Origin of the sequence: Xanthomonas sp. DAR33341 (assembly GCF_003992815.1) — a bacterium.
GTDB lineage: Bacteria > Pseudomonadota > Gammaproteobacteria > Xanthomonadales > Xanthomonadaceae > Xanthomonas > Xanthomonas cissicola.
In genome coordinates this window covers 229,402-287,072 of record NZ_QEYV01000019.1, presented here as the reverse complement: position 1 = coordinate 287,072, position 57,671 = coordinate 229,402, and the positions used below count along the sequence as shown (strand labels likewise).

Sequence of the window (57,671 nt, the reverse complement as noted above, 5' to 3'; positions counted from 1 at the left end):
TGGCGGGCGAGGTGGACCGCTCCTGCGCGTTGAGATCGTCGAAGGTCAGCAACCACTGCTCGCCCTGCGCGATCTCGTTGCACATCACCGAGGTGGTTGCCAACTGCAGTGCGTTGTGCGCGCTGGGCTCCAGCTCGTAAAGCGCCAGCCAGTACGGGTAGGCTTCGCGATAGCGGTCCAGCGCGCTCAACGACAGCGCGCACAGGCGCTGCGCATCGGACCCAAGGTGGAGCTGCGTCTGCGCAGCGTTGTAGGCGCCGACATGGTCGCCGCGCTGAAACGCGCTCAGCGCCGGCTGCAGTGCGGGGTCGATCTCGGCCCCCGCCTCCGAGGCGTCTGCGGCAGCGACAGGCGCTGCCGTCGGTGCTGTGCGCGGCGTGTTTGCCGCAGTGCTCTTGCGTCCAAACAAACGGTCCCACAGGCCCATCGCTTCTTCCTTCCCTGCGCCCGTGGTGAGTGGAAGCGCCATCATGCCGGCGGCGCACCGGTCATGCGGCGGACCGGTGCAGCAACGCGCGCGCAGCGAGGGCGCGTTGCCGGTCCTGCGCCAAGCTTAGAGCCACTTGCGTAGCAACAGGTGAGTGCGAAGCAACCGACGCGCCGGTGTTGGTTTGCCTACGCACGTGCTGCATTGTTGATCCCGCTCGCAGGGCCGTCGCTGCGGATGGCCGCATCGGGAACGTTGTGCGCCGTTGGTCAGGGCGGATCGTGACTGCGAGCTGGCCTGACCCCGGCGTCTGCGTGCAACACGCGCAACGCCCGAGCCCTGCGCGTGTCGTCCGCTTCCATCCAGGGACAGACACGCGCAGTTTCGCCGGCTTTAGGGTTTCACCTGCTCGTTGAACAGTTTGAGGATGCGCTTGTACTCGTCCAGCCATGAATCGGCACGCGTAAAGCCGTGGCGTTCCAGCGGATAAGGCGCCACCTGCCAGTTGTCCTTGTGCAGCTCCATCAACTTCTGCGTCATGTCCACCGAATCCTTGAAGAACACGTTGTCGTCGATCATGCCGTGCGCGATCAGCAGATGGTCGCGCAAGCCCTCGGCGTAGTTGATCGGTGAGGACGTCTTGTAGGCCTCCGGATCGACTTCGGGCGTGTTGAGGATGTTGGAGGTGTACTCGTGGTTGTACTGCATCCAGTCGCCGACCGGGCGCAGCGCCGCCCCGGCCTTGAATGTGCCAGGGCTGCGGAACAGCGCCATGTAGGTCATGAAGCCGCCGTACGAGCCGCCATAGATGCCGACGCGTGCGCGATCGCCCTGCTTGGTGGCGACCAGCAAGTCCAGGCCATCCAGATAATCTTCCAGCTCGGGGTGGCCCATGTTGCGATAGATCGCCGTGCGCCAGTCGCGGCCGTAGCCTTCGGAGGCGCGATAGTCCAAGTCCAGCACGATGTAGCCCTGCTGCACCAGCAGGTTGTGGAACATCTGCTCGCGGAAATACGGGGTGTAGCGTTCGGAGACATTCTGCAGATACCCGGCGCCGTGCACGAACATCACGATCGGATACTGCTTGCCGGGCTCGGGATTGGTCGGCCCGTAATACTTGCCCCACACCGTGCCGGCGCCATGTTTGGAAGGCACCTGCACGTACTGCGGCGCAATCCACGGCTGCGCCTTGAAGGCCGGCGTGCGCGTGTCGGTGAGCACGGTGGCCTGGCCACCTGCGGCCGGCACCACCGCCAGTTGCGTCGGCAGATAACTGCCGGAGTAGCGCACCAGCAACTGCTGCCCGTTGGGCGACAGGCTGTAGCCTTCCACGCCGTTCAACGCCGTGATCTCGGTGAGTTGATCGTTGCGCAGATCGAGCTTGCAGACTTCGTAATCGCCCGGCCATTTCTGGTTGCACAGGAAGAACATGCCGCTGCCATCGGCGCTGGGCACCGGCATCGACACTTCCCACTTGCCGCGCGTGCGCTGGCGCGGCTTGCCGTTGCCTTCCACCGTGTACAGCTGCGAATAGCCCGACTCTTCCGACAGCAGCCACAGCGTGCGATTGTCGGGCAGCCATCCGAAATCGTTGAAGTCCCAATTGATCCAGGCGCTATCGCTCAAACGGTGACGCGGCTGCAACCTGGCGTCGTCCAGGTCCACGCTGGCGATCCAGCGGTCCTTGTTGTCCACCGCGCGAATTTCCACCGCCACGTTGCGGCCGTCATCGCTCCAGTGCACGGCCGGCCCGCTGCCGTCGCCATCGCTTTCCACGCGCACCGCGCGGTTGCCCTTGAGCGGGTCGCGCTTGGCGGCCTTGCGCAAGGCCGCCAGCGGGTCGGTGGCGATGCCGGGGAGCGGATCGAACGACAGCGATCTGGCTGTGCCCGCGCCGACATCCACCAGCCATAGCGCATGCGCTGCCGGTGCGTTGCGGCCCACACGTGTACGTACTTCCTGGAATTCTTCGTAACCGGATTCGGTCACGTATTTGGGCATCTTGCCGGCCTGACCTTCGTCGGCGCTCTTGGCCTGTGTGACCACCAGCAGATGGCGGCCGTCCGGCGACAACGCGCTGTCGACGATCTCCACCTCATCGCCCAGATACACCGGCGCTGCCGCACGCGTGGCATCGGCGCGGCGCCAGGCATCTTCCTGCGTGCGCAGCGCGTCGCGTTGCTCCTTGTCGCGGCGCAAGGTGGCCAGCGTCGCCAGTTGCTGCTCGCGCAGCACATCGGCCTTGGGGGCGGCGTTGGGGTCGCGCTCGGCCTTGACCACCGCCACCTGCGCGGTGCCGCCGTCGGCGCGCCAGTGGTACCAGTTGTTGCCCGCGCGCCAGATCGCACCGCCGTCGCTGGCGAACTGCGGACGCGATTCGATCTCGTTGCTGCGGGTCAGCTGGGTCAGCGCACCTGTGCGCAGATCGCGCAGGAAGATGTCGCCGTTACGTGCGAACAGCATGCGCTGGCGGGTGGCATCGTAACTGGGGTTTGCCGCATCCAGGCCGGCGCGCGCGGCATCGGCCACACGTTCGGCAGTGCCACCGCCGGTGCCCTGGCGATAGGTGTCGCGCACCGGGCTGCCATCGCGCTTGAGCAGGTATTGCACCTGTTTGCCGTCCCATTGCCACCAGGCCTGATCCACCGACGGCCCGATCCAGTCCGGGTCGGCCATCGCCTGTTCGATGGTGAGCGGGGCGGCAGACTGCGCATGCGCAGCGGTGGCCAGCAGCAGAAGGGTCAACGGCAACAATCTAGGCATCGGACACGGCTGGACGCAAAGGAGAGCGCGCAAGCCTAGCAGTTCGCCTTCGCGGCAGGCTTGGGCCACAGGTCATGCGTGCGTGGCTGCATGCAGCCCCCGGTAACATCTGCTAGCGCGCGATGAGCGGGCGCGACCATGATCGAGCGCTGCGCAAGGGATGCAGTTGCAGAGCAAGCGGTACGCGGCATCAGCAAGGTAGGACGCGACAGCAAAATGAACACTTCAACTCCACGGCACTGGTAAATCCGCGCGCGACTGACAAGCGCAGACGGGCGCAGCGAAAATCTCGCGTGGAAAACCCACCTGCGCAGCCGCGCCGCACGACTGCCATCCACACCTGCAGCCGACCGGCGTATCGCAACGCCCAGCGCAACCACGCACTGGTGAAGACCCGCCGAGCGCAAAGATGATGATTGCCGTGCCGCACAAGGCGCGCGTGGTACACGCAACTGGCCCGTCCCCCCATGCCACGCCCCGGCGGCGATCAACTCCGCGTGTCGCAGAGGAAAACCCCCGACTTGCCAGCAGCGCAGGTGGCGGCCAAGCTAGCGCGCTTTTGCGACCATCGGTTTCCATGTCCAGCCTGCCTGCTCCCGCTGTTTCCCATCCGATGGCTGTTGGTGCGCCCGACCGTCCGCTGGCCTGGCGCGCGGGGCAGTCGGTCGATCTGGCGACCTTCATCGCGCACGTGCACGGCCTGGCGCGACAGCTGCCCGCCGGCAGCCATGCGGTGAATCTGTGCGAAGACCGCTACCGTTTCATGGTGGCGTTCTATGCGTGTGCGCTGCGCGGGCAGATCTCGCTGCTGCCGTCTTCGCGCGCGCCGGCGGTCGTGGGCGAAGTGCAGGCGCGTTACGCCGATACCTATTGTCTGGGCGATCTGACGCTGGAGTTGGCGCCGCCGCGGTATTGGCAGCTGCCGGCCGAGTTGCCGCAGGCCCAGGGTCCGATTCCGCAGCTGGCCGACGATGCGCTGGTGGCGATCGGTTTCACCTCCGGCAGCACGGGCAGCCCGCAACCCAATCCCAAGACATGGGGCAGTTTTTTGACCAGCACGCGCCAGGATCTGGTCGCGCTGCAAAGCCTGTGGACGCACGCCGATGCCGTCCCGCACGTGGTTGCCACGGTGCCGCCGCAGCACATGTACGGCATGGAATTGTCGGTGCTGCTGCCGATGGTGACCACGCTGGCGGTGCACGCAGGGCGGCCGTTCTTTCCGGACGACGTGGCACGTGCGCTGGCCGATATTCCCGCGCCGCGTGTCCTGGTGACCACGCCGGTGCATCTGCGTGCGTTGGTCGAATCCGGCGTGGCGCTGCCGCCGCTGGCCGGCATCGTGTCGGCCACCGCGCCGCTGGCGCCGGAGATCGCCGCTGCCGCCGAAGCGCGTTTCGGCGGTGAGGTGCGCGAGATGTTCGGCTCCACCGAAACCTGCGTGTTCGCCGTGCGCCGCACCGCGCTGGAAGCGGCGTGGACGCCCTTGCCCGGCGTGCGCCTGGAAACCCAGGCCGCAGGCACGCTGGTGCATGCGCCGCATCTGGCCACGCCGGTGCTGCTGGCCGACATGATGGACGTGGCCGACGACGGCCGCTTCCAGGTGCGCGGCCGCCAGGCCGACCTGCTGGAAATCGCCGGAAAACGCGCATCGCTGGCCGATCTCACCCGGCGCTTGCTCGCCATTCCCGGCGTCATCGACGGGACCATCGTGCAGCTCGCGCCCGACCCCGGCCAGGCGGTCGGTCGCATCGCTGCGCTGGTGGTCGCCCCTACCCTCGACGAAGCCCAGGTGCTGGCCGCACTGCGCGTCAGCGTGGACCCGGTGTTCCTGCCGCGCCGCCTGCGCAAACTCGCCGCCCTGCCGCGCAACGAAACCGGCAAGCTGCCGCGCGATGTGGTGCTGGGATTGCTCAACGGCTGAGCGTGACCTGCCGCGTGCGCGCGTCGTCGGGCGCTGCGTCTGTCAGGATCAGCTTGGCGATGGATGGCTGCAGACATAGCGCGAAAAACGTGCCAGCAAGCGCGTTTGCTGCAGGGCTTCGAGCGTTGCTTCCACCTGGCAGCTCAGGCCATTGCGGTCGGCGCAGCGTGTTGCCGCAGTATTCGCCGCCTCCAGCCGTGTGCGGGTGCGTGGGCGCAACTGCGCTTCAAAGGTTTCTTGCGCAAAATCCAGATCGCCGGGCGTAATCGATCTGGCCTGTCTGCCAGGGCACAGGCTGTCGGTTTGCGTCGCGAAGGTTTCGAATGACTGGCCGACAAGCAATTGGGGGCCGGCTGGAACGGACGCCGCCAATACGATCGCAAGCAACAACATGGTCGGCCTCTGCGCGCAATGCTGAGAGGCCAGCTTAGAAGCAGCGGTGTGCTGGCATTTGTCAGCGGCTGTCTAACGCTTTCGACAAGCGGTGTTGAACGCGCACAGCGCAGGAATGCCTGCGTCACGTCAGCCCGCATCGCGCCATCCGTTGGCGCTGCTCAAGCGATCGCCGCAGATGGCCTCCGCGGCAGGCGGCATCACCCATGCGCCCCATCGATCTCCACCGCCAGCTCATCGCGGCAGATCACCGCGTGCAGCAGCAGGCGCGGAACCGCATCGCCGAAGCGGGCGTCCAGTGCCTGCGCAACCCGGGGCAGGTCCTCGCGCTCGCGCACATAGACCTTCAGGCGGGTGCCGGCGCCGAACTGCGCCGGTAACGCAGGTGCCTGCTGGCGCGCGGCGCCGAGCAGGGCGTCGAAGTTGGCGAAGGTTTCTTCCAGCTGCGCCAGCAATTGGCCGGTGTGCATCGAGGCGTGGCCCACCACGGCAGCGGTGCCTGACAGCAGCAACGGCATGTCGCTGCCGGCCGGCGGCAGCATGGCACGGGCGAAACTCGGTGACTGCGGGCCGTACTGGCGCGGGTAGTGGTAGGCACTGACCTGGCGCGGGTTTTCCAGCGGCGTGCCGGCATTGGCGGCGGCCAGCCAGTAGATCTGGATGATGCGCTCGGCATCGCAACGGCCCACGGCGGTGGCGGCCGGCAATTGCGCGGTGTCGAACGCGCCCAACCCGCGTGCACGGCCCACGCAGAACTGCCGGTAACGTTCGCGGTCGCCGCTGCCCAGGGTGATGGCGTCCAGGTAATTCCAGATCCGCAGCAACCGTGGCGTCTGGCTGTTGCTGACGAAGGCGGTGATTTCCGCATACGCCCGGGCGGCGGCTTCTTCGATATCGACATCCTGCTCGTCGATCTCGATCACGCCGAACTGCAGGTGCCCATCGCTGGACCAGGCGATGTTGCCATCGCGGCCGCTGCTCACCGGCGCATCGGTGCGCCACACTTCCAGCACGCTGGCCTGGTACGGCTGCAGCGGCACGCGCAGATAGCGCGGGTCGTGCAGGCGCGGCGCCGCATCGCCGAAGCCGAACACGGCCAGCACCTGCGGGTCGGTCAGCAGCACGGCAGGGTCGGTTTGGTCGACATAGTCGACCTGCAGCCGGGGGTGGCGCACGGCGTGCGTGGTCTGGGCCTGGGAAGCGGTCATGGAGCGTCTCGTTGTTGCGTGTCGCGTTGCAAGGTGTCGCCGTCGAAGCCGAGCTTGGCCTGACGCCGGCGATGGCGCCACGACTGCCAGGCGCGCGGCATCATCGACAAGGCGGTGAGTGCGTACAGGGCGCGAAAGGCGCGCAGGCGGATGCGGACTTTGGGGGCGTCGAACACATCGCCGGCCAGCATCGCCACCACCGCCTGTTCCACCTGCCAGGTGTTTTGCGGCTGCGCGAACAAGGCGCGCATGGTGGGCGAGGTGAAGCGGTAGATGAACCACTTGAATTCATCCACGCCGCGCGTCAGTTCGCGCTGCAGGGCGCGCTGCAGTTTCGCCTCCGACTGCGGTGCGCGCAGTGCGGCATCCACCATCGCCGCGCCACGTTCGGCGCCGTGCATGGCCAGGAACACGCCAGAGGAAAACATCGGGTCGACGAAGGTGTAGGCATCGCCCAGCATCAACCAGCGCGGCCCGGCCATGCGCGTGCATTCGTAGGCGTAGTTACCGGTGGCATGCACCGGCGCCACGCGCTCGGCGCCGAGCATGCGCGCGCTGAGCTCGGGGTTGAGCGCCAGCGTGCGCATCAAGAAGCCCTCGCTGTCGCCCTGGCGGGTCTTCATGTAGTCCGGATAGCAGACCGCGCCCACGCTCATGATGTCCTCCGGCAGCGGAATCAGCCACATCCAGCCATGCGCATGCCGGTAGATGCTGATGTTGCCGGCATCCTCACCCGGGCGTCGTGCCACGCCGCGGAAATGGCTGAACAAGGCGGCCGATTGATGCGTTGCATTGGCGCGTTTGAGCTTGAGGCGGTTGCCCAGGAAGGTGTCGCGGCCGCTGGCATCGAGCAGATAGCGCGGGCGGAACTGCTGTACGCCACCATCTGCCGTGCGTGCCTGCAGCACCGGGTGTTCGCCGTCGAAGGCGACCTGCTCCACGCAGACCTGCTCGCGTGCATCCACGCCCACCGCACGCGCACGCTGGAACAGCACGTGGTCGAATTGCGCACGTGGCACCTGGAAGGCGAAATCGGCCTTGGCATCGAGCGCGTGCGAAAAACGGAATGTGTTGTAGCCGCCGCTGTCGTTGGGAAAATCCGCCCCACGCTTCAGCACGCCGATGGCGCGCACGTCTTCCAGCACGCCGAGGCGTTCAAGAATCGGCATGTTCATCGGCAGCAAGGATTCGCCGATATGAAAGCGCGGGTGCTGCGCCTTCTCGAGCAGGGTCACGGACCAACCGAGCTCGGCAAGTGCGATGGCCGCGGTGCAGCCAGCCGGGCCGCCGCCGACGATCAGGACATCCGGACACTCCGGTCCGGGAGCCGGCCCGGCTGCCGGCATGGCGGTCGGGGTGAGGCGAACAGCGGTGGAAGTCATCCTGGAACGAACCTGCGGCGGGCGAGCGTCATGCAGTCATGATAGCCTGACCGGCTGCCCGGCCAGCTGTGGCCCGCCGATCCATATGTGAAGAACGACGGCAGCAGGCAGGCACCGGCCAGCCGCGCGGCAGATGCTCGGATTGGCAGCGGCGGCAACGTACACTACGGCCCGACGCGACGCCCATGCCTGCCGATGGTCGCCCGCGCTGCTCTTGCTTGTTCTCACTCTTGTTGCCCGACCCTGACCTGTGGAAATCCTGGATGTCCTCGCAAACCGCTGCCGAACGTGAACTGGCCGAACTCCTGGTCGAAAGTCTGAACCTGGAAGACGTCCAGCCCGCCGACATCGATCCGGAGGCGCCGTTGTTCAATACCGGGCTGGGGCTGGACTCGATCGACGCACTGGAACTGGCGCTGGCGATCAGCAAGCGCTACGGCTTCCAGTTGCGCTCGGACAACGACGAAAACCGTCGCATCTTCGCGTCGCTGCGCGCACTGTCGGCGCATGTCCAAGCCAACAAGACCGTCTGATCTGCCAACTGCGCCATCCCCCGACGCACCCGCGTGGGTGCTGGGGCTGGGCGTTCTGCTGGCGGTGGCGTATTCGCCGCTGGCGCATTGGGCCAATGCCAGTCACCGCCCGGAATTGGCCGTCATCGCCGGTGGTTTGCTGGTGCTGATGGTGTTGATCGAACCGATGGTTGCGCGCCGGCCCTGGGCCTGGGCGTTGGCGCTGCTGCTGCTTGCCGGGCTGGGCGCGCTGTGGCATTCGCCGTATGCGATGTTGGTGCTGGCGGCGCCGCCGGTGGTGTTTACCGGTTGGGTGGCCTGGTTTTTCGGGCGCAGCCTGCGGGCCGGGCGCACGCCGCTGATCACGCGCATTGTTGAAGGCCTGTACGGCCAGGCCGGCATGCCGATCACGCCCGAACAACGCCGCTACACGCGCCGCCTCACGCTGGCCTGGGCAGTGCTGCTGTGCGGCCTGACCCTGGCCAATCTGGTGCTGGGTCTGTGCGCCGAGCCCAGCGGCGTGCTCGCGCAGCTGGGTCATGCCTCGCCGCTGCCGATCAGCGACGCGCGCGCCTCGTTGTTCGCCAACCTGCTCGCCTATGGGGTGATTGGCGGCTTCTTCGTTGCGGAATATCTATTGCGCGGTCGCTGGTTTCCACAGCGCCCCTATCGTAATCTGCCAGACTTCTTGCGTCAGATGGCGCGGCTCGGGCCGGATTTCTGGCGCGATCTGCTGCGCTGAGTGCGTGGCCTGGGGCAGCGACGGACGTGCATATTTTCGGGGGCAAGACAAAAATGCCGTTGGCAAGGATGCCGTCGCGCCTGGCGTGGGCTGTGTTCAACCTGTTGCAATTGGCGTTCACGCTGGCCTTCACCGCTGGCGGGATCGTCTATGCATTGGTCGTGCTGGCGATCACCCGCGATGCCGACCGTCTGCTGCGCATGGGCAGCTGGATGTGGTCGCCGGTGCTGTTCCGTGGTGCGGGCGCCACCGTCATCGTGGAAGGGCGCGAGCGGGTGGATTGGTCCAAGAACTATCTGTTCGTGAGCAACCACCAGTCGATCATCGACATCTGTGCGCTGTTCCATGCCTTGCCGGTGCCGCTGCGCTTTTTGCTCAAGCAGGAAATGCGCAAGGTGCCGTTCGTGAACTGGTATGCGCATGCCGCCGGCATGCTGTTTCTGGACCGCGACAGCCGCAGGGCAGGGGCGCTGGTGCGGCGCCAGGCTGCCGCGCTGTTGCGCGAGGGCAAACAGTTGTGTCTGTTTCCCGAAGGCACGCGCAGCCGCACCGGCGCATTATTGCCATTCAAGGCCGGACTACTGCAGGCCGCTATCGATGCTGGCGTGCAGGTGGTTCCAGTGGCGCTGGATGGCTGCGGCAAGGTCTTGCCGGTCGATGGCCTGTTCAGGGTGAGGCCGGGCATCATTCGCGTGCGGATCGGTGCGCCGATCGCGGTGACCGGGCCGGATGCGCCGGATCGCCAACAATTGACCGAGCAGGCACACAAGGCCGTGGCTGCAATGCTTCAACCCAGGATCTGAGTTCCACGCTTATGGATTTCGTTGTGCCGCATGATCATCCCTGCCTGCCCGGACATTTCCCGGGCCGTCCCGTGGTGCCTGGCGTGGTCGTGCTCGACCATGTGCTGCAGGCAGTGGAAGCCCTGCATGGTCCGCGCGCGGCCATGCGCCTGCCGCAGGTGAAATTCGTGCAGCCGTTGCTGCCCGGCCAGACCGCCTCGGTCACGCTGGAAGGCGATGGCCCGCGCTGGCGCTTCCGCGTGCAGCGCGCCGAGGCGTTGCTGGTCAGCGGCGAACTGGTGGCCGAGGCAGCGCCATGAGCAAGCATTGGAAACAGCGTCCGGAAGGTGGCGGGCGCTTTGCGTTGTGGCTGATCCGCGGCATTGCACGGCACGCCGGGCGTGCGGTGGGGCGTGCGCTGCTGTATCCGATCACGCTGTACTTCCTGCTGGTGCGTGGCCCAGAGCGCGCCGCCTCGCGTGCCTATCTGGCGCGGGTGCTGGGCCGCCCGGCTTCGCTGCGCGATGTGGCGCGGCACATCCATACCTTCGCCTCGACCATCCTGGACCGGGTGTACATGCTGTGCGGGCAGATGCAGCGCTTCCGCGTGGACATCGCCGGCCTGGATCAACTGCACGCGCAAATGGATCGCGGCCGCGGCGTGCTGATCTTCGGCTCGCACCTGGGCAGCTTCGATGCGCTGCGCGTGCTGGCCACCGAGCGCCCGGACGTGCAGGTCAAGGTGGTGCTGGACAAGGCGCACAACCGCGCCATGACCGACCTGCTGGGGGCGCTCAACCCGCAGCTGGCCGCCAACATCATCGACGCCGGCATGGACGCGACCTCGATCGTCATGGCGATCAAGGAGGCCACCGATGCCGGTGCGCTGGTGGCGCTGCTGATCGATCGCCCGCGCGAAGGCGACCCGGCGCTGCCGGCGATGTTCCTTGGCCGCAATGCGATGTTCCCGACCTCGCCGTGGCTGATCGCCGCTGCGCTCAAGGTGCCGGTGGTGCTGGCGTTCGGCCTGTATCACGGCGGCAATCACTACGAGCTGGCGTTCGAAACCTTCAGCGAAGGCCTGGACGTGCCACGTCGTCAGCGCGCCCCGGTGCTGGCGGTACTCATGCGCGATTACGCTGCCAGGCTGGAACATTACACCTGCTACGCGCCGTACAACTGGTTCAACTTCTACGATTTCTGGAACACCCACCATGCCGATGTGCCGCACCCTGCCGTGGATGCTGATACTGCTGTTCAGCGCCGCACCGCTATGCGCCGCACCGCCTGAGACGCTGGACGTCGGGCAGGTGCTGCAGCGCCTGGCGCGCCCCGCACCGGTCAGCACCGAATTCGTCGAATTGCGTGGCTCGGCCTTGCTGAAGACGCCGTTGCGCGTGGAGGGCCACTACCGTCGCCCGGACGCGCAGACGCTGGTGCGCGAGGTCAGTGCGCCATACCGCGAAACCACCACGCTGACCGGCGACGAAGGCGTGCTGGAACGCGAAGGCAAATCGCCACGCCGTTTCTCGTTGAGCCGCGTGCCCGAGCTGGCCGGCTTGAAGTCCGGATTCGGCGCGTTGCTGTCCGGCGACCGCGCCCTGCTGGAGCAGCACTACCGCGTCAGTGGGCAGGGCCAGCCACAGGCCTGGCAGCTGACCCTGCAGCCCAAGGACGCCGCCGTGGCCAAGCAGGTGCACGAATTGCGCCTGTACGGACGCAACGACGAACTGCGGTGTATCGAAAGCGTGCCTGCCAAGGGCGACCTGCAGCGCACCCTGCTGGCCGGTGCAGCGCGCGCGGCGGCCGGCGTGACCGATGCCGCCGCGCTGACCACGCTTTGCCACGGCTCGGGCGCGTGACCGCGCGCGGGATGGTTGCGCCGGTCGTCTCTAACCACATCACACCCTTCGCAGCTGAAACGCGCACGTTGCCAATACGACCGATGCCGCGCGCGCGGCCAGCGGGCGTTCGGCCGCTGTAGCAGGACACGTACACCATGTCGCTTAAGTTGAACGCAAACCGCCGCATCGGCCTGGCACTGTTGTGGCTGGCCTTGCTGGCAGTGGCCGGATTCTGGTTGAGCGAGACGCTCAAGGTCACCGGCGACCTGCGCAAGTTCATGCCCGCCCCGCGCACGCCGGCGCAAAAACTGCTGATCGAAGAACTCGGCGAAGGCCCTGGATCGCGGCTGCTGCTGATGGCGTTGTCCAACAACGATCCGGTCACCTTGGCCGAGCAGTCGCAGCAACTGCACCAGGCGCTGTCCGCGCAGCCGGCGCTGTTCGAACTGGTCGGCAACGGTGGCAACGCCGGGTTGGAGGCGATTCCCGAGCGCTTGCTGCCGTACCGCTATCTGCTCAGCGACAGCTTCGACAAGACCCCGCTCGACGCGCGGACGCTGGAAGCGGCGTTGCAGGCGCGCGTGCAGGATCTGGGCTCGCCGGCGGCGGCCATGGTGGAGCCGTTGCTGCCGCGCGACCCCACGATGGAAATCCTGCATCTGGCCGACACCCTGCAGCCGGCAGCGATGCCGCGCACGCGCAATGACGTGTGGTTCGATCGCGCCGGCACCTCGGCGCTGTTGATCGTGCAGACCCGCGCGGCAGGCTTCGACCCCACCGGCCAGCAGCTGGCCTATGACGCCGTGCAAGCGGCGTTCGCGAAGGTCGGCAAGGGCACTGCCACCCGGCTGACGCTGACCGGGCCGGGCGCATTCGCGGTGGAAATCACCGCGCGCACGCAAGGCGAAGCGCAGTGGATCGGCACGCTCGATACGGTGGGCCTGGTGCTGTTGCTGCTGGTGGCCTACCGTAGCTGGAAGATTCCGGTACTTGGCGTGTTGCCGCTGGCCAGCGCCGGTCTGGCCGGCCTGGGTGCGGTGGCGCTGTTGTTCGACGGCGTGCACGGCATCACCGTGGCATTCGGCTTCACGCTGATCGGTGTGGTGCAGGATTACCCGATCCATCTGTTCAGTCATCAGCGTCCCGGTCTGGATCCGCGCGAGAACGCACGGCATCTGTGGCCGACGTTGGCCACCGGCGTGGTCTCCACCTGCATTGCCTACGTGACCTTCCTGTTCTCCGGCGTGGACGGCTTGCGGCAGCTGGCGGTGTTCACCATTGCCGGCCTTGCCACCGCCGCGGTCACCACGCGCTGGCTGTTGCCGGCCCTGATCGATCCGGCCCCGCGCGACTACGCGGACTCGCGCGTGCTGGCGGTGCTGTGGCGTGGCATTGCGCGCCTGCCGCGGCCACGCATCAGCCTGGCGGCGATGGCCGTGATCGGCATTGCGGTGATCGTGTTCGCGCCGGGGCAGTTCTGGCAAAACGATCTGTCGAAGCTAACCCCCGTGCCGCCCAAGGCATTGGCGCAGGACACCCATCTGCGTCAGGAACTGGGCGCGCCGGACGTGCGTTACGTGCTGGCGCTGCCGGCAGCCAGCGATGAGGCGGCGCTGCAGGCCAGCGAGCAATTGCGCCCGCGTCTGGATGCGCTGGTGCGCGATGGTGCGTTGCTCGGCTACGACATGGCGGCACGCTATCTGCCCAGCGCCAACACCCAGCGTGCGCGACAGGCCGCCTTGCCCGATGCTGCGCAGGCGCGCGCGCTGACCGAGCGCGCAGTAGCCACCACGCCATTCCGCAGCGATGCGTTTGCGCCGTTCCTGCAGGATCTGGACGCCGCCAAGCGCGCCGCACCGCTGCTACCGAAGGATCTGAGCGGCTCGCCGCTGGCCACGTCGGTCGGTGGCTTGCTGCTCGGCCGTGGCGATCGCAGCACCGCGCTGGTGTCGTTGACGGGCCTGCGCGATCCGGCGGTGTTGGCGGCCGCCGTGCAAGGCAGCGGCGCGCAATTGCTGGATCTGAAGGACGCCTCCGAATCGCTGGTGGCCGCCTACCGCGGACGCGTGCTCGGTGCGCTGGTCCTGGCTGCCTTGTTGCTGGCAGTGACCGTGGCGATCGCACTGCGCAGCCCGCGCCGCATCGTGCGCGTACTGCTGCCGATGGCGCTGACGACGGTGCTGATCCTGGCGATCCTGCGCGGCACCGGGGTGGAACTCAATCTGTTCCATCTGATCGCGCTGATCCTGGCCGCCGGTCTGGGCCTGGACTACGCGCTGTTCTTCGATCATGCCGGCGACGATCACGCCGACCAACTGCGTACGCTGCATGCGTTGATCGTCTGCAGCCTGATGACGCTGCTGGTATTTGCGCTGTTGGCCGCGTCCAGCATCCCGGTCTTGCGTGCCATCGGCAGCACAGTGGCGTTGGGCGTGCTGTTCAATTTCATTCTGGCCTTGCTGGTGTCGCGCGAACCGGCGCTGGAACGCACCGCGAACGGAGAACCGCATGCAGGGACGTGACGCAATCGCTGCGCTGATTCCGCACCAGGGCAGCATGTGCCTGTGGGAAGAAGTGATCGAGTGGGATGCGCAGCGCATTGTGCTGCGCAGTCACGCGCATCGCAGCGATGCGCATCCGTTGCGGTGCAACGGGCGTTTGCGCGCGCTGCATCTGTGCGAATACGGCGCGCAGGCCATGGCCGTGCATGGCGGGTTGCTGGGCCGCGAATCCGGCAAGCCGGTACGCCCTGGCATGCTGGTAGCGCTGCGTAGCGTGGAGGTGCACGTGATGTATCTGGATACCTTGCCGGATGCGATCGAGTGCCAGGCGCAGGTGTTGATGCAGGGCGAGGACAGCCAGCAATACAGTTTTCGCCTGACCCATGGCGCGCAATTGCTTGCCGAAGGACGCGCCACCGTGATGCTGGGCGCCGCGCAGGCGTAGGCACGCCTGATCGCTGGAGTGGCCGGGTGCCGGCAATGCGTGTGGCGGCTTCAAGGGCAGCGCGTGTGCACGATCGCACGCCTGGGTCACGTCGTAAGATGCAGGCGCGTGCGCAAGTGCAACGTTGCCAGTCTTGCGCAGGGCGCTGGCACGTGGCTCGCATGAATGGTTAGGATGAATCCCCTTTTGTTTCCGCGGCCGCACGTGCGGCGCCATCGAGTCTTCCATGAGCACACCCATTCCACAACGCCGCGCACTGGTCACCGGCGGCAGCGGCGATCTTGGCGGTGCGATCTGCCGCCACCTGGCTGCGCAGGGCCGGCATGTGATCGTGCACGCCAACGGCAACCTGGCGCGTGCCGACGAGGTGGTTGCCGCGATCGTGGCCGATGGCGGGAGCGCACAGGCAGTGGCCTTCGATGTGGCCGACGCGCAGGCAAGTTCGGCGGCGCTGGAGAGCTTGCTGGAAGCTGGCCCGATCCAGATCGTGGTCAATAACGCGGGCATCCACGACGACGCGCCGATGGCAGGCATGAATGTCGAGCAGTGGCATCGCGTCATCGACGTGTCGCTGCACGGTTTTTTCAATGTCACCCAGCCGTTGCTGCTGCCGATGGCGCGCACGCGTTGGGGCCGCGTCGTCAGCGTGTCGTCGGTGGCGGCCGTGCTGGGTAATCGCGGGCAGACCAACTACGCCGCCGCCAAGGCCGCCTTGCACGGCGCCAGCAAGTCGCTCTCGCGCGAAATGGCCAGCCGCGGCATCGCGGTGAATGTGGTCGCGCCCGGCGTGATCGAAAGCGACATGGTCGGCGACAGTTTTGCGCCGGAGGCGATCAAGCAGTTGGTACCGGCCGGCCGCGTCGGCAAACCCGATGAAGTGGCCGCGCTGGTCGCCTTTCTGTGCTTGGACGTGGCCGGCTACATCAATGGCCAGGTGATTGGCGTCAATGGTGGGATGGGCTGAGAGCGGCTGGTCTGCGACGTTCGCTGCAGGGCCCTTGCCGGCCCACCGTCGCAGGACACGCTGCAAGTACGTCCTTGTAAGCTCTTACGCGGCATCCATGCCGCGTAAGGTCCCGCGCCGGCGAGCCGGCAAGGACCAGTCTGGATGATTGCGGTGTGCATGCTCACGAGCAACTGCTGGCTCGGCTTCCAGTCTCTTTTATTTTCATGACCCGATCGCGGTGGCGCATCATGCGAGGGCCAAGGAAGCGCAGGTCATGCCAACTTGCCGTGTAGCTGCTCTAAAGCTCACGCCGCGTCGGCGTACCAGGTCGCGGTAAGAATCGCCTCGCCGTTGGCGCCGGCAGTCAATGACTCCAGGCCGTAGTCGGGCAGGTCCGGGTAGCGTTGACGTGCCTGTTGCAGGATCTCGCGCGCCAGTACCGCCATCTGCGCGACATTGCCGTGGATGCGTGCGACAAACGCATCATCGTCGAGCGTGTCGTTCAAGGCGCCATTGAGTTCGTTGAACCAGCCGATCAGGTATTGGTCCAGCAGCCGTCCGCTGCCGGCCGCGATGCCCTGGGCGGCATTGCGCACGCCCCATGCATGCAGTACCTGCTGCATTGCCAGGTTCATGTCGCGCGCGTGCAGGAAGTCGTTCTTCATGCGCGAGAGCAGACTGAGATGGGCGATGCGCCCGCTGCAGAACAGCGGCGCCAGCAACGACCAATAATAGGTGTAATCCCAGATCACCTTGACCGGCATGACCTGCTCGTCGCCGAACAGCGCGTACTGATCCTGATACAGCGTCAGCGTGTTTTCGTAGAACGAGAAATACAGCTGCTGGTACAGCTCCACGTACGGGCTGAGCGACTTGCCGGCGCGGTCGCGGCCGATCAATTCGCAGATGTAGGTATTGGAGATGGCGATGAAGTCGCTGCCGGGCGAATAGAACGGGTCCAGGAATACTCCCGCTTCGCCGGTCAGTGCCCAGCGCTGCGACGAGAACACTTGCTTGCAGCCATAGGAGAAGTTGCGCAGGAACAGAAAGTCCTGCAGCCGGTAATCGGCCTGGTCGAGCGTGGCGGCCACCTGCGGCTGATGCGTGCGCAGCCAGGTCATCGCCTTCTCGTGGGTGTTCATGCTCTCCAGCGGATGCAGGTCCGCATCGCAGACGATGCCCAGCGAATGCGCACCCGAGGACAGTGGAATCAGCCAGAACCAGTAGCCCGGCCCGCACATGTGGTTGGTCGAACGCCAGCGGTCCGGCGGCGTGCAGCGTTGCAGCCAGCTGCTGTCCTGCGACCAGCCGTTGGGGTCGATCAGGCCTTCCACACGCCACCACACGGCATTGGCGTTGTGCGCGTTGTCCTGCGCCAGGCCGAGCTTGCGCTTGAGCAGGCCGGCGCGTCCGCTGGCATCCACCACCCAGCGCGCACCCAGCGTGCCCGGCGTGCCATCGCGTTCGAAGCGCACGGCGTGGTCGGTGTCGTCTTCGGACAGGTCCACGCCCTTGACGCTGCAGCTGTCGAAGAAGGCGATGCCCTGCGCACGCGCACGCTCGCCCAGAAAGTTTTCGAAGCGGCCGCGGTCGATCTGCCAGGACGGCGTGGGCAGGATCTTGCTCACGCCCAGTTCGGTGCAGCGGTCGATGTCGTGGCGTTGGTCGGAGAAGAAGAAGCGAAACCCGAACTTGCGGATCTGCTCGGACTCCAGATGCTCGCGCAGGCCCAGCACGTCGGCAAAATAATGTGCGCCGATTTCCACCGTGGATTCGCCGACCTTGAACGCGGCTTCGCGGACCGGATGCGCGCGCCGTTCCAGCACGGTGATGGCAAGCTCCGGATCGCGCTGCTTCAGTTGCAAGGCCAGGCTCAGGCCGGCCAGGCCACCCCCGGTGATCACGACATCGGCGCGCTGTGCATTCATGAGGAGTGATTGCTCTTGGTAACCGCAGGGACAGTAGCAAATTCGCCATCGGGATCGTCAACGATCACCGGGTTGGCGCGCACGCGGCGATATTCGCGCCACACATGGCCGTATGCCCACACCTGTTTGACCACGTGCGAGGTGATATTCCACAGGTCGCGAACCAGCCGGAAATGGCTCTTGCGGAAGGTGCCAGGCGAGGTACCGGCGTAGCGGGTTTCGATCGGCACGGCGACTACGCGCGCGCCGGCCTGGCGCGCGGCCGAAATCAGCAGCTGCGCTTCGAACACGAAGCCCTCGCCGGGCACGTTGGGCAGGGTGAACACCGAGGCCGGATACAACCGTTGGCCGCTTTGGCTGTCGATCAAGCGGAAGCCGCACCCCCAGGCAATGCCCCAGTCGCCGAAATCGTTGCCGATGCGGCGGATGGTGGGCTGGGTGGCGCGCTTGCGCATGCGCGCACCGACGATCACGCAGCCCGGGTGGCGGTTGGCGGCGGCCAGCAGGCGCGGGAAATCGGCCGCCTTGTGCTGGCCGTCGCCGTCCATGGTCATCACCGCGCGCATGCCAAGACGCTGTGCTTGCGCAAAGCCACTGCGCAGCGCCGCGCCCTTGCCCATGCGCTGCGGGTGACGGATCAGCGTCACCGGCATGCCGGCGATGCACTCGGCGGTGCCGTCGTCGGAGCCGTCGTCGATCACGATGACGTGAGAGCAATAGATCAGCGCGTCGGTGACCACTTCGCGGATGCGCAGCGCCTCGTTCAAGGCCGGCACCAGGATGGCGGTGTCCTCGCGGCTCAGCGGTTGCCGGCTCATTGCCGGACCTCCACGCGCAGCACCCGGCCCGGTGCGGCATACAGCGCCACGCTGCCGCCATTGCCGGCCAACAGGTCCAGCAGCGGCAGCATCGGCGCCATTGCATTGCCGGCGATGTGGCGCGACAGCGCGCCATCGCCGGGCGAGGGAGCGCCGTCGTCCAGATGTGCGTGCAGCTGCGGCTTGCCGGCCTGGCCGGGCGTGCCCAGCACCAATGCGCTACCCAGCAGCCCCAGGCTGGGGGCGACGCGCCCTAGCGGCCCGACCGAACGGGCGTCGTAGCTGGCCAGCAGCACGGCCTGCGCGCCGGCAGCGCGCTGCACCAGCGCTTCCAGCAGGCCCTGCGCGAAGCTACCCAGGCTGGCGCTCATCGCCGTGGCCGGGGTCATCGCGCCGGCGCCGATGGTCCAGTAGCCGGCTGCGGCGTTGTGTACCGAGTTGTGGAACTTCGTTGGCGAAATCGCCAACGGGTCGCTGGCCAGCGTGGTGCACATATAGTCGGAGATGGCCAGATCGCCGTAAGTAGAGGTAAAGATCGACGGCAGGCTGGCCGGATCGCGGCCGGCGGCGCCACAGGCGGCCAGCGCAGCTTCCAGCGACACGGCCACCGTGTCCGGCGCGCGGCGGCGCTCGTTGGCGGCCAGCAGCTGCGGCGCCGGGCGGGCGGGGGTGTCCTGCAGCGCGCCGCCGCGTGCGAAGGCGCTGGCAGCGTCCCAGTTGGGCAGACCCTGGGTCCAGAAGCCGATCCCTTCGATGGTCGCGGCCAGCATCAGCGGGCCCGCCCGAACAGCAGCGAACAGTTGTTGCCGCCAAAACCGAAAGAGTTGTTCATGGCGTAGTCGATGCGGGCATGGGCGTTGTCGAAGCGGATTTGCGGGCCACAGGCCGGGTCGGGGATATCGCTGTTGAGCGTGCCGGGCAGCACGTCGTCGCGCAGCGCGAGCAGTGCGATCACCGATTCGACGATGCCCGCCGCACCCAGGGTGTGGCCGGTCCAGGCCTTGGTCGAACTGGCGTGCAAGGTGCCGGGGAAGATCGCTGCCACTGCGGCGGCTTCCACGCTGTCGTTGGCCGGCGTGGCGGTGCCGTGCAGATTCAGATAGCCCACCGCGGCTGGCTCCAGACCGGCGCGGTCGAGCGCACCGCGCATCGCCAGCTGCGCGCCCAGCCCTTGCGGATGCGGGGCCGACATATGGTGCGCGTCGCTGGATTCGCCGTAGCCGTACAGCCAGAGCGTGGCATCCGGTGCGGCGGCCGGGCGTTCGAGCAGCGCAAAGCCGCCGGCCTCGCCCAGGCTCAGGCCGACCCGGCGTGCATCGAACGGCTGGCACATCTCCGGCGCCACCACCTGCAGCGAGTTGAAGCCGAACAGCACGCTGCCGCACAAGGTGTCCACGCCGCCGACCAGCGCCGCATCGATCACGCCGGCATCCATCAGCCGCGCCGCCTGGGCGAACACCTTGGCGCTGGACGAACAGGCCGTGGCCACGGTGACGCACGGGCCACGCAGGCCGGTGGCGTGCTGCACGAAATCGCCCAGCGAATGCGGGGTGTGCACGATCGGGCGATTCAGATCCTCGGGAAAGCGCGCACCGTCGGCGTCGTCGACCAGCCGCGTATACGCTTCTTCGCTGGCGCCGATGCTGGACGTGGAGGTGCCGATGATCACCGCCACGCGCTCGGCGCCGTAACGTTGCGCAGCGGCCTGCACGGCCTGCGCCATCCCGTCCTGCTGCAGGGCCTGCCAGGCCAGGCGGTTGTTGCGGCAATCCCACTCTTGCAGAGAATCGGGCAGTACAACGTCTTCAACGCCATCGACGCGGCCAACCCAGCAGGGCAGCAGCGGTTGCGGGCCGAAATCGTTGCGACGCAGGCCGCTGCGGCGAGCGGTCAACGCGGCGGCCTGGGCGGCGAGCCCGGCGCCGAGCGCGGTGGTGGAAGTGAACGCGGTGACGGCAACCGGGGCCATCTGGGACGAATGCTGCGCTTGGCTCACGATGGTCTGGCTGGCAAAAAGTGCGGCCAGTATATCGATGGCGCGCGTGGGTCCCGTGGACGGCGCAACTGAACGTCACAGTCATGTCGCTGACGCGGCTGGGATTTTTCGCACAGGCCGCGCTTTCGCCGTCGCCGCAATTGCGACACAATCGACGCGACACATCTCTCTTCCGAGCGCGACCACGCGCGCATGCACGCCTACGTCTATAAAAGCCAACGCAAGCAGGACACCTTCGTCTATCTCGCCACACGCGACGATTTCTCCGGTCTTCCTGCTGCCGTGCAGGCGCAGCTGGCGCCGTTTACGTTCGTGCTGGATGTGGCGTTGACACCCGAGCGCCGGCTGGCGCAGGCCGATGCGGCCACGGTGCGCGAGGCGCTGGGCAAGCACGGCTTCTATCTGCAATTGCCCAAAACCATCGTGCTCGCAGGCGAGTGCGACTATGACTGAACCTGTGCGTGGCGCACGGATGCGCGCCGCAGCGCTGGCCGGTGCGGCTGGCGTGGTGCTCTGCCTGCTCGGTGGCATTGGCGGTGCGGTTGCTGCGCTGAGCCTGTGGCTGGCGCAGCCGGCGTTCGCGCTGGCGGTGTCGTGGGCGCGTGGGACGCGCGCAGTGCCGGGCCAGCCGCGCGCGATCGCGCAGGCGCTGCCGCCGTTGCTGGCAATCTGGGGCGTGGGCCTGCTGGCACTGGCGGCGCTGATCAGCTGGCCGCTGACCGCCCTGCGCGACAGCGGCAGCCTGGCTGCCGCGCTGGCGCTGAGCGTGGCAGTCAGCGCAGCCTTGCTGGGGCTGTGGCGGACCTGGCCGTTGTGGGGCGAGGTGGAACGCGACGGTGGTGCGCTGGCGCCACGCTGGCAGGCGCTGGCTGCGCAGGAATTGCATGCCTGGCGCGGCCTGCTGGCGGCTGCACTGGTGCTGGCGATGTGCACCCTGGCCGTGGTGCTGGCCTGGCCGGGTTGGTTGTCCGGCGGCCTGCGTTGGGGCTTGGCGGTGGCCGCCTGCGTGCTGTTGCCGGTGGCCCATCTGCTGCTGCAACGCACCCCCGCACCCATGCGCAGCGATGCGCCACAGACGCGCCAGGCCGCCGATTTCTTTTCCGAAGCCGCCGCCGAACCGCGCCCGCTGGAACCGGTGGCCCAGCATCAGCTGGTGCCTGAACTCTTCGAGGCCGCGCGCAGTGGCCGGGTGGACCGCGCGCTGCAATTGCTCGAGGCCGGTGCCGACCCGCAGGCGCTGCCGCTGCCGGAATGGCGCGATCAACGCAGCCTGCCGGCGCTGGCGGCCGTACTGCCGGATCTGCGCCTGCTGCGTGAGTTGATCGTGCGCCGCGTCGACGTCAATCAACCGCATCGCGGCATGACCCCCTTGCTGGCCGCCACCCGCGACAGCTGGCACGGCCGCCCGGATGCGGTGATGACCTTGCTGGCCAACGGCGCCGATCCGCGCGCCAGCGACAACGACGGCAACACCCCCTTGCATCACGCCGTGCGCAGTTCCGACCCGGGCGTGGCCGCGCTGTTGCGCGATGCCGCCGCCGAGCTCGACGCGCTCAACAACGAAGGCCATTCGCCGTTGGCGATGGCCTGCCAGGTCGGCAACTGGCGGCTGGCCAAATTCCTGCTGGAGCGCGGCGCGCAGTCGGAGCCGGAGGGCGGCGCCCCGGTGCTGCTGGCGGCAGCCGGTACCGAAGAAGACGACCCGGCCGGCGTGCAGTTGCTGCTCAAGCACAAGGCGCGTGTGGATGCGCGCGACCGCCAGCGTCGCAGTGCGCTGCACGAAGCCGCGCTGGCCGGCCACGGCGACATCGTCGAGGCGCTGTTGTCGGCCGGGGCGAATCTGGAAGCACGCGATCTGCTGGGCCGTACGCCGTGGCTGGATGCCGCGCGCCAGGCACGGAGCGCCGTGCTCGAACGCCTGGTCGCGCGCAAGGCCGATGTGCTGGCCATCGATGGCGACGGCCGCAACGCATTGATGCTGGCCTGCGCCGCCGACAACGTCTCGCCGGCGCTGATCCGCCGCCTGCTGGACCTGCAGGTGCCTGCCGACAGCGTGGATGCGCATGGCCGTCGCGCGGTGGATGTGGCCGCCGAGGCCGGACGTTGGGCGATCGTGCAACTGCTCGATCCCGCTTACCCGTTGCCGGCCGCGGTCAGCGACGCGCAGGGCGACACGCCTGGCGCTGCCGTCCTGCCTGATCGCCCGCCGCTGGTGCTGCTGCGCGAAGGCCTGCAGCTCGGGCAGCGCGACGGCTTGGTCGCGCTGGCGCGGCTATGCGCCCCGGACGAACTGGGCGGCCTGCTGCACGACGCGCATCTGGCCTTGAACGCCGAGGCGGTCGACTGGCTGCTGCGCCACGGCGCCGACGCCGAAGTGCGCGACGCCTGCGGCGATGTCCCGATGTTTGCGCTGCTCTCGCGCGGCGTGGAGGCGGTACCGGCGCTGCAGGCGTTGCTGCGGCATGGCGTCTCGCCGGCAGGCGCCGGTGGCCTGACCCGGCTGCTGAGTGCCTGCGTGCAGCACGATGCGGCATCGCGCGGGCTGGAACAGTTCGCGCTGGAACTGCTCGAACGCGGCGCCGACCCCTTCGCTCCGTCGGCCGCCGGCGATCCGCCGTTGTCGCTGGCGGTGCGGCTGGGCTGGCTGCGTCTGCAGCACTGGTTGCTGGAACATGGCGTGGACCGCGAGGCGCGCGACAGCCACGGCATGACCGCCCTGCATCTGGCCACCGCACTGGGCCGCGACGCCTCGCTGAAACTGCTGGTCAAGCAGGGCGCCTCGCCGGAAGCGCGCGCTGCCGACGGGCAGACCCCACTGGGCGTGGCGCTGTCGATCGGCCGCCGCGATCTGGCCGACTGGCTGGATTGGCGCATCTGGTCGCTGCCGCGCCGCACGCTGCGCGAAGCGGATGTGCCGGCCGCTGCGATGACCGGCGATACCGATGCGGTGCGTCGCCTGATCGATCTCGGCCTCGCCGTCGACGCCGTCGACGCCCAAGGCTGCACCGCGCTGCTGCGTGCGGCCGGTGGTGGCCATCTTGGCGTGGTGACGCACCTGCTCGGCCGCGGCGCCGATCCGCAGCGCGCGGCCAATAGCGGCGCAACGCCGTTGTCGGCGGCGGTGAGCATGCGGCAGACCGAGATCGTGGCCGCACTGCTGCACGCCGGTGCGCAGATCGAGCACCGCCTGCCGGGCGGGGTCACCGTGCTGATGCTGGCCTGCGCGCTGGGCCTGCCGGACATCGTGGCGCGCCTGCTCACCGCCGCGGCCGACGTGCACGCCACCGACAATCAGGGGCTGGCGCCGCTGCATTGCGCGGCGTTGTACGGCTTTACCGCGCGCGACAAGAACCGCCTGCTGGCTCTGCTGGACACCTTGCTGCTGGCCGGCGCCGACCCGGACTACCTGGCCGGTGGCCGGGTCAGCCCGTTGCTGCTGTTGCTGGGCGCGCGTGCCGAACCGGGTACCTCCTGCGACGAGCAGGTGGTGCTGGCCGGCGTCGAACGCCTGCTCGACGAGGATGTCTCGCTGGACGTGGCCGACCAGCGCGGCTTCGGCCCGCTGCATCTGGCTGCACTGCACGGCCTGCCGCTGCTGGTGCAGCGCCTGTTGCGGGCCGGCGCCGATGCCGACCGCCGCGATGCGCTCAACCGCACCCCACGCGAGATCGCCATCATGCGCGGCTTCATCGATGTGGCCGGCCAATTCGAACCGGCGTTGCCGGGCGTCTCTTCGATGGCGCGCTTCCTGCGCGAAGGCCGCTGAGCCAGCGCGGCGGGTAACCGCTGCCGGTGCTGTTCGTGTGCAGCCGTAACCGCCTTCGCAGCCCCACCGCCGAGCGCGTGCTCGCCGACTGGCCCGGCGTGCAGGCGCAATCGGCCGGGCTGGCTGCAGATGCCGGCGTGCAGGTCACCCCGGAGTTGTTGCAGGAAGCGCAGGGGGTGCTGGTGATGGAACGCCGCCATCTGCAGTTGCTGCGTCAACGCTTCGCCGCGCACCTGCGCCATTGCCGGGTGATCTGTCTGCACATTCCCGACGACGATGCATACATGGATCCGTCCCTGGTACGCCGCCTGGAACACACGGTGCCACCGCTGCTGGGCCTACCGGCGCAGTCGTAACCTGATCCCGACACGGCCCATGCAAGACTGCGCGTTCTTTCGCCGGAAGGAAGCGCCCACCCAATGAGCGTGCGTATCGAGGATCACGCCATGCTGGGCAACTGCCACAGCGCGGCCCTGGTCGACCACCGCGGCACCATCGGCTGGCTGTGCCTGCCACGCTTCGATTCCGATGCGGTGTTCGCTGCGTTGCTGGGCGATCAACAACACGGGCAATGGGCGTTGTCGCCGGCCGCCGACTTCCGTACCGAGCGCGCCTACCAGGACGATAGTCTGGTGCTGTGCACGCGCATGATCACCGACAGCGGCACGGTGGAACTGATCGACTTCATGGTCGCCAGCGAAAACGGCGAAGTCCATCAGCATCTGGTGCGTATCGTGCGCTGCGTGCAGGGCAGCGTGCCCATGCACATGCGCCTGACCTTCCGCTTCAACTACGGCCGCACCGTGCCATGGGTGACGCGTATCGTCGATGGTATCCGCGCCATCGCCGGCCCCGATCAACTGGCATTGCGTTCGCCGCAGACGCTGCGCGGCCAGGACTTGGGCACCGAAACCGACTTCACCCTGCGCGAAGGGCAAAGCACCTGGTTCCTGCTCAGCCACGGCGCATCCCATCAAGCCACGCCGCCTTTGATCGACGCCGAACAGGCACTGCAACGCACCACCGCGTTCTGGCACGGCTGGGCGCGCCGCTGTACCGATGTCGGGCCATGGACCGAGCAGGTGCGCCGCTCGCTGGTGGTGCTGAAGGGGCTGAGTTATCTGCCCACCGGCGGCATCGTCGCCGCGCCCACTGCCTCGTTGCCGGAGCATCTGGGCGGCACCCGTAACTGGGACTATCGCTACTGCTGGCTGCGCGATTCGGTGTTCACGCTGATCGCGTTGCTGCAGGCCGGGTACCGCGACGAAGCGGCGGCATTTCGCGATTGGGTCCAACGCACCATTGCCGGTTCGCCGGATCAATTGCAGGCGCTGTACGGCATTGCCGGCGAACGCCGCTTGCAGGAATGGGAAGCGCACTGGTTGCCCGGCTATGAACATTCCGGCCCGGTGCGCATCGGCAACGGCGCGGTGGATCAGTTCCAGCTCGATGTGTATGGCGAGTTGATCGGTGCGTTTCATTACGCACGCGAAAAGGGCGTGGGCCTGCCGTCGGACGATGACGGTTCGTCTGCATCGCTGCTGGAAAAGATTCTGGAAACGCTGGAAACCCTCTGGCGCGAACCTGACGAAGGCATCTGGGAAATCCGCGACGAGCGCCGCCACTTCGTGCATTCCAAGGTGATGGCCTGGCTGGCCTTCGACTGCGGCGCGCGCGACGGCATCACCAACGCAGAGGCTGAAAAACGCGCGCACTGGGGCCGCATTGCCGAAGAAATCCGCGCGCAAGTGCTGGAAAAAGGCGTGCACCCGGACGGCCACTTCGTGCAGAGCTATGGCTCGGATCGGCTGGATGCCTCGCTGCTGCTGATTCCCATCGTGGGCTTTCTGCCGCCGGACGATCCGCGCATCGCCGCAACTGTCGATGCGATCGCGCGCGATCTGACCATCGACGGGTTGGTCGAGCGCTATCGCGCCGACGACAGCGCCGACGGCCTGCCGGCCGGCGAAGGCACCTTCCTGGCCTGCAGTTTCTGGCTGGTGGAAAATTATGCCTTGATCGGCCGCACCGACCAGGCGCGTGCGCTGCTCGAACGCCTGCTCGGGCTGTGCAACGACGTGGGCCTGCTCGCCGAAGAATACGACCCGCGCAGCAAACGCATGCTCGGCAACTTCCCGCAAGGGTATTCCCACGTGGCCCTGGTCAATGCGGCACTGCGCCTGCATGGACGCATGGGCGAAAAGGAAACGCATCCATGAGTGAGCAAGCAACCACACCGCCGTGCATCATCGTGGTGTTCGGCGCACGCGGCGATCTGACCAAGCGCCTGGTCATGCCGGCGCTGTACAACCTGCGCCGTTCCGGTGCGCTGGGCGATGATTTCGCCATTGTCGGCATGGACCATGGCGACATCAGCGAGCGTGCGTGGCGGACCAACATGGGGCAGTCGATGACGCAGCTGCTCAGCAGCCGCGATGCCGAATTCCAGACCGACGAATTCGACACCGCCACCTGGGACTGGCTGCGCGAACGCATGCATTACCTGCGCGGCGACTTCACCGATCAGGGAGCCTATCGATCGCTGGGCGGCGTGCTGGACAAGCTGCACAAGCGCTACGGCACGCAGGGCAATGTGCTGTTCTATCTGGCCACCGCCGCGCGCTTCTTCGAGCCGGTATTGCTCAACCTGGGCGAGGCTGGCCTGGTCAAGCAGCGCGAAGGCGAAGGCTGGCGCCGGGTCATCGTGGAAAAACCCTTCGGCCACGATCTGCCCAGCGCCCAGCACCTCAATGCCACGGTCGCCAAGGTGCTGCACGAGGATCAGGTGTTCCGCATCGATCATTTCCTGGGCAAGGAAACCGTGCAGAACATTCTCGCGTTCCGCTTCGCCAATGGCTTGTTCGAACCGGTGTGGAACCGCGACCGCATCGACCATGTGCAGATCACCGCGGCCGAAACCATCGGAGTGGAAGGGCGCGGACGGTTCTACGACCCCACCGGCTGCCTGAGCGACATGGTGCCGAACCATCTGTTCCAGCTGCTGGCGATGATTGCGATGGAGCCGCCAGCGGCCTTCACCACCGAGGCGATGCATCGCCGTCGCGCCGAAGTGATCGAAGCGGTGCGCCCGATCAAACCCGAAGACGTGGTGCGCGGGCAATACGCCTCCGGTGCGGTCAATCGCAATGCGGTGCCGGGTTATCGCGAAGAAGACACCGTGCCCGACGATTCGGACACCGAAACCTATGTGGCGATGAAGCTACAGGTGGACACCTGGCGCTGGGCCGGCGTGCCGTTCTACCTGCGCACCGGTAAGCGCCTGCGCGAACGCACGACCGAGATCGCCATTCGCTTCAAGCCGGCACCGCTGGCGCCCTTCCGCAGCACCGAGGTGGGCGGCTACGGCCCCGACTGGCTGGTGCTGCATATCCAGCCGGACGAGGGCATCTCGCTGCAGTTCGACGTCAAGCGCCCGGGCGCGCAGGTGGCACTGGCACCGGTGCGCATGGACTTCCGTTACCGCGACTGGTTCCCCAAGGAATACACGGTGGGCTACGAGCGCCTGCTGCAGGACTGCATGAACGGCGAAGCCGGCTTGTTCCAGGATGCGGCCATGGTGGAAGGCGCATGGCGCATCGTGCAACCGATCCTGGATGCATGGAAACAACCCCCAAGCGACTTCCCCAATTACGCCGCCGGCAGCGCCGGCCCTTCGGCTGCCGATGCACTACTGGCAATGAATGGCGGACACGCCTGGCGCGCACTCACCCCAGGGCGCAAGCCGCCACCGCGCCGTCCGCCGGAAGCGCGTGCTGGCGCTGCCGCGCCGATTAAGAAAACCACCGGCAAATCTGCCAAGAAGGCCGCCAAGGCGCCGGCCGAGAAGGTCACCAAGGCGCCAGCCAGACGCGCATCTGCGGCTTCAGCAAGACCATCGCAGGATGCGGCTACGTCGCCTAGCAGCGCGGCCAGGAAGGCCGTGAGCAAACGCGTAACCGGCAAGGTCGCAAAGACCGCCGGCAAAACCGCGGCAGGCAAGGGCGCAGCGAAGAAGTCGGCCAGCAAGACCGTGGCGCGCACGCCACGCCGCTGACCGAGGCGAGCGGCCTACAGCCGCCGCAGCGCCACGTAGGAGCGTGCCTGCGCGCGACGTGCTTTGCCGGTAACGCCCGGGGCGCGCGCAGGCACGCTCCCTACGAACAGCGCAGCGATTATGTGTGGTTGGTGGGGGCTCGCCATCCGCATCGGATTATGATTTTGAGGCAATCGAACGATCGCGTGCAGGTCGTCGCCGAGGCAACGACTGCGTCGTTACCGCTGACGACCGGTGCACCACATCCGCGTAGGAGCGTGCCCGCGCGCGACGGGACTCTGCCGGTAAACACCTGGTCGCGCGCAGGCGCGCTCCTACGGAAGAGCTCAACGTTCCCGCAGGGTGGGTGCAGGTTCCCCATCCACATCCGCCCTGACGTCGGCTTCGAACAGGTTCATCAGGTCGGCACGTGCATCGCGCGAGGTCTGGATGACCTTGGCTTCGTCGTCGTAGACCAGGTGCTGGCGGCGCAGCAGGTCTTCGTCGTGCTGGCGGAAGCGTTTGACGTGATCGTGTGCGAGGGCTTCGCCCAGGCCGAGCGAGGTGAGTACGCGCTCGCTCAGCTCCAGGCTGGAGGCGAATACCTCGCGGAACGGTTCTGCGCCCAGGTCTATCAATTTCCAGGCGTGTTGGCGGTTGCGTGCACGCGCCAGCACGGTGGCTTGCGGGTACAGGCGACGGATCAGTCGCACCGTCTTGATGTTGGTTTCCGGGTCGTCCACCGCGATCACGAACACCTTGATGCGCTCGGCACCGGCAGCGCGCAGCAGCTCGGGGCGGGTGGGATCGCCGTAATAGAGCTGGCTGCCGAACCGACGCAGGTCTTCCACCGTGTCGGGGTTGTGTTCCAGCGCCACGAACGGCACATGCCGTGCGGTGAGCAGGCGCGCGACCACCTGGCCGAAGCGGCCCATGCCGGCGACCAGCACCTTGGGGGTCTGCGCATCGATGGTGTCGAACGGGCGATCGGTCTTGGGTGCGCGCGCACGCAGCGGTCCGTTGAGGATGCGTTGCATGCCGAGCAGCAACAGCGGGGTCAATGCCATCGACACGCCGACGATGGCCACCAGCCGATCGTGATTGGCCGGTTCCAGCAGGCCCACGCGGTCGGCTTCGTTGAACACCACGAAGGCGAATTCGCCGCCCAGCCACAGCACGCTGCCCAGCATCAGGCTGCTGCGCAGCGGCAGCTTGGCCACGCTGCCGATGCCGACCAGCAGCGAGAACTTCACCACCAGCAATATCGCCACGCCGGCTGCGATCAACCACGGCTCGGCCACCACGCGGTGGAGATCGATCCCCATGCCCACCGAGATGAAGAACAGGCCCAGCAGCAAGCCTTCGAACGGTTCGATCTGCGATTCCAGTTCGTGGCGGAACTCCGAATCGGCCAGCAACACGCCGGCGATGAAGGCGCCCAGGCTGGCGCTCAGTCCGGCCTCCTGCATGATCCAGGCGGTGCCCAGCACCACCAGCAAGGCGCTGGCGGTGAACACTTCCGGCATGCGCGTACGCGCCACCACGTTGAACAGGTGACGCAACACAAAGCGCCCGCACACGATCACCAGCGCCAGGGCCGCCACCGCCTTGGCCACGTCCTGCCATTGGAGCGTTGCGTTCTTGCTGCCGCCGAGCAACGGGATGGCCGCCAGCAACGGGATCGCAATCAAATCCTGGAACAGCAAAATGGCAAACGCCAGCCGTCCGTAGTCGCTGCTCAGCGCCTTGCGTTCGGCCAGCAATTGCAGCCCCACCGCGGTGGATGAAAGCGCCAGCGCCACGCCGACGATCAACGCGCTCTTCCAGCCCAGCTGGGCTGCCATCAACAAACCGCCCAGGATCACCGCCGTCACCAGCACCTGGGTGGCGCCAGCGCCGAACACCGAATGGCGCATCACCTTCAGACGCGCCGGCGACAGTTCCAGCCCGATCACGAACAGCAGCATCACCACGCCGATCTCGGCCGCGCCGGTGATGCGTTCGGCATCCTGCACGACACCCGCGCCATCGGGCCCGAGCACCACGCCGGCGACCAGGTAGGCCAACACCGCGCCCAGGCCGAAGCGCTTGAACACCGGCACTGCCACGATGGCGGCCAGCATCAGCACCAAGGCCAGTTCCAGACCACCGCTATGCATGCGTACTCTCCATTGAGGCATGCATTATGCCGCGCAGGTCCGTTGGCCTGCGCGCACGCGTGTGCCATCTGCACGGCGGCGATGCGCGGCTGCGCGATGCGGCCCGGCACCTATCTGCGGCTGTGCGCGCGGATCAGTCCGGCACCGCCCGCGCCCGCACGGTCGGTGCGCAGGCGGTGCGTGACACGCCGCGCACGGTCGACACACCGCGCGAGCAATCAGTGGCTTTTAAGCAGAAAACGCCGGTCCAGCGGCTGCAGTGGGCGTGCATTGAACGGGTACACGCGTTCGAATGCGTTGATCTGCGCCTCCGAGACCTGCACCGGCTGGCTGAGCACCACCCAGTCCACCGTTTCGCTGCACGGCGGCGTGGTCAGCGAGCCTTCGTAGCGATAGAAGCTGCGTTGATTGCTCGGCGGAAGAAACGCCTCGGCGCTCACCGTCGCGTTGGCGACCTGCCGGGTCTGATCCTTGTCCTTGGGCATGGCGTCGAGCACCCGCTGGAAGGCCGTGTTGGCCTTGCCGGTTTCGAAGAAGATCGCCAGCACACCCAGCGTTCCGTCCGGGCCCTGATGCACCAGGTGCGCTTCCATCGGGAAACGACGGCCGTTCAACAGATGCTCGCTGGGGTGATGGAAGTGCAGTTGCAAGGCTTGATACTGCTTGCCGCCGGTCGCCATGCTGCCGCCATCGTGCAGATCCAGCTGGATGGAATGGCCGGTGTTGCGCACGACCAGCGGCACGGCGCTGTAGCTCAGCAGCAGCGTGCCCAGGTTGGCGTCGATGGCGCCTTTCAGATCGATGGGGCTGTTTTGCTGGCCATTGCCGCACAGCGCATTTTCCTTGGCCAGCTCGGCCCAATGCTCGGCACCTTCCGGACCGGTGTAGCCCCATTCGTGTCCGGTGTGCGGCGCGGTCTCGTCGCCTCCACCGGCTCGCTTTCGGGCAGTGCGGTTTGCGCCATGCCCACCGCGCCCCAGCCGGCGGCGATGCACAGGCACAGCGGGCTGATGCGACGTGACAGAAGCGACCTGGAAGCGGGCATGCACAAACTCCGGAAGAAAAAACGCACTGCGTGGATGCGATGGCCGATGCCATGGCGGAAAAGCAACGCGCCAGGCGTTGCGGGAAGCGGACTGTAGCAATGACGTGTGACTCTCAGCACGGCGCGGCGACAGGCGGTTGCGCGGCGCTGTCGCGGCGGCCAGCGGCGCCACGGCAACGGTGCATCGGCATCCGCCAAAACGCTGGCCCGGCAGGCGCTGGGCTTCGCCACGCATGTATCCCGGGCCTGGCCGCAACGTTGCGCACCCCCGAGCGCCGGCACGCCCCACATCGCGCCGCGCGGCTTGCGTTGGCGTCAGCCAAGCCGGCGCCACGCGGCACCCGCTGCGCACCGCTGGCCACCAACGCATCTCATCGCAATGTGCATAACACGCTCTAAGCGGCCTGCGCGCAGGGCATTGACCAAGCCGACTCAGGCGCGCAGACTGCGCCGCGCCATCGCCCGGATCACCGGTCGGTACGCACCTTTGGAGCCCTTACCCATGTCCAGCGACAGTCACCCTAGACCCGGGTCGATGACCCAGCTGGCGCGCGCCTGAGGCCCAGGTTCGCCTGCTGTCATCGACGACGGTCGTCACCAGGCGAACCACCATGTACGACGAAATCCTGCGCCTTGCCGAAGGCGCCGATGCACTGACCGCACCCCTGGCCGAGCTCAACACGGCCGATGCGGTGGAATATCTCAACACCCTCGATCGCGACGAAGCGGCGCAGGTGCTGGCCGCGTTGCCTTTGCTGCGTGCGGTGAAATTGCTCGAACAGCCGGAGCTGCGCGATGCCAGCACGCTGGTGGCGTCGCTGCCGGCCGAGCAGGCCGCCTCGCTGCTCGGGCAGATGGCCGACGACCGCGCCACCGACATCTTCCATGGCCTGGATGCCGAACAGCGCCAGCCGCTGCTGTGGCTGCTCAGTGCCGAGGCGCGGCTGTCGATCCAGGCGCTGATGCGCTATCCGCCCAACACCGCCGGCGCGCTGATGACCACCGAGTTCGTGGCCGTGCCGTCGGACTGGACGGTGGGGCGCACCCTGCAGCACATCCGCGAGGTGGAGCGCAGCCGCGAGACCGTCTACGCGATTTACCTGCTCGACCCGCACACCCGCGTGCTGCAGCAGGTGGTGACCATGCGCCGCCTGATCACCGGCGCGCCGGAGGCGCCGATCCTGGACGTGGCGCAGGTCAATCCCCCGGTCACCGTGGACCCGGCACTGGACCAGGAAGAAGTGGCGCGGCTGATCCGTCGCCACGACCTGCTGGCGATCCCGGTGGTGGATGCGCGCGGCCACGTGCTCGGCATCGTCACCGTGGACGATGTGCTCGACGCGCTCATCGCCGAATCCACCGAAGACGTGCACAAGTTCGGCGGCATGGAAGCGCTGGACAAGCCGTACATGCAGATTGGCTTCGGCCAGATGATCAAGAAGCGCGCCGGCTGGTTGAGCGTGCTGTTTCTGGGCGAAATGCTCACCGCCAGCGCGATGCAGCACTTCGAGGACGAGCTGTCCAAGGCGGTGGTGCTGACCTTGTTCATCCCGCTGATCATGAGCTCGGGCGGCAACTCCGGCTCGCAGGCCACCTCGCTGCTGATCCGCTCGCTGGCGCTGCGCGAAATCCGCCTGCGCGATTGGTGGAAAGTGGCGCTGCGCGAACTGCCCACCGGCCTGACCCTGGGCGCGATCCTGGGCGTGCTGGCGATCGTGCGCATCACCATCTGGCAGACCGCCGGCCTGTACGACTATGGCCCGCACTGGCAGATGGTGGCGCTGACCATCGGCGCGGCGCTGATCGGCATCGTCACCTTCGGTTCGCTGTCCGGCTCGATGCTGCCGTTCGTGCTGCAACGCTTCGGATTCGACCCGGCCAGCGCCTCGGCGCCGTTCGTCGCCACGCTGGTGGATGTCACCGGCCTGGTGATTTATTTCAGCATCGCCGCGCTGATCTTGAGCGGCACATTGTTGTAGAGGCATCGCGACCGGGTAATCACGGATGCATGCATGTGCGCATGCATCCGTCACCCCATGCCCTGAAACGCCAGTGCGTGTACCGTAGTGCGATGGCATTCGCGTCCCCCGTCCGATGAGTACGTACCACCTGCAGCAGGTCTTTCGTCCTAGCACCGTGGCGGTGGTGGGGGGCAGCCCGCGTGATCGTTCGGCCGGGCGGGCGGTGGTGCGCAACCTGCGCGCAGCCGGCTTTCCTGGCCAGATCGGCTGGGTGAGCCCGCGCTATAGCGAGATCGACGGCGTGCGCACGGTGGCGCGGCTGACCGATCTGCCGTGGGTGCCCGACCTGGTGGTGATCACCGCGCCGGCGCGCATCGTGCCGCGCATCGTCTCCATCGCCGCGCGGCGTGGTGTGGCCGCGGCGATCATCCTGACTGCCGGTTTGGGCAGCGGTCCCGGCTCGCCGGCCGCACGCATGGAAGCGGCCGCGCGCGCCAAAGGTATGCGCATCCTCGGCCCGCACTGCCTGGGCGTGATCGCCCCGCATGCGCGACTCAATGCCAGCATCGCCGCGCATTGCCCGCAGGCCGGCGATCTGGCGCTGATTTCCGAATCCAGCGCCATTGCCGCCGCGCTGGTGGAGTGGGGCGTGGCGCGCTCGGTCGGGTTTTCGGCGGTGGTGTCGCTGGGCGATACGCTGGATGTGGATTTCGGCGATCTGCTCGACTACTTCGCCACCGACTACCGCACCCGCGCGATTTTGCTGTACGTCGAACGCATCGGCGATGCGCGCAAGTTCATGTCGGCCGCACGTGCCGCCGCGCGTGCCAAGCCTGTTGTGGTGGTCAAATCCGGCCGCCAGTACCGCATCAATCCCAATGCCGACACCCACGCGCAGGCGCTGGCCGGCTCGGATGCGGTGTATGGCGCCGCGTTCGCGCGCGCCGGATTGTTGCGGGTGGGTGCGCTGGACGAGCTGTTCGCCGCCGCCGAAACCCTGGGCAGGCTCGGCAGTTTCCCGGGCCGGCGCCTGGCCATCCTGAGCAACGGCGGCGGGGTGGGGCAGCTGGCGGTGGATCAACTGGTGTTGCGTGGCGGCACCCTGGCCGAGTTGTCGCCCAAGACGCTGGAAAAACTCGATCAATCGCTGCCGGAAGGCTGGTCGCGCAGCAACCCGGTCGACATCATTGTCGACGCCGACGGCGCGCGCTATGCCGCGGCGATTGAAGCGCTGCTGGACGATCCGGAAAACGACGCGCTGCTGGTGGTCAATGTGCCCACCGCGTTCACCTCCTCGGCCGATGCGGCCAAGGCGTTGACCCGCGCGCTGGACCAGCGCAACCGCTATCAGCGCGACAAACCGGTGTTTGCGGTGTGGCTGGGCCAGGACGATGCGGCGATTGCCGCGCTCAATGCCGCGCGCGTGCCCACCTATGCCACCGAATCGGACGCAGTGCGCGGCTTCACCCACCTGGTGCGTTACCGCGAGGCGCAGGCGGCGCTGATGGAGACCCCGCCCAGCCTGCCGGAAGACTTCGTTGTGGATGCCGGCATCGCGCGGACGCTGGTGGAAGAGGCCCTGGCGGCCGGCCGGCGCTGGCTGGATCCGGTCGCCACCAACCGCCTGCTGGCCGCCTACGGCATCCCGATCGTGCCGCTGCAGGTGGCCTCCACCGCCAACGAGGCCGCATTGCTGGCCGACCCGTTACTGGCAGTCGGCCGCACCGTGACATTGAAAGTGTTGTCCAGCGAGATCGCGCACAAGTCCGACGTGGATGGCGTGCGCCTGAACCTGTCCAGCGTGGCGGCGGTGCGCGAAGCGGCCACTGGCATCCTGGCGCGTGCGCGCGCTGCGCATCCCACTGCGGCGATCGAAGGGGTGATCGTGCAGCCCACCGTGCTGCGGCCGAAGGCGCGCGAACTGATCGCCGGTATTGCCGACGACCCGGTGTTCGGTCCGGCGATCGTGTTCGGGCGCGGCGGCACCGCGGTGGAGGTCATCAACGACCGCGAGCTTGCCCTGCCGCCGCTGGACCTGCGCCTGGCCCACGAGCTGATTGGCCGCACCCGCGTCTCGCGCATCCTCAAGGCCTACCGCGACGTGCCGGCCGCCGACGAGCGTGCGGTGGCGCTGGTGCTGGTCAAGCTGGCGCAGCTGGCGGCCGACATCCCCGAAATCACCGAGCTGGACATCAACCCGCTGCTGGCCGACCGCGACGGCGTGATTGCGCTGGACGCGCGCGTGGCGGTGGCGCCGGCGCGCAAGCTGCACAAGGGCCGCGGCCATCCGCGCTTTGCGATCTTCCCGTACCCCAAGGAATGGGAGCGTCAGATCGGCCTGGGCGATGGCACCCATGCGCTGGTGCGCCCGGTGCGCCCGGAAGACGACGCGCTGTTCCGCGCCTTCTTCGCCCGCGTCACCGACGAAGACCTGCGCCTGCGCTTCTTCCAGTCGGTGAAGCATTTCAGCCATGAATTCATCGCCCGGCTGACCCAGCTCGATTACGCCCGCTCCATCGCGCTGGTGGCCATCGACCCCAGGACCGGCGACATGCTCGGCGCGGTGCGCCTGCACGCCGACGCCGATTACCAGCGCGGCGAGTACGGCATCCTGATCCGCTCGGACCTCAAGGGCCACGGCATCGGCTGGCAGCTGATGCGCATCATGATCGAGTACGCGCGCTGGCTGGGCCTCAAGCAGATCGAAGGCCAGGTGCTGCGCGAGAACCGCACCATGCTGGCGATGTGCCAGAGCCTGGGCTTTGGCGTGCGCCCGGATCCGGACGATGCAACCCTGATGGCGGTGACACTCCCTATAATGGGCGAGCCGCGCCCGGCCTGACGTTGCGTCACGCCGCGGTCCCCCATCCTCCACCGCACGCCGGATCTGCCGGGCCTCGCCCTGGCCTATTGCTCCGGCTGTCGTCTCGGCCCGCCTGGGAGTGTCAATGTTTCGCGATTTCAGAATGTCGTTGTTGGTCGCCGCCATCTGCCTGGGCCTGGCTGCGTGGTGGGGCCACACCTCATCGATGGGGATCTGGCAGGCGCTGTGGCTGTGCCTGGTGCTGAGCGTGCTGGAAGTGTCGTTGTCGTTCGACAACGCGGTGGTCAACGCCGGCGTGCTCAAGCACATGAACGCGTTCTGGCAAAAGTTGTTCCTGACCGTGGGCATCCTGATCGCCGTGTTCGGCATGCGCCTGGTGTTCCCGATCGTGATCGTGTCGGTGGCCACCGGCATGGGCCTGGTGCCGGTGATGCAGATGGCACTGAAGGAGCCGGACCGCTACAGCCAGGTGCTGACCGATAACTACCCCTCCATCGCCGCCTTCGGTGGCATGTTCCTGCTGCTGGTGTTCCTGAATTTCCTGTTCGACCAGGAGCGCAAGCTGCACTGGCTAGGCCCGGTGGAGCGGCTGGTCGGCAAGCTGGGCAAGGCCGATGCGATGTCGGTGATCGTGGCGGTGTCGGTGCTGCTGGGCACCAAGCTGTTCCTGCCGGACGGCATCTTCCAGAGCGTGCTGTTCGCAGGCCTGGGCGGCATCCTGCTGTATCTGCTGGTCGGCAGCGTGGATGCGTTGTTCGAGGCCGAAGAGAGCGAAGACGGCAGCATGGGCCCGGCCAAGCGTTCGGGCATCGCCGCCTTCCTGTACCTGGAAGTGCTGGACGCCTCGTTCTCGTTCGATGGTGTGATCGGCGCCTTCGCCATCACCCGCGACGTGGTGATCATCATGCTGGGCCTGGCGATCGGCGCGATGTTCGTGCGCTCGATGACGGTCTACCTGGTGCACAAGGGCACCCTGGACGAGTTCGTGTTCCTGGAGCACGGCGCGCATTACGCCATCGGCGTGCTGGCGATCATCATGCTGGTGGGCACGGTCTACCACGTGCCGGAGGTGCTGACCGGCCTGATCGGCGTGGCCTTCATCGCCGCCTCGGTGTGGTCGTCGATCCGCTACCGCAAGCGTCACCACATCGGGCCGACCGAGATCTGATCTTGCGCACGGGCAGCGCGCAAGGCGTCACGCCGTTCACTCGAGAGCGGCTGACAGCGCCTTGCTGGCCATCGGGCGGGCGTCGCTAGTTCTGTCGCTTGGCTGCAGGGCCCGTGCCCGCCCGCCATCGCAGGACACGCCGCAAGTACGTCCGGGTAGGCTCTTACGCGGCATCCATGCCGCGTGAGGTCCCGCGACTGTGGGCGGGCAAGGACCCGTCGAGCTGGTCGGTCTGTATGGTTTTCAACAAAGCGGCCAGCCATCTTTCTGGTGCGGTGTCCTCGCCGATTGCGGGACCGTGTGGCGGCATGGATGCCGCCACCGAGCCCCCAGGGACGGGTTCACGGCGTGTCCCGCGAGCGGTGAAGGCGCCGCGCACTCGACCTGGATTCGGCAGTGGCGAGTGCTCCCACTGCCGGGGTCGGAGCAGCGCCCCAGGCGTGCGGTGCCGCCTGAGGCAGTCAGGGTCAACCGTGACCAGCTTCCGCCTTGATGGGTGTCTCGGCACACCCAACCAGACCCAACTGTATCGACAGAATTGCCGGTTTGGGTCTTGACTGCGCAACCAATTTGGCGGGTTCCAGGGAGCCGCATCGACCGTTCGTCAGACAGTGCTTTGTGCTGTAAGGGTTTTCCGGATTTTCCTACATTTGGTGTTGACCCCTCACCGGCACCCCACTATCTTGGGGGAGTCGGTGGTTGGTCGCACAAGGCGGCCGGACCAGTGGGAGCACGTATCGCGGCAGGGCCGCGGTCGAACCGGTCTCCCTGCCGCGGTCGCATCTATGACTACAGCCATCCGGGCGTTGCCTGGAGTTGGCGGCGTGGTCTTGTTGCGCCGCGGTTGCTTCGCCACCGACCACCACGCGACAGCACACCGCGCGGTGGCGGCCGTGGAATCTCCGGGAAGGAGATGGCTGGTGATGGCGATGCGCCGCAGACTGCTGTCTTGCGTGCCGCTCGTCCCGCACCGCCATCGCTGTCCAGGGAATCCGGATCCGGTCGCAGCCCGTCCCGAGCGGGTTCGTGTGCCTACGCATGGAGGACGCATGACCACCAACGACACCCTTTCCGCGATCGCCGCCGGTACCGCAACACCCACCAGCGTTCCCGCCAGCGTTGCCGCGCCCGCCTGCGGCGCGCCGGAATTGACCGACCCGTCGGACATCGTGCCGCCTCCCCGCCAAGCCATTGCAATGCACGCACAGACCATCGAAGAACAAAACGTCTCCACCTGGATCACGAAGGAAGCGGGCAATCGCAAGATTCCGTTCGAGCCGGAGCGCCTGGATCGCGCCATCGACCAGATCCATGCCGAGTTCCCGCAGCTGGACGTGGCCGACTACAAGCGCTCGGTGTTCGGGTTCGTCGAGCGCAAGGACAGCGTCAACGCCGACGACCTGGTCGACCACCTGATCCGCGAGGCCGAAGCCCGTGTCGATCTGACCACCCCGGAATGGGAGCACTTCGCTGCGCGTCTGTACCTGCGCCGCCTGTACAAGCGCGCCAGCCGCAACCGTTTCTACGACGCCAGCCAGAAGTACGGCTCGTTCGTCGGCCTGCAGGAAAGCCTGGCCGACCGCAATGTCTATTCCAACGACATCCTGCGTCGCTATTCCAAGGACGAGCTGATCGAAGCCGGCAAGATGATCGAGCCCGAGCGCGACAAGCTGTTCGCCTATAACGGCCTGTACCTGCTGGCCACGCGTTACCTGGCCACCGACAGCTCGCGCGGCGTGTTCGAACTGCCGCAGGAACGCTGGCTGACCATCGCGCTGTACCTGATGCAGGACGAGATCGGCACCGGCAAGGGCAGCCGCGAGCGCCGCATGCAGCTGGTCGGCGAGGCCTACTGGGCGCTGTCCAACCTGTACATGACCGTGGCCACCCCGACCCTGGCCAATGCCGGCAAGGTCGGCGGGCAGCTCTCGAGCTGCTTCATCGACACCGTCGACGACAGTCTGCAGGGCATCTACGATTCCAATACCGACGTGGCGCGCGTATCCAAGCACGGCGGCGGCGTCGGCGCGTACCTGGGCTATGTGCGTTCGTCCGGTTCGGCGATCCGCGGCGTGTCCAACTCGTCCGGCGGCGTGGTGCCGTGGATCAAGCAGCTCAACAACACCGCGGTGTCGGTGGATCAGCTGGGCCAGCGCAAGGGCGCCATCGCGGTCTATCTGGACATCTTCCACCGCGACATCGAGGCGTTCCTGGACCTGCGCCTGAACAACGGCGACCAGCGCCTGCGCGCGCACGACGTGTTCACCTCGGTGTGCATCCCCGACCTGTTCATGGAAGCGGTCGAGCGCCGCGGCGACTGGTACCTGTTCGACCCGCACGAGGTGAAGCGGATCAAGGGTTGGTACCTGCAGGATTTCTTCGATGAGAAGAAGGGCGACGCCAACGGCAGCTTCCGTCGCAAGTACGAAGAAGTCGTCGCCGACGAGCGCATCACGCGCAAGACCGTCAAGGCGATCGAGATCTTCAAGCGCATCATGGTCAGCCAGCTGGAAACCGGCAATCCGTTCATGTTCTATCGCGATGAAGTCAATCGCAAGAACCCGAACAAGCACGAGGGCATGGTCTATTCGTCCAACCTGTGCACCGAGATCCTGCAGAACATGAGTCCGACGCGGATGATGCAGGAGATCATCAGCGGCAATCAGATCGTCACGACCAAGAAGGCGGGCGACTTCGTCGTGTGCAACCTGTCCTCGATCAACCTGGGCCGCGCGATCACCGTGCAGGCCGACCAGGCCGATCTGCTGGGCGCCGACGTGCTGGAGCGGTTGATCCCGATCCAGGTGCGGATGCTCGACAACGTGATCGATCTGAACCAGTTGCCGGTGCCGCAGGCCACCATCACCAACCAGAAGTACCGCGCGATCGGTCTTGGCACCTTCGGCTGGCATCATCTGCTGGCGCAGAAGAGCATCCATTGGAATGCCAAGGAAGCCGAGGACTACAGCGACGAGCTGTACGAGCGCATCAACTACCTGACCATCCAGGCGAGCATGGAGCTGGCCAAGGAAAAGGGCACCTACAGCGTGTTCCGCGGCAGCGACTGGCACAACGGCGAGTACTTCCGTGCACGCGACTACAACAGCCCGCAATGGCTGGAGCTGTCGGCGCAGGTGGCGGTCAATGGCGTGCGCAATGCCTGGATGCTGGCGGTGGCGCCGAACATGAGCACCGCGCAGATCGCCGGTTCCACCGCCTCCATCGACCCGATCTACAGCGCGTTCTACTACGAAGAAAAGAAGGACTTCCGTCGCCCGGTTGCCGCGCCCGGCCTGTCGCTGGAGACCTGGCCGTACTACGAAAAGGGCGCCTACAAGGTCGACCAGTTCGCCAGCGTGCGCCAGAACGCGCGCCGCCAGCGGCATGTGGACCAATCGATCAGCTTCAACTTCTACGTGCCCAGCACCATCCGTGCGAGCACGCTGCTGGACCTGCACATGACCGCCTGGCGCGAAGGCTTGAAGACCACGTACTACGTGCGCTCCAACGACATCGACATCAGTGAGTGCGAGTGGTGCAGTAGCTAAGCGCATTCGCGCTTCGCTTCCACGGTTCGCGTTGCGAACCGTGGACCCTGCTTCATCAGCTTCCACACCCCGCGCCTTTGGCGCGCCCCCTGACTCAGGGGGCTTTCCTCCAGATTGATTTGTTGCGCCGCCGTTGCTGTCTTGTACGCGCGACGCCTGAAACACGAGTAGAAACCCATGTCCGCAACACCGCTCGACCGCATCAAGATCCTTGAGCCGCGCAACCCGAACCGTTCGACCGGCATCATCAACGGTCAGACCTCGGGCATCCTCAACTGGAACGATATTCCGTACCCGTCGTTCTATCGGGCCTACAAGGAATTGTCGACCAACTTCTGGATCCCCGACGAGGTGGACATGAAGGGCGACGCGCGCCAGTACAACGAGCTGTCGGCGCGCGAAAAGAACGCCTACGATTCGATCATCGGCTTGCTGGCCACGCTGGATTCGCCGCAGACGCGTTTCATCTACAACGTGGCCGAATACATCACCGACCCGGCCGCGCATGCCAATGCCGCCATCATCGGCCAGCAGGAAGTGATCCATAACGAGAGCTACAGCTACGTGCTGGCCTCGATCACCGGCCTGGCCGACCAGAACCGCGTGTTCGAAATCGCGCGCACGCACCCGACCATCATCAAGCGCAATGCGCCGATCATGGGCGCCTACGAAGACTTCATGCGCGAGAAGACGGCCGAAACGCTGATCCGTTCGCTGATCCAGTCCTCGATCCTGGAAGGCATCAACTTCTATTCCGGCTTTGCGTATTTCTACAATCTGGTGCGCCAGAACCGCATGACCGGCACCGGCAAGATCATCAGCTTCATCAACCGCGACGAACTGGCGCATTCGAAGTTCATCAGCGAGCTCATTCGCGCCATCATCGGCGAGAACCAGGCGCTGCAGGGCGATCAGCTCACCGACTACGTGCACAAGGCCTTCGAACACGCGATCGATCTGGAAACCCAGTGGACCGCCGAAGTGCTGGACGGCATCGACGGCATCGACGTGGACGAGATGATCCGTTACGTGAAGTACCGCGCCAACAAGATGGCCGGCATGCTCGGTATCGAGAAGCTGTACGAAGGCGCCAACGACAACGTGATGCCGTGGATCAAGGCCTACGCCGACAACTTCACCGAGACCAAGACCGACTTCTTCGAGATGCGCAATGCCTCGTACAAGAAGACGAACTCGGATAACGGCTTCGACGATCTGTGAGTAATAGAGAATAGGGAATCGGGAGTGGTAAGAGTAAGAGCGAAAGCAGACGCGTCCCGCTGTTCCGATTCCCTATTCCCGACTCCCCATTCCCAGACTCCATGAACATCCTGCTTGCCCTGGCATCGTTGAGCGGCAACACACGCGATCTGGCGCGTGCGGTGGCGCTGCGCTGCGAAGCGGCCGGGCATGCGGTGACCTGGTTGGAAACCGACATGCAGACCCTGGCCCAGGTGCCGCATGCGCCAGGGCAGTACGCCTTGTTTCTGCTTGGTAGCTGGACCGACAACGGCGGGCGTACGCCGGCAGAGATGAAGCGTTTCATCGTCGAGTTGGTCGACACGCTGGGCAAGCCACCGCGCGTTGCCGTATTCGGCACCGGCGAAACGCAGTGGGGCGAGGAGTATTTCTGCGGTGCGGTGCACCGTATCGCGCGCTTCTTCGACAGCCCGTTTCCCCGTTTGACCATCGAACAGATGCCCCACGGCCAGCGCGACGCGCAGGCCATCGCCGCCTGGACCGACACGGTTCTGGCCCAATGCAAGAACGATCCCAATGCAGACCATTACCGTCACGTCGCCTGAGCACTACACCCAGACCCTGGCTGCGCATCCGCGCGCGCTGGTGGATTTCTACAAGGACAACTGCCCCGGCTGCCGCATGCTCGACATGTCGCTGGACAAGTTCGCCAACAGCGATGCCGCCAATGGCGTGGCCTTGTTGAAGGTCAAGCTGGAAGTGGTGGGCGAGGACTTCTTCCGCGACCTGGGCCTGCGCCAGACGCCGACCCTGGCGCTATATCGCGACGGCGCCGAAGTGGCGCGCTTGCCCGGCTTCCAGTCGCCGGCGCAGGTGGAAGCGGCGGTCCGCAGCGGCCTGTGATGGCGACGGGCGCCCGGTCGATGCAAGGTGCCCGGCAATGAACACCACGGTCACCATCGTCGCCTGGAGCTTCCTGCTGGCGGGGTTGGGCCTGTTGACCGGTGCGGCGCTGCTGCCCGATCAGGCGCGCTGGATCTTGTTGCTGCTGGGCGTGGCGTTCGGCGGCGTGGGTGGCGGCATCCTCGGCTATCGCGTCTGGCATGCGCGCCGCGTCGCCTGGTTGCGCCGGCATGGCACGGTGGTGGAAGCGCGCTTCGTCTGCGTTGAACGCAATGCGTCTTTGCAGGTCAACGGCATGCACCCGTTCCGTATCCTGGCAAATCGCCACGATCGCACGCACGACACCTTGGCCGAGTATCGCAGCGACAACCTGTGGACCGATCCGCAGCCGTTCCTGCGCGAGGGGCAGCCGCTGCGTGTGTTCGTCGATCCGCAGCGGCCATTGCGTTACCACCTGGACCTGAGTTTCCTGCCGACGCTACGCAGCTGAGCGGGCCGGCTTTCCTTCCTTCTGACGGCACTTCTTCATGACCAGTTCCACGCCTGTTGCACCCACCGAAGCCCGCATGGCCGAGATCGTGTTTCCCAATCACACCAATCACCTGGGCACGCTGTTCGGTGGGCAGGCGCTGGCGTGGATGGACAAGGCCGCGTTTCTCGCCGCCTCGCGCTATGCGCGCCGCACCGTGGTGACGGCGCGTTCGGATCAGGTGGATTTCAAGCTGCCGATCCGCCAGGGCCAGATGGTGGAAACCATCGCCCGCGTGGTGTTGGTGGGGCGTAGCTCGATCACGGTGGAAGTGGAATTGATCGCCGAAGACCTGCTCAGCGGCGCGCGCGAGCTGTGCACGCGCGGGCAGTTCGTGATGATTGCGCTCGATGCCGATGGCAAGCCGACGGCGGTGCCGCCGTTGCCAGCGGCGCACTAACAGCAGCCGATAGCGACTGCACCGCCGCATGCGGGCGTGGCCGGTGCTCGGTGCGGCATGTGCCACGTGGACAGTGCGGTGCTGAGCGCGCCGCCCACGCCTGCCTGACGACTGCTCGCTAGGTGTCGCCAGCGGCGTTGACCACGCTACTCCTGCACTTCCCGGTCTTCGCGCTTGGTTTCTTCCATCGCCTCCGGTTCCAGCTCTTCGGCGCTGCGATTGAGTTTGACGAACACGCCCCAGGCGATCAGCAGCAGTGCCGCGCATGAGCCGACGGCAGCGGCGTAGGGCAGCTTGGCCGGGTCGGCATGCATCAGCTCGAAGATCGACACCAGCGTTTCGATCGCCAGGGCGATCACGATCACCACGAAAAAGCGCGACAGATACCGCCGCACGCGCGTGGGGCCACTGACCTTGACGTCGCGCAGGATCTCTTCTTCGAAGATGGTCTGGCCCAGTTCGAGCGTGACCAGCGCCACCGTCAGAAGGCCGACAGCTTCGAGTACGACGTTGAAACGGTCGCGTACCACCATGTCGCCGCCGGGTGTGAAGCCGTGCCACAACTCCAGCCCGGCCATCGTCACCAGGCCCGCCGCGCACAGCACGAAGAACGCCAGGATCACGAAATGACCGGCACGAAACAGGTGGCTGAGCGCTTTCATCAGGGGCGAGGCGGGCGATGGGAAGCAGAGCATCGTGTGCACCGCGTCGTTGCAGCGCGAAGGCTGCGCCAACCCGGCGCGCCCTCATCCGGCGCGTCGCGCCACCTTCTCCCGCGAGCGGGAGAAGGGACGTCCCAGAGCAACGCGGTGGAGTGGATACGGAGGCCATTGGCCCATAGCCGTGTAGCGACCCGCATCCTTGGTCCCGCTCCCTTCTCCCGCCTGCGGGGGGAAGGTGCCCGAAGGGCGGATGGGGGAGACGGCTCACACGCGCAGGCGGCGCACAGTTGCCCGCCATCATCAGCGATGCCGCAGCACCTGATACGCCTGCAGGTGCACATTGGCGGCCATCAGCAGCGGGGCATTGCGGCCGGTCTCGCGCACGCGCGCCAGCATGTCGCCGACGATCTGCGCCGCTTCCACGTCCTGGCCGGCTTCCAGGTCGCGCAGCATCGAGGCCTTGAGCGGCGAATCCACCTGTAGCAGCGTCTGCAATGCTTTGGCGCGTGCGGGCTCGGGAATCGATTGCCCGGCTGCATCGGCGGCCCATAGGCATTCGTTGTACAGGCCGTTGATCAACGCGCGGCCGTCGTCGGTGGCCACGATCGCACCCACCGGCGCACGCATCAAGCAGGTGGCCGCGGCCAGCGCGGTGAGGAAGCTGTACTTGATCCACTGTTCCTGCGCGATCTGCTCGCTGGCCACATGGGTGATGTCGGCCTGCGCACAGGCGGCGGCAAACGCCTGCACCCGCGCCGAATGCGCGTCGCCGCTACGCTCGCCGAAGGTCATCGCCGCCGGCTTGCCCAGGTGCAGAATCTCGCCGTGCTCGCCCTTGGTGGCGCTGATGAAGCACAGCCCGCCCAGTACACGCGCCGCGCCGAAGCGTTCGTCCAGTGCCGCGTAATGGCGCAGCCCGTTGAGGATGGGCAGCACCGTCGTGTGCTCGCCCACCGCCGGCGCAATCGCCTCGATGGCGCTGTCCAGGTCGTAGGCCTTGCAGCTGAGGATCACCAGATCGAACGGATGCTGCGCTACCAATGCCGGCAAGTCCTGCGCGGTGACATGCGCCACCTGCAGATCGGCATCGCCCAGCGGGCTGCGGATGCGCAAGCCGTCTGCCTGCAACTGCGCCGCACGCGCTTCGCGCACCAGGAAGGTGACGTCGACGCCGGCCTGCGCCAGGCGTCCGCCGAAATAGCCACCGGTGCCGCCGGCGCCGAGGATCAGGATGCGCATAGGTTCTCCGTTCAATGTGATGTTGGGTACAGGCCGGATGCAGTGATAGACTTTGTGCCGGATCGGGGATTCTCGGTCGGCATTAGGCTCTGGCGGATTCGCCGGGGCCTTTTGTTTATGGAAAACACTTCAAGCCGTAGCCCAGATAGCGTCCAGTTCGATCCTTATCGAGTTTTTGCTCAATCACCTGCCAGGCCCGGTTGGGCTGCAGTGGATGAAGCTGGCGTGTTCCGATGGGGCGCGCGATCAGATCCGCCAATTGAAGGCCAATTGCGTTGCTCTTCTTATCGCAGATGACCGGATCGAATGGCAGTTCAAGTCCGGAGAAATTATCTCCCCCGCAGATGCGGCGGAACGCCAGTTCCAGATCTTGATCTTCACTGCGTCCCCGCGCTTCGCAGAGCACGTGCGTAGTCAACGGCCATCCCATGGTCGCCACTCTCATCGACAAAGACGATGTAGTCGCTGAACTGTGCCATCAGCTCCGCAGCCCCACGCCCCGGCGCAGCAGCCACAACGCCAGCGCGCTGAGCACGGCGACAAAGCCCAGCATCAGTGCGTAGGCCACCCAGATCGGCACATCCGAGCTACCGAGCAGGCCGTAGCGGAACGCGTTGACCATGTAGAAGATCGGGTTGGCATGCGTCGCGGCTTCGGCCCAGGTGGGCAGCAGTTTCACCGAATAGAACACGCCGCCCAGGTAGGTCAGCGGGGTCAGGATGAAGGTGGGCACGATCGCCACGTCGTCGAACTTCTTGGCGTAGACCGCGTTGACGAACCCAGCCAGCGAGAAGATGGTCGCGCCCAGCAGCACCGTGGTCAGGGTGACGAATGGATGCGGGATCCGCACCGGAGTGAAGAACATCGCGATGATCAGCACGATCGCCCCGACCATCACCCCGCGCAGCACCGCGCCGGACACGTAGCCCCACAGGATCACCCAGTTGGGCATCGGGCTGACCAGCAGCTCTTCGACATGGCGGCCGAACTTGGCGCCGAAGAAACTCGAAGAGATGTTGCCGTAGCTGTTCTGGATCACGCTCATCATCACCAGGCCCGGCACGATGAATTGCATGTAGCTGTAACCGCCCATTTCGCCCACGCGCGAGCCGATCAGCCCGCCGAAGATCAAAAAGTACAGCGTCATGGTGATGGCCGGCGGCACCAGGGTCTGGCCCCAGATGCGCAGGATGCGCTGCACTTCGCGGCGCACGATGGTGCCCAGCGCAATCCAGTTGCGTTGGCGGGGTGTGGCGGGCGTGGCGGACATCGACGGCTCCGAAGGACTCATGGGTGGCCTGCCGGGCGCACGGGCGCCGCTGCGGCAGGAGCCGGGGCGGCGACGGTCTCGCCGGGCCCGGTCAGGCGAACGAACAATTCTTCCAGCCGGTTGCTCTTGGTGCGCATCGAGCGCACGCGGATGCCGGCATCGCCCAGCGCGGCGAACACGCGGTTGAGGTCCATCGCGCGCGGCATGTCCAGATCCAGCGTGTGGCCGTCGATGGCGGTGAGCGTGGTGCCTTCGATCACCGGCAACTGCGCCGGCAGCTCACCGTCGATATCGAACAGGAAGCCTTCCACGTCGAGCTTGGCCAGCAGCTCGCGCATCGGCCCCTGGGTCACGATCTGGCCGTGATTGATGATGGCCAGGTTGCGGCACAGGTGCTCGGCTTCTTCCAGGTAATGCGTGGTCAGGATGATCGTGGTGCCGGCGGCGTTGATGTCCTTCAGCACGCGCCAAATGTCGCGGCGGATCTCGATATCCACACCGGCGGTGGGTTCGTCCAGGATCAGCAGGCGCGGCTGGGTCATCATGGCGCGGGCGATCATCAGCCGGCGCTTCATGCCGCCGGAGAGCGTGCGGCTCATCACCTGGGCCTTCTCCCACAGGTGGGCGCGACGTAGTTCCACTTCGGCCAGTGCTTGCGCCTGGCTGCGCGGCATGCCGTAGAAACCGGCGTAATTGACCAGGATGTCGAACGGTTTTTCGAACAGGTTGAAGTTGATTTCTTGCGGCACCAGGCCGATCAGGCGCATCGCATCGCTGCGGTGGGCGACCAGGTCGGTGCCGAACACGTCCACCTGCCCGCCGGACAGGTTCACCAGCGAGCTGATGATGCCGATCAGGGTGGACTTGCCCGCCCCGTTGGGGCCGAGCAGGGCGAAGAAATCGCCTGGCGCCACGTCCAGCGAGACGCCCTTGAGCGCCTGGGTGCCGTTGTCGTAGGTCTTGCGCAGATCGCACACGCGCAGGGCGGGCGCAGTGGGAGATGGGGAATTCAAACCGGGTCCTTTGCGCCAGGGCGACGGCGCAGCGAGTTGCAGCCCGTTATTATAGAAGCCCGTTGGGGTTTGCCCCGATCACAGACTGTCCCAAATACGTTCGTGCCCGTTCAATTCCCCCTCAAGCTTGTCGACCGGCGCATGATTGCGCCCACCGTGGCCCACTGCCAGTTCGTCCGTGACGACGGGCAGCCGCTGGATTTCCAGCCCGGCCAGTTCATCCAGATCCATTTCGACTACGCCGATGGCACGCCGACCAAACGCAGCTATTCGCTGGCGACCATCCACGATCATGCGCTGGGGCCGGGCGAGGCAGTGGAGATCGCGGTGAGCTTCGTGCCCGGCGGCTCGGCCACGGCCTTGTTCGAGGGCCTGGAGATTGGCGACCAGCTGCAGGCAAGCGGGCCCTACGGGCGCTTTTGCCTGCAGGCGGGCGATCACAACCGGCGTTACGTGCTGATCGCCACCGGCACCGGCGTCACCCCCTACCGCTCGATGCTGCCGCTGCTCGCCGAGGCAATCGCCGCCCGCGGTGTGCAGGTGGTGTTGCTGCAAGGCGCACGCACCCCGGCCGAGTTGCTGTACGGCGACGACTTCCGCGCGTTTGCCGATGCGCATCCGCAGTTCCGCTACGTACCGTGCTTCTCGCGCGAAGTGCCCGCCCAGCCGCACGCGGATGTGCGGCACGGCTACGTGCAGCAGCACCTGGCCGAGTTCGCGCCCGATGCCGCGCATGACATCGCCTACCTGTGCGGCAACCCGGACATGGTGGACACCTGCCTGGAAGCGCTCAAAGCCGCCGGCCTGCCGAGTGCGCAGATCCGCCGCGAGAAATACGTCAGCTCCACGCCGCCGAAGGTCTGAAGAGCCGCACAGGCGTCATCATGCGGGCGGCGTCTGTGCGCCGCCGCCGGGCTATGGCGCGCGATATGCATCCACGCGCTCAAATCCCCTCGCCAGCGTCGCGATGCCCGCCGAACACGCGCCGGTATTGCGTTGGCGACAACGCCAGCGCGCGGCGGAAGTGGTGCCGTAGCGTTTCGGTCGAGCCGAAGCCGCAGCGCGTTGCGATCTGTTCGATGTCGGCGCCGGAGGTTTCCAGCATCTCGCGCGCACGGTTGAGCCGTTCGTTGACGATCCATTTGCCCGGCGACATGCCGGTGGTGGCCTGAAACCTGCGTAAGAACGTGCGCCGGCTCATACCTGCCGCGCTGGCCAGTGCGTCCACGCAGTGGTTGGCGGTGAGGTCCTGGGTGATGCGCTCGAGCAGGGGGCCGAGCCGGGTGCTTTCGTGGATCGGCGGCACCGGGCGGTCGATGAACTGGGCTTGCCCACCATCGCGGTGTACCGGCATCACCAGCCGTTTGGCGACCTGGTTGGCCACTGCCGGGCCAAAATCCGCGCGCACGATATGCAGGCAGAGATCGATGCCGGCAGCGCTGCCGGCCGAGGTCAGGATGTCGCCCTCATCGACGTAGAGCACGCCCGGCTCCACGGTGATTTGCGGGTAATGGCTGGCCAGCACCTCGGCATTGCGCCAATGCGTGGTGGCCCTGCGCCCCTGCAGTAGACCCGCCTGGGCCAGCACGAACGCCCCGGCGCAGATCGAGACGATGCGCGTCCTTCGCTTGTGCGCACGTTGCAACGCCTTGATCAGCGCAGCCGGTGCCGATGCGCTGGTATCTCTCCAGCTGGGAACGATGATGGTGTGCGCAGCATCGAGAAGATCCAGCCCGCCATCCACTTCCAGGCGAAGCCCGCCAAGTGCGCGCAGCGGGCCGGGTTCGGCCGCTGCAATCGCAAACCGATACCAGCCCGGGCCCACTTCCGGGCGCGGCAATCCGAAGATTTCGGTGGTGATGCCGAATTCGAACAAGCCCAGCTGGTCGTACGCCACCACCACCACCAGGGGTGGCAAGCCATGGCGGCGCGCGCGGGGTGTGGAGGTTGGCATGAAATGACCGCTAGATGGCGTTTACGCCACTTTCACCCATCGCCTGCTGCTGCGCAACATGGCGCCTGGTCCTTGTCGTGCGGGCTGAGCCATTGGCCAGGCCGCACCTTCCCCCGGAGAGCGATCGGTGAGCAACCCGCCAGTGCGCGACACCTTATTCCTGGCCGACACCGCATTCGCGGTCGACGGCGCTGGCCCTTTCTACTGCGGCGACTGCATCGCCATCGAAGGCTTGCTCAGCATTGCCCCGGCCATTGCGCAGGGGCTGGAGATCCGGCGGCTGGCGTTTCCGCGGCCCAGGCAGGTGCTGGTCGATCTGCTGGGCGAGCAGCAGCAGTCGCTGCCGGTACTGGTGCTGGCCGGCACCGATGTCGAGGTGGCGGGCAGCAAACCCGCTGGGCATTACCGCGTGATCGACGACGAGGCCGCCATTCGCGCCTACCTCTCGCACCGTTTCGCCGTTGCACGGCAGCGCTGAGGTACGCGCGCTCCGGCCTTCCGCCTGCCTTTCTGGAGAACGCACATGACGTGCACGCAAGCCACGCTGCTGTCCTTGTCGATTGCCGCCGCATTGGGCTGCATCGGCGCCGCACGCGCGCAGCAGACAGCCACGGTGCAAGCCACCGAGGCGACCACGCTGGACCAGGTCGTCGTGAGCGGCCGCCTGCGTTCGCTGGAGCAATTCACCCCGACCGGCAGCCGGCTCAATCTGTCCGCGCGCGAGACGCCCGGTACGCTGGATGCGATCAACGCCGCCGCCATCGAAGCACGCGGGCTGCGCAGCGTGGAGAAGGCAGCCGAGAGTTTGCCAGGCATCAACACTGGCGGCTCGCCGGGAAATCCGGCGACCTTCTCGATGCGCGGCTTCACCGACGGGCAGATCACCATCCTGCACAACGGCCTGTATCTGGGACCGTCCAACATGACCAACCGGCCGCAGAATACCTTCAACCTGCAATCGGTCGAAGTGTTGAAAGGCCCGGCGTCGGTGATCTATGGCCAGGGCGCGGTGGGCGGCGCGGTCAATGTGACCAACAAGGCGCCGACCTTCGGCCCTGCGCAATACGAACTGCTGCTGGGCGCGTCCAGCTACGGCGGCCGGGTATTCGGCGTCGGTGCCGGCGGCGGCATCAATGATGATTGGGCGTATCGCGCCGACATCAGCCAGGTGTCGTCCGATGGCTATGTGCACGGCGCCGATTCCAGCGCGCTCAACGCCACCGTGTCGCTGCTGTGGCACCCGCGCGAAGACATCAGCGCGCAATTTTCGCTGGATTACGCAAAAGACCAGCCCTCGACCTACTTCGGTACCCCGCTGTTGCCGGCCGCTGCGGCACGCACGCCCATCAACGGCATCCTGCGCGCGCCCAATGGCGAAGTGGTGGATGCCGCCACGCGCCGCACCAACTACAACGTGGCCGATGCCAGCATCGACTCGCGTCAGCTGTGGCCGCAGGCCTATCTCAAGTGGAAGGTCACCGATGCCATCACCGTGCAGAACATGGCCTATTACTTCCATGCCGATCGGCGCTGGATCAATGCGGAGAACTACACCTACAACCCGCAGAGCGGGCGCATCGAGCGTGATCGCTTCTTCGTGTATCACGAGCAGACGCTGTGGGGGAATCAGACCAGCGCGACCTTCGACCAGCGCATCGCAGGGCTGAAGAACCGGCTTGTGGTGGGGCTGGATTACAGTCGCCTGGACTTCGTCAGGAACCGCGGCTTCCCCGATGGCGACAGCGTGGCGGTGGACGCACGCGGACCAAGCGGTGAATTCGGCGAACGCGTGCGCCGACGCAGCCCCACCACCTGGACCAATGCCGCGCTGTTTTTCGAAGATGCGCTGGATGTCACCGACAAGGCAAAACTGGTACTCGGCGGGCGCTACGAATATCTCGATCTGGATCGCAAGAACTTCGGTCCGGATGGTGGGTTTCAGGCGGCATCGAGTTTCTCACGCACCTATCGCCCGGCCAATGGCCGTCTCGGTCTGGTCTACGCGCTCACCCCGAACATCACCCCGTACGCCTCTTACACCACCGCCACCGACCCGGTCGGTTCCAATATCTTCATCGTCAATGCGGGGCAGGATTTTGCGTTGAGCAAATCGCGGCAGGCGGAAGTCGGCGTCAAGGCCGCCACGGCCGATCAACGCCTGAGCGGCACGCTGGCGGTCTATGACATCAAACGCAACAACATCCTGGCGCTGACGGCCCAGGACGCGCTCAGCAACATCGGGCGGCAAACCTCGCGCGGGTTCGAACTCAGCGTCGATGCGCAGCTGACCTCGCAGTGGAGCGCAAATGCCAACTACGCCTACGTCGATGCCGAGTACGCGCAATTCATCGACAGCAATAGCGGCCTGGACGCCTCCGGCAACCGCCCCACCAATGTACCCAAGTCGCTGTTCAATGCCTGGACCAGCGTGAGAAACGTCGCCGGCCTGCCGCTGGAGCTGGGCGCCTCGGTGCGCCATGTCGGAACGCGCTACGGCAACCTCGCCAACACGCTGCGCCTGGAGTCGTACACCTTGACCGGTGCGTACGCCACCTACGATGTGAATTCCGAGGTGTCGCTATCGCTGCACGCGGACAATCTGTTCAACACGCACTACGTGCAATGGGCGGACGTGTTCTATCCCGGGCAGGTCATCCTGGGCTTGCCACGGACGGTGGAGCTGAGCCTGCATGCACGTTTCTGACCGGCTGGCACGGCCCAGGCCGAAGATATTCTGGGTCGCCTGGTTGCATCGCTGGACGGGCGTGGCGTTCTGCCTGATGTTCGCGGTGTGGTTCGCCAGCGGGCTGGTGCTGGCGTTCGTGCCGTTCCCGGCGTTAAGCCCGCAACAGCGCTGGAGCGAGGCCGAACGCATCGATCTGCGCAAGCTGGCGGTTGCACCTGCGCAGGCGCTGCGCCACGTCCACGACGCCACCACGCTGCGCTTGGTGGCGATCGACGGTCGCCCCGGGTACGTGGTTGGCAGCGCGACCACCACGGCCACGGTGGATGGCATCGATGGTCGCGTACATGAGCGGCTAAGCGCCGGAGCGGCCAGCAGGATCGCCGCCGGTTTCGGCCATGCTGGCGTGCGGCGGCTGGATGGCCCGGTGGATGACGACCAATGGGTGGTGCATCAGAAGTTCGATCCGTGGCGGCCGTTCTATCGCGCTGCGCTGGACGACACCCTTGGCACGGTGTTGTACGTGTCGGCGCGCACCGGCGAAGTGGTGCAACGGACCCGCGCCAACGAACGCGCCTGGAATTGGGTCGGTTCGATTCCGCATTGGCTGTATTTCACCCAGCTCCGGCGCAGTTTCACTACCTGGGACCGCACCGTGTGGTGGCTGGCGCTGGCGGCGTTGTGCAGCGCGAGCGCCGGCACCGTGCTAGGTGTGTACCGCACCTGGCAACGCGCGCGTAGCCCCAAGCCGGCGTGGTCCGGTTTCCGCGGTTGGCTGCGCTGGCATCACGGGCTGGGCCTGGTCGCCGCCGTGTTCGTACTGGGCTGGATCTTCAGCGGCTGGCTGTCGATGGATCACGGCAGATTGTTCTCTAGAGGCATTCCGGACCCGGGGCAGGTGGCGCGTTATTCCGGAGCGCCGTTGCCGGTCGTGTTTGCAGGCATCGATGTCGGCGCACTGCGCTGCCTGTCGGGCGCGACGCAGATCGACTTCACTGCGGTCGGCAGCGGTCCCGTCGCCGTTGCACGCAGCCCCGAAGGCACGGTGGTCAGCGAAGGTTTGGTCGGCCGCATCACCGGCACTCGGCTATCGCCTGAGGTGATCCGGCAAGCGGCCGCGCGCGTGTGGACACTCGATCCGCTGCCGGGCGTGCCTGACAGTGGCGAAGCGCTGTATCGCCAGGCCGACGCAATCGCAGCCGATGCCGTGCGGCTGACAACAGCAGCGCCCGCGCGCACCGCGCTGTATTTCGACCCTGCCAGCGGTACGGTGTTGTTGGCGCTGGATGCCAGCCGCCGCACTTACGCTTGGCTGTATCTGGCCATCCACACCACTGACTTCCCGTTGCTGCAGTCGCATCCTGTGATCAGGCGCGTCGTGCAGATCGTGCCGCTGCTGCTCGGGCTGGCGTTCTCGCTCACCGGTGTGGTGCTTGGCGCGCGGCGACTGCTGCTGAGCTTGCGCAAGATCAGGCCGGCGGTGACTTCATGATGTCTGCTGTGTCAGCGATCAACTGAAAATCGCCCGCCAACCAGCGCGCGATGGCACTGCGCTGCCGAGTTGCTAGGCCGCAGCAGGGAGCGCCGGCGGGCGCTGCAGCTCCACCGTGACATGCACCAGTTCTTCATGGATCTGCAGTGCGCGGCGCACCAGCTCCGCATCGATGTCGGCTGCAGTGACCAGGCTGACGACGCAGGCATAACGCTCGCTGCCGACGCGCCAGACATGCAGGTCGGCGATGTCGATCGCATGCCCAAGCGCGGCGATGACCTGCTTCACTTCCGCCACCACCGGTGCGTCCATTTCCGCATCCAGCAACACGCTGCCGGTGCTGCGCAGCAGTCCCCAGGCCCAGGCGGTGACCAGCACCGCGCCGACGATGCCCATGAGCGGGTCCAGCCAGGTCACGCCCCAGTGCATGCCGGCCACCAGCGCCACGATGGCGAGCACCGAGGTCGCGGCATCGGCCACCACGTGCAGATATGCCGCGCGCAGATTGAGATCGCTGTGCGCATCGTGGTGATGACCATGACCATGACCATGACTGTCGTGTGTGTGCGCATGGCCGTGACCGGCATGCGCGTGCGTGTGACCATGGTGATGCCCGTGCGCGTGGCCATGTCCATGCGAATCGCGCAGCCACCACGCGCAAATCAGGTTCACCAACAGGCCGATCACTGCGATGAAGGTGGCTTCCTGATACTGGATGGGCTTGGGCGTGAACAAGCGTTCCACAGACTGGAATGCCATCAGCCCGGCCACGCCCAGCAACAGGATCGCGCTGGTGTAACCGCCCAGCACCTCGACCTTCCAGGTGCCGAAGGTGAAGCGCACATCGCGGGCATGCTGCCGCGCGAAGCGATAGGCGAACAGCGCCAGTCCCAGCGCCAGCGCATGCGAACTCATATGCCAGCCGTCGGCGAGCAGGGCCATGGAGTTGAGCGTCCAACCGCCCACGATCTCCACCATCATCATGAGCACGGTCAGGATCACCGCCTTGCGGGTGCTGCGCTCGGCGAGCGGGTTGGCGCTGGCAAAGGTGTGCGACTGGGTGCAATGCGGCGCGGCGTGCGTGATCGACATCGGCGGTGGCTCTGGCTAAGGTACCCCCACAGGGTATCCTAAATACCCCTGGGGGGTATACGGCGATGGCACATCTCAATCAGGACAAATCCAGACTGCTCGCGCGCGTGCGCAGGATCCGCGGGCAGGTGGAAGGGCTGGAAAAAGCCCTGGCGCAGGACGTGGACTGCACCGCGTTGCTGACCCAGGTGGCCGCGTTTCGCGGCGCGGCGCAAGGCTTGATGGTCGAGTTGCTCAGCGAGCATCTGAAGCATCACGTCGCCGCACCCGAGGCACCGGGCGAGCGTGAGCTGGCGGTGGATGACATCACCGCCATCCTCAAGACCTATCTGAAGTAAGCGCGGCCGACAGACAATTGCGCTCACCCTGGGCCGGCTGTGGTCCATGCGCGTGGCACGGTCTGCATGGGCGGGTCGCGCCCCGTCGTTCTAACGCGTGGCACCCCGACTTCTGCGGTCAGCGCGCCGCCGGCTCCAGCGTCAGCAGCACCACATCGTTGCTGCGCATCGGCACGTTGATCTCGACCACGCCATCGGCGCCCACACGCACACGCCGATCCTGTTCGGGGGCATCGCGCGTGGCCTGTCGCAGCTGCGTCAACTGGCGCGGCGCCAGGTCCTTGGGCATGCCCATGTCGATGTACAGCGACAACGGGTCGTTACGCCGATAGCCGGTCTTGCGCACCTGCAGCTGGTACGTGCCGGCAGGCACATGGGTCATGCGCATGCGCAGCGGCGCGCTGTCGGTGGCGGGCACCTGTTTGGTGTAGAACGGCGTATTGCTCACCGCCTGCACGGGCTGCTGCCAATCCCACACCAGTGCGGCCACGCGCGTGCCGTCCACTGCGGCGAGGGAATGTGCGTCGCTCAGCGGCACATCGCGGCCCTTGAGCGCATGCAAGTACTTGTAAGCGAACCAGGCCGGTTTGCGAATGCCTTCGCGATTCATCAGCCCAAACCCGCCGTGGAAGGGCGTGGGCGGTGGGCCGGGTTCTTCGAACAGATCGGTATAGGTCCAGTAACTCATGCCCTGCACCAGGCCCTGCACCTGCTTGAGCTTGGTCAGGATGTACGGCGCGCTGATGTAACTGTCGTGGACGAAATCGCGCGGCGTATAGCTGCTGCTCCACTCGGTGAAGTACAGCGGCAGGTTGGGAAATGGCGAGGCCTGGATCTGCGCGCGCACGCGTCGCACATCGCCGACGATGGCATCCGGCGATGCGGACAGCTTGGTGTCCTGCTTGCCCTTCTCATCGAGAAACCCGCCATCCACGCCATAGGTATGCGTCGTGACGAAATCGATCGGCAGCTTATTCTTGGCGACGAAGGCCAGTAACTCGGGTACCCAGGCGGCGCCTGCCGTCGATGGGCCGCCAACGCGCAGTTGCGGGTCGATCGCCTTGATGGTGCGCGCCGTGTTCGCATACAGATCGAAGTACGCCTGCTGGTCGGCGTTCTCCCAGAAATCCTTCAGATTGGGCTCGTTCCACACTTCGAAATACCACTGGCGCACTTCCTCGGCGCCGTAGCGCGCGCGGATGTGGCGCAGATACGCATCGATCAACTGCGTCCACTTGGCAGGATCCGGATGCGAGGTGTTGCCCTTCCAGTAGAACAGCGTCTGCTCTGAGGTTTTCATCGCGCTTGGTGTGAAACCCAATTCGACGAACGGGCGAATCCGCTTGGCCAGCAGCGCGTCGTACAACTGGTCCAGTTTGGTCCAGTCGTATACCAGTTTGCCGTCGACCTCTTTGACGGTGCCGAGCACATCATGGAAGACATCGTGGAAGCGGATGTAGCGAAACCCCAACTCCTGCATTGCAGGCACCAGATGCGCCTGCGTGTCGTTGCGGATCAAGGTGCCGGGAAAATCCGAGCCGACCGACAGGTCGTAGAAACGATCGACCGGCGCGCCAGCCGTGGCCAGATCCAGCTGGATCGTGCGCGGCGCTGCGTGCTGCGCCATGGCGGAGGTCGCTGCGCAGCACAGTGCCGCTACCAACAAGAAATCTGACCGCATCGTCGCTCCTGCTGAAGTTCGAGCCGGCAGCGTAACGCATGCGCGGCAGACCACTGCCGACCTGCGGCGTGATGCAGCGAGGCCAGCAACACAGCTGGGCAGC

46 protein-coding genes, 1 other RNA gene and 2 pseudogenes (1 of these 49 running past the window's edge) are annotated in these 57,671 nt (G+C 66.4%); 30 read left to right on the top strand and 19 right to left on the bottom strand.

Translation table 11 applies throughout. The features are described from left to right. A protein-coding gene (locus tag EO156_RS07305; protein WP_026006883.1) for a hypothetical protein crosses the window boundary here: on the bottom strand, positions 1–427 show its 5' portion. It extends 290 nt beyond the left edge of the window; 427 of the gene's 717 nt are visible here — the first part of the coding sequence; it begins with the start codon at positions 425–427; the stop codon falls past the left edge of the window. A gap of 393 nt (positions 428–820) precedes the next feature. Next, positions 821–3,181, bottom strand: coding sequence for a S9 family peptidase (locus EO156_RS07300; RefSeq protein ID WP_016849293.1), 2,361 nt, complete (start codon positions 3,179–3,181; stop codon positions 821–823). Positions 3,182–3,767: 586 nt separating this feature from the next. On the opposite strand from EO156_RS07300, the gene EO156_RS07290 reads away from it, so the two are divergent. Then, positions 3,768–5,111, top strand: coding sequence for an AMP-binding protein (locus EO156_RS07290; RefSeq protein WP_029829620.1), 1,344 nt, complete (start codon positions 3,768–3,770; stop codon positions 5,109–5,111). A gap of 48 nt (positions 5,112–5,159) precedes the next feature. Here the strand turns inward: EO156_RS07290 and EO156_RS07285 are convergent, their stop codons facing one another. The 3 genes from EO156_RS07285 to EO156_RS07275 form a co-directional block, all read right to left on the bottom strand. Next, positions 5,160–5,504 carry a hypothetical protein gene (locus EO156_RS07285; RefSeq protein WP_005926459.1) on the bottom strand — a complete coding sequence of 115 codons (345 nt, stop codon included), beginning with the start codon at positions 5,502–5,504 and terminating at the stop codon, positions 5,160–5,162. A 200-nt stretch (positions 5,505–5,704) separates the two neighbouring features. Further along, entirely contained in the window at positions 5,705–6,712 is a 1,008-nt protein-coding gene (locus EO156_RS07280) for a hypothetical protein (RefSeq protein WP_003487396.1), read from the bottom strand. Then, positions 6,709–8,058, bottom strand: a complete 1,350-nt coding sequence (locus EO156_RS07275; protein ID WP_016850211.1) for an NAD(P)/FAD-dependent oxidoreductase — start codon at positions 8,056–8,058, stop codon at positions 6,709–6,711. Before EO156_RS07275 ends, EO156_RS07280 begins: the two co-directional genes overlap by 4 nt. A 299-nt stretch (positions 8,059–8,357) precedes the next feature. Here EO156_RS07275 and xanC point away from each other — a divergent pair, with 299 nt between their 5' ends. From xanC to fabG, 9 genes are all read left to right on the top strand, one after another. Beyond that, entirely contained in the window at positions 8,358–8,627 is a 270-nt protein-coding gene (xanC, locus tag EO156_RS07270; RefSeq protein WP_005914783.1) for a xanthomonadin biosynthesis acyl carrier protein XanC, read from the top strand. A 37-nt stretch (positions 8,628–8,664) separates the two neighbouring features. Further along, complete coding sequence (locus EO156_RS07265) at positions 8,665–9,348, top strand: membrane protein (protein ID WP_003487404.1); 684 nt, start codon at positions 8,665–8,667, stop codon at positions 9,346–9,348. Between the two features lie 53 nt (positions 9,349–9,401). Continuing rightward, positions 9,402–10,151: a lysophospholipid acyltransferase family protein gene (locus EO156_RS07260; RefSeq protein WP_005914786.1), complete on the top strand. Its 750-nt coding sequence runs from the start codon at positions 9,402–9,404 to the stop codon at positions 10,149–10,151. A gap of 71 nt (positions 10,152–10,222) precedes the next feature. After that, positions 10,223–10,450 (top strand): hypothetical protein, encoded by a 228-nt coding sequence (locus tag EO156_RS07255; RefSeq protein WP_202988577.1) that lies wholly within the window; start codon positions 10,223–10,225, stop codon positions 10,448–10,450. Next, positions 10,447–11,421: an acyltransferase gene (locus EO156_RS07250; protein ID WP_005914788.1), complete on the top strand. Its 975-nt coding sequence runs from the start codon at positions 10,447–10,449 to the stop codon at positions 11,419–11,421. The genes EO156_RS07255 and EO156_RS07250 overlap by 4 nt, the downstream gene beginning before the upstream one ends. Next, a complete protein-coding gene (locus EO156_RS07245) occupies positions 11,345–11,992 on the top strand; it encodes a LolA-related protein (RefSeq protein WP_005914789.1) in 648 nt (215 codons plus the stop codon). Before EO156_RS07250 ends, EO156_RS07245 begins: the two co-directional genes overlap by 77 nt. 137 nt (positions 11,993–12,129) lie before the next feature. Continuing rightward, positions 12,130–14,496 carry an MMPL family transporter gene (locus tag EO156_RS07240; RefSeq protein ID WP_029829613.1) on the top strand — a complete coding sequence of 789 codons (2,367 nt, stop codon included), beginning with the start codon at positions 12,130–12,132 and terminating at the stop codon, positions 14,494–14,496. Beyond that, entirely contained in the window at positions 14,483–14,920 is a 438-nt protein-coding gene (locus tag EO156_RS07235; RefSeq protein ID WP_016850216.1) for a hotdog family protein, read from the top strand. Before EO156_RS07240 ends, EO156_RS07235 begins: the two co-directional genes overlap by 14 nt. A 226-nt stretch (positions 14,921–15,146) precedes the next feature. After that, positions 15,147–15,884 carry a 3-oxoacyl-ACP reductase FabG gene (gene fabG, locus EO156_RS07230; RefSeq protein WP_016850215.1) on the top strand — a complete coding sequence of 246 codons (738 nt, stop codon included), beginning with the start codon at positions 15,147–15,149 and terminating at the stop codon, positions 15,882–15,884. A 287-nt stretch (positions 15,885–16,171) separates the two neighbouring features. Here fabG and EO156_RS07225 read toward each other — a convergent pair whose 3' ends face one another. From EO156_RS07225 to EO156_RS07210, 4 genes are read right to left on the bottom strand one after another with little or no spacing between them, the layout of a single operon-like run. Then, entirely contained in the window at positions 16,172–17,794 is a 1,623-nt protein-coding gene (locus tag EO156_RS07225) for an NAD(P)/FAD-dependent oxidoreductase (RefSeq protein ID WP_016850214.1), read from the bottom strand. Then, entirely contained in the window at positions 17,791–18,612 is an 822-nt protein-coding gene (locus EO156_RS07220) for a glycosyltransferase family 2 protein (RefSeq protein WP_016850213.1), read from the bottom strand. Before EO156_RS07220 ends, EO156_RS07225 begins: the two co-directional genes overlap by 4 nt. Further along, the gene (locus EO156_RS07215; protein WP_029829611.1) at positions 18,609–19,382 is read right to left on the bottom strand and encodes a beta-ketoacyl synthase chain length factor; all 774 of its coding nucleotides are present in this window, start codon (positions 19,380–19,382) and stop codon (positions 18,609–18,611) included. Before EO156_RS07215 ends, EO156_RS07220 begins: the two co-directional genes overlap by 4 nt. After that, positions 19,382–20,581 (bottom strand): beta-ketoacyl-[acyl-carrier-protein] synthase family protein, encoded by a 1,200-nt coding sequence (locus EO156_RS07210; RefSeq protein WP_016850593.1) that lies wholly within the window; start codon positions 20,579–20,581, stop codon positions 19,382–19,384. Before EO156_RS07210 ends, EO156_RS07215 begins: the two co-directional genes overlap by 1 nt. A gap of 219 nt (positions 20,582–20,800) precedes the next feature. Between EO156_RS07210 and EO156_RS07205 the strand changes: the two genes are divergently transcribed. The 5 genes from EO156_RS07205 (at position 20,801) to zwf (ending at position 28,428) form a co-directional block, all read left to right on the top strand. After that, positions 20,801–21,061 carry a YcgL domain-containing protein gene (locus EO156_RS07205; RefSeq protein ID WP_003487326.1) on the top strand — a complete coding sequence of 87 codons (261 nt, stop codon included), beginning with the start codon at positions 20,801–20,803 and terminating at the stop codon, positions 21,059–21,061. Continuing rightward, positions 21,054–24,374: an ankyrin repeat domain-containing protein gene (locus tag EO156_RS07200; RefSeq protein WP_029829610.1), complete on the top strand. Its 3,321-nt coding sequence runs from the start codon at positions 21,054–21,056 to the stop codon at positions 24,372–24,374. The genes EO156_RS07205 and EO156_RS07200 overlap by 8 nt, the downstream gene beginning before the upstream one ends. A 26-nt stretch (positions 24,375–24,400) precedes the next feature. Next, complete coding sequence (locus EO156_RS07195; RefSeq protein WP_016849361.1) at positions 24,401–24,730, top strand: low molecular weight phosphotyrosine protein phosphatase; 330 nt, start codon at positions 24,401–24,403, stop codon at positions 24,728–24,730. A 63-nt stretch (positions 24,731–24,793) separates the two neighbouring features. Further along, positions 24,794–26,593 carry a glycoside hydrolase family 15 protein gene (locus tag EO156_RS07190; RefSeq protein ID WP_016849360.1) on the top strand — a complete coding sequence of 600 codons (1,800 nt, stop codon included), beginning with the start codon at positions 24,794–24,796 and terminating at the stop codon, positions 26,591–26,593. Further along, positions 26,590–28,428, top strand: coding sequence for a glucose-6-phosphate dehydrogenase (gene zwf, locus EO156_RS07185; protein WP_016849359.1), 1,839 nt, complete (start codon positions 26,590–26,592; stop codon positions 28,426–28,428). The genes EO156_RS07190 and zwf overlap by 4 nt, the downstream gene beginning before the upstream one ends. Positions 28,429–28,754: 326 nt before the next feature. Here zwf and EO156_RS07180 read toward each other — a convergent pair whose 3' ends face one another. Then, positions 28,755–30,566, bottom strand: coding sequence for a monovalent cation:proton antiporter-2 (CPA2) family protein (locus tag EO156_RS07180; RefSeq protein ID WP_016849358.1), 1,812 nt, complete (start codon positions 30,564–30,566; stop codon positions 28,755–28,757). A gap of 218 nt (positions 30,567–30,784) precedes the next feature. Next, positions 30,785–31,611, bottom strand: a pseudogene (locus EO156_RS07175) (carbonic anhydrase family protein). A gap of 611 nt (positions 31,612–32,222) precedes the next feature. On the opposite strand from EO156_RS07175, the gene mgtE reads away from it, so the two are divergent. From mgtE to EO156_RS07110, 10 genes are all read left to right on the top strand, one after another. Continuing rightward, positions 32,223–33,590 (top strand): magnesium transporter, encoded by a 1,368-nt coding sequence (gene mgtE / locus EO156_RS07165; RefSeq protein WP_005914809.1) that lies wholly within the window; start codon positions 32,223–32,225, stop codon positions 33,588–33,590. A 115-nt stretch (positions 33,591–33,705) separates the two neighbouring features. Further along, positions 33,706–36,414, top strand: a complete 2,709-nt coding sequence (locus EO156_RS07160; RefSeq protein WP_029829593.1) for a bifunctional acetate--CoA ligase family protein/GNAT family N-acetyltransferase — start codon at positions 33,706–33,708, stop codon at positions 36,412–36,414. Positions 36,415–36,520: 106 nt separating this feature from the next. Then, positions 36,521–37,564: a DUF475 domain-containing protein gene (locus EO156_RS07155; RefSeq protein WP_003487316.1), complete on the top strand. Its 1,044-nt coding sequence runs from the start codon at positions 36,521–36,523 to the stop codon at positions 37,562–37,564. A 1,049-nt stretch (positions 37,565–38,613) separates the two neighbouring features. Beyond that, the gene (locus EO156_RS07145; RefSeq protein ID WP_003487314.1) at positions 38,614–41,112 is read left to right on the top strand and encodes a ribonucleoside-diphosphate reductase subunit alpha; all 2,499 of its coding nucleotides are present in this window, start codon (positions 38,614–38,616) and stop codon (positions 41,110–41,112) included. A gap of 177 nt (positions 41,113–41,289) precedes the next feature. After that, positions 41,290–42,333 (top strand): ribonucleotide-diphosphate reductase subunit beta, encoded by a 1,044-nt coding sequence (locus EO156_RS07135; protein WP_003487313.1) that lies wholly within the window; start codon positions 41,290–41,292, stop codon positions 42,331–42,333. A gap of 101 nt (positions 42,334–42,434) precedes the next feature. Then, entirely contained in the window at positions 42,435–42,917 is a 483-nt protein-coding gene (locus EO156_RS07130) for a flavodoxin (RefSeq protein WP_003487312.1), read from the top strand. Then, on the top strand, positions 42,889–43,215 hold the full coding sequence (locus EO156_RS07125) for a thioredoxin family protein (protein ID WP_003487311.1): 327 nt from the start codon (positions 42,889–42,891) through the stop codon (positions 43,213–43,215). Before EO156_RS07130 ends, EO156_RS07125 begins: the two co-directional genes overlap by 29 nt. A 37-nt stretch (positions 43,216–43,252) precedes the next feature. Continuing rightward, positions 43,253–43,705, top strand: coding sequence for a hypothetical protein (locus EO156_RS07120; protein ID WP_016849972.1), 453 nt, complete (start codon positions 43,253–43,255; stop codon positions 43,703–43,705). Between the two features lie 37 nt (positions 43,706–43,742). Next, positions 43,743–44,144, top strand: a complete 402-nt coding sequence (locus EO156_RS07115; protein WP_011052714.1) for an acyl-CoA thioesterase — start codon at positions 43,743–43,745, stop codon at positions 44,142–44,144. 57 nt (positions 44,145–44,201) lie between these two features. After that, a non-coding RNA gene (locus EO156_RS07110) (sX9 sRNA) lies at positions 44,202–44,278 on the top strand. A gap of 12 nt (positions 44,279–44,290) precedes the next feature. Here the strand turns inward: EO156_RS07110 and EO156_RS07105 are convergent. The 5 genes and pseudogenes from EO156_RS07105 to EO156_RS07085 all read right to left on the bottom strand — a co-directional run bounded on the left by EO156_RS07105 (position 44,291) and on the right by EO156_RS07085 (position 48,328). Next, positions 44,291–44,806, bottom strand: a complete 516-nt coding sequence (locus EO156_RS07105) for a hypothetical protein (RefSeq protein WP_003487308.1) — start codon at positions 44,804–44,806, stop codon at positions 44,291–44,293. Between the two features lie 300 nt (positions 44,807–45,106). After that, entirely contained in the window at positions 45,107–46,045 is a 939-nt protein-coding gene (panE, locus tag EO156_RS07100; protein WP_016849971.1) for a 2-dehydropantoate 2-reductase, read from the bottom strand. A 115-nt stretch (positions 46,046–46,160) separates the two neighbouring features. Continuing rightward, positions 46,161–46,463, bottom strand: a pseudogene (locus tag EO156_RS07095) (DUF3800 domain-containing protein); the annotation flags it as partial. A 60-nt stretch (positions 46,464–46,523) separates the two neighbouring features. After that, positions 46,524–47,336, bottom strand: coding sequence for an ABC transporter permease (locus EO156_RS07090; RefSeq protein WP_026006998.1), 813 nt, complete (start codon positions 47,334–47,336; stop codon positions 46,524–46,526). Then, positions 47,333–48,328: an ABC transporter ATP-binding protein gene (locus tag EO156_RS07085; RefSeq protein WP_016849969.1), complete on the bottom strand. Its 996-nt coding sequence runs from the start codon at positions 48,326–48,328 to the stop codon at positions 47,333–47,335. The genes EO156_RS07090 and EO156_RS07085 overlap by 4 nt, the downstream gene beginning before the upstream one ends. Before the next feature lie 36 nt (positions 48,329–48,364). Between EO156_RS07085 and EO156_RS07080 the strand changes: the two genes are divergently transcribed. After that, entirely contained in the window at positions 48,365–49,192 is an 828-nt protein-coding gene (locus EO156_RS07080; RefSeq protein WP_016849968.1) for a ferredoxin--NADP reductase, read from the top strand. A 79-nt stretch (positions 49,193–49,271) separates the two neighbouring features. Here the strand turns inward: EO156_RS07080 and ftrA are convergent, their stop codons facing one another. Further along, positions 49,272–50,282: a transcriptional regulator FtrA gene (gene ftrA, locus EO156_RS07075; RefSeq protein WP_011052709.1), complete on the bottom strand. Its 1,011-nt coding sequence runs from the start codon at positions 50,280–50,282 to the stop codon at positions 49,272–49,274. Between the two features lie 127 nt (positions 50,283–50,409). On the opposite strand from ftrA, the gene EO156_RS07070 reads away from it, so the two are divergent. The 3 genes from EO156_RS07070 to EO156_RS07060 all read left to right on the top strand — a co-directional run bounded on the left by EO156_RS07070 (position 50,410) and on the right by EO156_RS07060 (position 54,457). Further along, positions 50,410–50,760: a DUF3088 family protein gene (locus EO156_RS07070; RefSeq protein ID WP_005923324.1), complete on the top strand. Its 351-nt coding sequence runs from the start codon at positions 50,410–50,412 to the stop codon at positions 50,758–50,760. 45 nt (positions 50,761–50,805) lie between these two features. Beyond that, positions 50,806–52,986 (top strand): TonB-dependent receptor, encoded by a 2,181-nt coding sequence (locus EO156_RS07065; RefSeq protein WP_016849966.1) that lies wholly within the window; start codon positions 50,806–50,808, stop codon positions 52,984–52,986. A 61-nt stretch (positions 52,987–53,047) separates the two neighbouring features. Continuing rightward, positions 53,048–54,457, top strand: coding sequence for a hypothetical protein (locus tag EO156_RS07060; RefSeq protein WP_016849965.1), 1,410 nt, complete (start codon positions 53,048–53,050; stop codon positions 54,455–54,457). A gap of 72 nt (positions 54,458–54,529) precedes the next feature. On the opposite strand, the gene dmeF is transcribed toward EO156_RS07060, so the two are convergent. Next, the gene (gene dmeF, locus EO156_RS07055) at positions 54,530–55,549 is read right to left on the bottom strand and encodes a CDF family Co(II)/Ni(II) efflux transporter DmeF (protein WP_016849964.1); all 1,020 of its coding nucleotides are present in this window, start codon (positions 55,547–55,549) and stop codon (positions 54,530–54,532) included. Positions 55,550–55,614: 65 nt separating this feature from the next. Between dmeF and EO156_RS07050 the strand changes: the two genes are divergently transcribed. After that, positions 55,615–55,887, top strand: a complete 273-nt coding sequence (locus EO156_RS07050; protein WP_003487297.1) for a metal/formaldehyde-sensitive transcriptional repressor — start codon at positions 55,615–55,617, stop codon at positions 55,885–55,887. Positions 55,888–56,005: 118 nt separating this feature from the next. Here EO156_RS07050 and EO156_RS07045 read toward each other — a convergent pair whose 3' ends face one another. Beyond that, positions 56,006–57,568, bottom strand: coding sequence for a beta-xylosidase (locus EO156_RS07045; RefSeq protein ID WP_016849963.1), 1,563 nt, complete (start codon positions 57,566–57,568; stop codon positions 56,006–56,008). Positions 57,569–57,671 lie beyond the last annotated feature (103 nt).

Excerpts from the sequence above, each read along its gene's own strand:
- EO156_RS07290 (WP_029829620.1), top strand. The coding sequence starts at position 3,768 with ATGTCCAGCCTGCCTGCTCCCGCTGTTTCCCATCCGATGGCTGTTGGT.
- EO156_RS07285 (WP_005926459.1), bottom strand. The coding sequence starts at position 5,504 with ATGTTGTTGCTTGCGATCGTATTGGCGGCGTCCGTTCCAGCCGGCCCC.
- EO156_RS07280 (WP_003487396.1), bottom strand. The coding sequence starts at position 6,712 with ATGACCGCTTCCCAGGCCCAGACCACGCACGCCGTGCGCCACCCCCGG.
- EO156_RS07275 (WP_016850211.1), bottom strand. The coding sequence starts at position 8,058 with ATGCCGGCAGCCGGGCCGGCTCCCGGACCGGAGTGTCCGGATGTCCTG.
- xanC (WP_005914783.1), top strand. The coding sequence starts at position 8,358 with ATGTCCTCGCAAACCGCTGCCGAACGTGAACTGGCCGAACTCCTGGTC.
- EO156_RS07260 (WP_005914786.1), top strand. The coding sequence starts at position 9,402 with ATGCCGTTGGCAAGGATGCCGTCGCGCCTGGCGTGGGCTGTGTTCAAC.
- EO156_RS07250 (WP_005914788.1), top strand. The coding sequence starts at position 10,447 with ATGAGCAAGCATTGGAAACAGCGTCCGGAAGGTGGCGGGCGCTTTGCG.
- EO156_RS07245 (WP_005914789.1), top strand. The coding sequence starts at position 11,345 with ATGCCGATGTGCCGCACCCTGCCGTGGATGCTGATACTGCTGTTCAGC.
- EO156_RS07240 (WP_029829613.1), top strand. The coding sequence starts at position 12,130 with ATGTCGCTTAAGTTGAACGCAAACCGCCGCATCGGCCTGGCACTGTTG.
- EO156_RS07235 (WP_016850216.1), top strand. The coding sequence starts at position 14,483 with ATGCAGGGACGTGACGCAATCGCTGCGCTGATTCCGCACCAGGGCAGC.
- fabG (WP_016850215.1), top strand. The coding sequence starts at position 15,147 with ATGAGCACACCCATTCCACAACGCCGCGCACTGGTCACCGGCGGCAGC.
- EO156_RS07225 (WP_016850214.1), bottom strand. The coding sequence starts at position 17,794 with ATGAATGCACAGCGCGCCGATGTCGTGATCACCGGGGGTGGCCTGGCC.
- EO156_RS07220 (WP_016850213.1), bottom strand. The coding sequence starts at position 18,612 with ATGAGCCGGCAACCGCTGAGCCGCGAGGACACCGCCATCCTGGTGCCG.
- EO156_RS07215 (WP_029829611.1), bottom strand. The coding sequence starts at position 19,382 with ATGCTGGCCGCGACCATCGAAGGGATCGGCTTCTGGACCCAGGGTCTG.
- EO156_RS07210 (WP_016850593.1), bottom strand. The coding sequence starts at position 20,581 with ATGGCCCCGGTTGCCGTCACCGCGTTCACTTCCACCACCGCGCTCGGC.
- EO156_RS07205 (WP_003487326.1), top strand. The coding sequence starts at position 20,801 with ATGCACGCCTACGTCTATAAAAGCCAACGCAAGCAGGACACCTTCGTC.
- EO156_RS07200 (WP_029829610.1), top strand. The coding sequence starts at position 21,054 with ATGACTGAACCTGTGCGTGGCGCACGGATGCGCGCCGCAGCGCTGGCC.
- EO156_RS07190 (WP_016849360.1), top strand. The coding sequence starts at position 24,794 with ATGAGCGTGCGTATCGAGGATCACGCCATGCTGGGCAACTGCCACAGC.
- zwf (WP_016849359.1), top strand. The coding sequence starts at position 26,590 with ATGAGTGAGCAAGCAACCACACCGCCGTGCATCATCGTGGTGTTCGGC.
- EO156_RS07180 (WP_016849358.1), bottom strand. The coding sequence starts at position 30,566 with ATGCATAGCGGTGGTCTGGAACTGGCCTTGGTGCTGATGCTGGCCGCC.
- mgtE (WP_005914809.1), top strand. The coding sequence starts at position 32,223 with ATGTACGACGAAATCCTGCGCCTTGCCGAAGGCGCCGATGCACTGACC.
- EO156_RS07160 (WP_029829593.1), top strand. The coding sequence starts at position 33,706 with ATGAGTACGTACCACCTGCAGCAGGTCTTTCGTCCTAGCACCGTGGCG.
- EO156_RS07155 (WP_003487316.1), top strand. The coding sequence starts at position 36,521 with ATGTTTCGCGATTTCAGAATGTCGTTGTTGGTCGCCGCCATCTGCCTG.
- EO156_RS07145 (WP_003487314.1), top strand. The coding sequence starts at position 38,614 with ATGACCACCAACGACACCCTTTCCGCGATCGCCGCCGGTACCGCAACA.
- EO156_RS07135 (WP_003487313.1), top strand. The coding sequence starts at position 41,290 with ATGTCCGCAACACCGCTCGACCGCATCAAGATCCTTGAGCCGCGCAAC.
- EO156_RS07130 (WP_003487312.1), top strand. The coding sequence starts at position 42,435 with ATGAACATCCTGCTTGCCCTGGCATCGTTGAGCGGCAACACACGCGAT.
- EO156_RS07125 (WP_003487311.1), top strand. The coding sequence starts at position 42,889 with ATGCAGACCATTACCGTCACGTCGCCTGAGCACTACACCCAGACCCTG.
- EO156_RS07120 (WP_016849972.1), top strand. The coding sequence starts at position 43,253 with ATGAACACCACGGTCACCATCGTCGCCTGGAGCTTCCTGCTGGCGGGG.
- EO156_RS07115 (WP_011052714.1), top strand. The coding sequence starts at position 43,743 with ATGACCAGTTCCACGCCTGTTGCACCCACCGAAGCCCGCATGGCCGAG.
- EO156_RS07105 (WP_003487308.1), bottom strand. The coding sequence starts at position 44,806 with ATGAAAGCGCTCAGCCACCTGTTTCGTGCCGGTCATTTCGTGATCCTG.
- panE (WP_016849971.1), bottom strand. The coding sequence starts at position 46,045 with ATGCGCATCCTGATCCTCGGCGCCGGCGGCACCGGTGGCTATTTCGGC.
- EO156_RS07090 (WP_026006998.1), bottom strand. The coding sequence starts at position 47,336 with ATGAGTCCTTCGGAGCCGTCGATGTCCGCCACGCCCGCCACACCCCGC.
- ftrA (WP_011052709.1), bottom strand. The coding sequence starts at position 50,282 with ATGCCAACCTCCACACCCCGCGCGCGCCGCCATGGCTTGCCACCCCTG.
- EO156_RS07065 (WP_016849966.1), top strand. The coding sequence starts at position 50,806 with ATGACGTGCACGCAAGCCACGCTGCTGTCCTTGTCGATTGCCGCCGCA.
- dmeF (WP_016849964.1), bottom strand. The coding sequence starts at position 55,549 with ATGTCGATCACGCACGCCGCGCCGCATTGCACCCAGTCGCACACCTTT.
- EO156_RS07050 (WP_003487297.1), top strand. The coding sequence starts at position 55,615 with ATGGCACATCTCAATCAGGACAAATCCAGACTGCTCGCGCGCGTGCGC.
- EO156_RS07045 (WP_016849963.1), bottom strand. The coding sequence starts at position 57,568 with ATGCGGTCAGATTTCTTGTTGGTAGCGGCACTGTGCTGCGCAGCGACC.